Genomic DNA, 57671 nt, shown 5'->3' with positions numbered 1-57671 from the left:
CGACGGCGCCGACGACGGCCCGCTCGCGGGAACAACCGTCGCCGTCAAGGACAACATCTCGACCGAGGGCGTCCGGACGACCTGCGGTTCGCGGATGCTCGAGGAGTACGTCCCGCCGTACGACGCGACGGTCGTCAAGCGGTTGAAAGACGCCGGCGCGATCGTCGTCGGCAAGGCGAACATGGACGAGTTCGGGATGGGGACGACGAACGAAACCTCGTACTTCGGTTCGGTCGACAACCCCGCCGCGCCGGGCCACGTTCCCGGGGGTTCCTCCGGGGGGTCGGCCGCCGCCGTCGCCGCCGGCGAGGCGGACGTCGCGCTCGGTACCGATACGGGCGGCTCGATCCGCTGTCCCGCGGCGTTTTGCGGCGTCGTCGGCATCAAGCCCACCTACGGGCTGGTCTCGCGGTACGGTCTCGTCGCCTACGGTAACAGCCTAGAGCAGATCGGCCCCTTCGCGAACAACGTCGAGGACGCCGCGGCGCTGCTCGACGTGATCGCCGGGAGCGACGAACGAGACGCCACCACCAGAGCCGAGGGCGACGACGCGACCTACGCGGCCGCCGCCACCGGCGACGTCGACGGCCTGACGATCGGCGTCCCGACGGAGCTACTCGAGGGCGCAGACGAGGGCGTCGTCGACACCTTCTGGGACGCCATCGCCGACCTCGAGGACCGGGGCGCGGAGTACCACGAGGTCTCCCTGCCGTCGGTCGAACACGCCGTCGAGGCCTACTACGTGATCGCGATGTCGGAAGCCTCCTCGAACCTCGCCCGGTTCGACGGCGTCCGCTACGGCCACTCCGCCGACGCCGAGGGGAACTGGAACGAGACGTTCGCCCAGACCCGCAAGGAGGGCTTCGGCGACGAGGTCAAACGCCGGATCCTGCTCGGGACGTACGCCCTCTCGGCGGGCTACCACGACAAGTACTACAAGAAAGCCCAGGACGCCCGCGCGTGGGTCAAGCAGGACTTCGACGAGGCGCTGTCGGAGGCCGACGTCCTCGCCAGTCCAACGATGCCCGTCCCGCCGTTCGAACTCGGCGAGAGCCTGGACGACCCGCTGCAGATGTACCTGGCCGACGCGAACACCGTCCCGGTCAACCTCGCCGATCTGCCAGCGATCTCCGTTCCCGCGGGCGAAACCGACGGCCTCCCCGTCGGCCTCCAGCTCGTCGGCCCCGCCTTCGGCGAGGAGCGGCTGATCCGCGCCGCGAGCGCCCTGGCCTGAGACGGATCGGCACTCGCCCGGGTCACCGTGAACCCCGTTCGTCCGGTTCGAACCGCAACTCGACGGCTGAGCCGAGGGATAGCTTTTTATAGCAACTTTGCTAACTGTACACACAGCTAACTGATCGCTCGGTAATCGCCTACTGCCCACCAACAATGAAAATCACGCAAGATCAGAAAGTCGAGTTCGACGAGTTCTCTCGAGCGTGCGATCTCGTCGAGGGATACTTCGGAGAGACGATCGACGACGTCGCGCTACACGCGCCGGTATCTCGGCGCCAGCTGGTGGCCGTCCTCGCACGGGCCCAGCTTTCGGGGCGACAACTCGCCATCGAGGGACTGACCGACGACGGCGAGGTCGTCTTTCAGTCGAACGACGAAACGCTACTCTGGCTCGACGGCGGCTTCTGGAACGATATGCGCGGCCGCCACCACCTGGAGCCCGACGAGGGCCGGGCCGCACGCGAGGTTCACCGCCGGCTCATCGAAGCCATCGACGGCGACGTTTCCCACTACAACCGCGAACGCGATCCGTTCGTGCTGATCGAGCGGTTCGATCCCTACGAGTGACGCGGGTCCCGGTTCGATCACGATGGCCGAAACGCTCGCGATGGCGGTCGTCGTGCTGATGGCGATACTGCTTTTTAGCCTCCAGTACTGGGCGCTCGTCTGGTTCGCACCGAGCGAAGACGACGAGTAAAAACGACCGATCGAGCGGTGCTCGAGCCGACTACTCCTCGTAGGCGAGGTTCATGATCCACTGCGAGAAGGCGTCGCTGTTGGGGTCGACCTCCTCCTCGCCGATAAACGGCGAGAGCATGTCGCCGGCCATCAGGAGCGTAAAGTCGAGATCCCGGGCCGTCGGCGAAATGTAGTAGGTGTTGTGGCCGTCGTACACCGTCTCTTCTCGGTCGACGAGTTCCTTCTCGACGAGCGATTCGACGATCCGGCTGCCCTTCCGCGAGGAGACGTCCAGTTCCTTCCAGAAGTCGCTCTGGTGGATGCCACCGGTCTCGCGAACGAGTTCGAGGCCGGCGCGTTCGGCGTCGGAGAGTTCGGCTTCGGCGGGAGAAACGCTCACGGTGACCACCTCTCCGTACTCGTCGCTAGGGCCAGGAGTGCGTCCATGTACGTAAGAGATGGAGCGAGCCGCTTAAACTTGCCCTTCGACGTCGAATCCCGAATCCCCTTCGCCCCCGCCCTCGAGTTCGTCGAGGTGCTCGAGGGCGACCGGCTCGTAGGGCGCTTCACAGGGCGGGCCGGACGCGAACGCGTACCGAAGTCGCTCGGGACCGACGGCGAGCAGCGACGACGAGCGCGTCCCGAAGCTGCCGCGGTGGATGCAGACGCCGTACTCGTGGGTCCCGAGGATGTCGCCGGCTCGCTCGAGCCAGTCGTCGACCGATTCGCTCGTCGTTCCGTCGGCGTCGGTCGGGACTGCCAGCTCCTCGCGGACCGCCCGCGCGTTGGCGGCCTGCTCGCGGGCGATGTCGGGTCTGACGGCCGGAATGTCGACGGTGTCGTCGACGGCGACGTTGACGACGACGTGGACGCCGGGTTCGAACTCGGTCAGCGAGAGCGTGCCGTCCCAGCGGTAACAGTAGGCGTTCGACTCGTCCGCAGCCACGAGGTAGAAGGCGTCGTACTCGTCTTCGGTGACCGCTGCCTCGATGATCGAGCCCGCCTCCGCCGCGGAGGTCGCCTCGAGGACGTCGGCGACGAGCAGTCCGCGGGAGCGCTCGCCGGCGAGGTCCGCCCCGGTCCAGCGGTTCGTGATCCCGGCGAAGACACCGTGTTCGTTGGCTCCGATCCAGGTGCCGCCGGCTTCGGCGTCACTCGGGGCGACGACCAGCGGCTTCTCGTCGTAAACGGCGGGCGGCCGCGATTCGCGGTCGACTGACTCGTCGCGGTTTGCCGCGACGGCGACCGGCACCTCGTCGAAGACCTGCCAGGCGAGCGTCAGTGTACACACGACTCGTCGTTAGGACGCGATCGTCTTAACTTCCGCCCGGCGCGCAGGGAGCGCTCCTCGAGAGACTTACGTCGAGTTCGGGACGTCGACCCCGTCCTCGAGCAACTGCGCTCGAACCGCCTCGCGATCGACGGTTCCGGACGCGGTCCGCGGCAGCGACGCGGCGACGCCGACCGTCTTCGGTTGCTTGAAGCCGGCGAGTCGATTCCCGCAGTGGGCGAGAAGGGACTCGAGGTCGATCCCCGACTCGAGGTCGCCGCGGTCGCCGCGTCCCGAGTCGTTCTCGTCGGGGACCACCAGCGCCGCGACGCGTTCGCCCCACTCGGGATCCTCGAGGCCGACGACGGCGCCGTCGTCCACGGTCGGGTGCGAGCGCAGGGCCTCGAGCACCTCGCCCGGATCGACGTTCTCGCCGCCGGTGACGATCCGGTCGCTGCGGCGGTTGAGAACCCAGAGTCGGCCGTCAGAATCCCGGTGACCGATGTCGCCGGTCCGAAGTCCGTACTCGCAAAATCGGTCCGCCGTCACCGCCTCGGAGAGGTATCCAGGGGTCACCGTCGGACCCGAGACGACGAGTTCGCCCGTTTCGCCGGGCGGAAGCGGCTCGCCGTCCTCGTCGACGACCGTCACGTCCGTACAGACCAGCGGCTGGCCGACCGTTCCGTCGTGGGCAGCGACCTCGTCGGCCGTCGCCGTCGCAATCTGGGAGGCTGTCTCGGTCATTCCGTAGGTCGGGCGCACGGGAATGTCGGCCGCCCGACAGCGCTCGAGCAGCTCGCTCGTCGCCGGCGCGCCGCCGAGCAGGACGAACCGGAGCGCGTCGTCGGGCTCCGGCTCCCAGCCGGCCTCGAGCAGGCGCTTGCACATCGTGGGGACGAGCGAGACGCCCGTGCAGTCGTACTCGGCGAGGACGCGCTGGGTCTCGTGTCGGTCGAACGTCCGCTGGATGACGACCGGCGTTCCGTACAGCGCCGACCGGACGACCGGCGCGAGCCCGCCCATGTGGTACATCGGGAGACAGCAGAGCCAGCGGTCGTCGGGCCCGACGCCCAGCCTGAACGCCGAGGCCGTCGCGCTCGAGACGAGGTTTTCGACCGTCAGCGGGACGCCCTTCGGCTCGCCCGAGGTTCCGGAGGTGAACATGACGACGAGCTCGTCCGAGCGCTCGAGGGGAACGGGATCGACCGCCGGCGCCTCGTCCGACGACGGCTCGACCGCGAGTTCGTCGACCGCGTCGGTTTCGGGCTCGTCGACGCTCAGAACCGGGAGCGAACCGATCGACTCGGGAGGCTCCCGACCGATCTCGAGCGCCGCTGGTTCGGTCTCGCGCTCACAGACGAGCGCCGCGGGCTCGGTTCGGTCGACCGTCCCGCGCAGTTCGGCCGGGGTCTCGCGGACGTTCAGCGGAACGATTGCCGCTCCGGTCCGCATCGCCGCGAAAACGCACACGGCGAAGGCCGGCCTGGTGTCCATCAGGAGCGCGATTCGGGTCGAGCGCAGGTCGCTCCCGACGCGAGACTCGAGCGCGGCCGCAACCCGATCCACCCGCCTGTCGAGCTCCCGGAACGTCCAGGTTCGACCGGTCTCGTCGTCCATCAGGGCCGTCCGCTGGGGCGTCGTCGCGACGCGGTGGGAGACCAGATCCCGCGTGGGCCACTCGAGGGCCCCGCCCGTCACGCCTCCCACACCCCCTCGACGCCGAGCCCCTTCGTCTGGGGGACGACCGCCGCGCCCTTCTCCATGAGCACGGGGTCGGTACCGAGGTCCTCCGCGAGGAACTCGCCCGTCGCGAGCCCGCAGGCCGGCACGTCCGGAATCGAAGCCGCGAGGTGGACCGCGCCCGTCCGGGCGACGACGCCGTCGATCGTCGTCGTCACGATCGGCGTCAGATCGAGCTCCTGGACCCACGCCGCGACCTTCCGAGCGACGTCGATTCCGCCGAGCGCCATCGGTTTGAGGACGAGCGCGTCGGCCGCCCTCGTCTCGCAGATCGCGTCGACGCCGTGCTCGAGGACGCCCTCGTCGAGCGCGATCGAGACCGGCGTGTCCGCCGCGGCCTCCCGGAGGTCGGCGTGGCCCTCGAGCGCGCCGGCGGGCAGCGGCTGTTCGAGGACCGCGACGTCGAGCGCCGCGAACTCCTCGATCGCTCGCATCGCCTCCTCGTACGTCCAGGCCTCGTTGGCGTCGACCCGGAGTTCGACGTCGTCGCCGACGGCGTCACGGACGCGGCGAACGCGTTCGACGTCCGCCGCGACGGTTCGTCGGCCGGCCTTGAGCTTACAGCACTGAAAGCCCCGATCGACGGCGTCGGTCGCGGCGCCGGCCGTCTCGCCCGGCGAGCCGTCGCCGATCGTCGCGTTGACCGGCACGCGGCCGATCATCGGCCCCTTGCCGACGTAACGGTACAGCGGCGTCGCCTCGCGGGTCGCCCCGAGGTCAGCGAGCGCGAGCGCGACGGCGTGTCTCGCCGCGACCTGCTCCTCGACCGCCTCGAGCGCTTCGTTCGGCCCGTCCCGGGCGGCCTCCTTGGCCCGCGCGAGGGCGGCCTCGCAGTCGGCCGGCGACTCGGTCCAGCCCGGCAACGGCGCGGCCTCGCCGTAGCCGACGGTGTCCGACCCGTCGTCGCCCGCGACGTCGGTCAGCTTGACCAGAAACCCCTCCCGGTGCTCGATCGTCCCGTCGGCGGTCTCGAGCGGCGTCTCGAGTTCGAGCGAGAACGGCCGGTACTCGAGCTCGAGGTTCCACTCGGGAGATGCGTCGTCGACCATCTCAGACGGCCACCCCCGCGGCGAACAGGACGGCGTAAAGGGCGAGCAGTTTGCCGGTGCCCTCGAGCGCCGGATTCAGCGCTTCGCCGTCGGTTCCCGTACAGACGGTACGAGTGATCACCGCGGCGTAGGGCGCCGAGAGCAGCGGGAGCAAGACGCCCGGGCCGAATCCCTCGCCGAGCCAGAGCCACAGCGGCGTCAGATAGGCGAGTGCGAGCATGGCGACGTACTGGACGCGGCTCCAGCGGTAGCCGATGCGGACCGCGAGCGTCCGCTTGCCGGCGTCGGTGTCGGTCTCCATGTCCCGAACGTTGTTGACGACGAGGATGGCCGTCGAGATGCCGGCGACCGGGAGGCTGGCAAGGAACGCCTCCCGCGTGACCGTTCCCTCGGGGATGGAGGTCGCGAGCGGCTCCGCGAGCACCGCCGCGGCCTGCACGTAAAACGTCCCCATCACGGCGACGACGCCGAAGAAGACGAAGACGAACAGATCGCCCAGTCCGTGGTAGCCGAGCGGGTAGGGACCGCCCGTGTAAGCCCAGCCGCAGAAGACGCTCACCAGGCCGACGACCAGGATCGGCAGGCCGCCGACGTAGACGAGGTAGGATCCCGTCAGAATCGCGAGCGCGAAGGTGACGAGCGTCGCCAGTTTCACCTGCTCGGCGGAGATGATCCCCGCCTGCGTGACCCGGGTGAACCCCTCGCGCTCGTCCGTGTCCGCGCCCTTGATCGCGTCGTAGTAGTCGTTCGCGAAGTTCGTTCCGATCTGAATCAGCGCCGCACCGACGAACGCCAGCAGCGCGGGCAACGGGGCGAAGACGCCCTCGTAGATCGCCAGTCCCGTCCCGACGATCACCGGCGCCGCGGCGGCGGGCAGCGTCTGCGGGCGCGCCGCCATCACCCACGCTTTCGTCCGCGAGATATCGACCTCGGCCGTACTCATTGGTGCTCGAGTGTCCAACTTGCGTCCGTGTCAACGTTGGCATTGCGGTCGGCGATCGTGTCGGCGAGACGCGGACGGAATCGACGGCGACGCGAATCGCATCGCAATCGTCCGACGAACTCGATGCGCTCGAGGCCGAACGCACACGAAACTGGCGTTAGTCGCGACGGACGACGAGCCAGAGGGTCGCTGCGAGCGCGGCGAGCGCTGCAAGCGGCGCGAAGCCGGGGACGGTGTCGCCGTCGTCGGTGCCGTCGATCTCGATCGACCCCTCGCGCTCGATCGCGTTCAGGGAGTAGCCGCTCGGATACATGGCCGAGGAGTCCGTAATCTCGAGGGTTTCGTTCGTCGACGGCGCGTCGTCGGCGACCTCGAACGTGAGCGTCGCCGCGGTCTCGGTCGCCTTCGCGCCGTCGCCCTCGGGGACGCGCTCCTGTTCGATCGTCACCGCGCCGGCCTCGTCGTCGATCTCCTCGGTGCCGTCGACCTCGGCGTCGTCGTCGCCCGCGGCGAGCATCGGCCCGTGTTCGACATCGGTGACGGTGAGCACGTCCGAGTCGTACTCGATCGTCGACTCGAGCGCGACGATACCGTTGCCGACGAGGTTCCCGTGGGTGCTCGCCACCAGATCGATCGTCACCTCGTCGCCGTTCTCGGCCTCGAGGTCGCTCGGATCGAACCGAAGAGTCATCGTGCTGTCCATGGCGGCGGCTGATCCAGCGAGGCCGACGACGAGGACGCCGGCGAGTGCGACCGCGAGGACGGCGGAGAGCGCCGTTCGCGTCGGTCCAGTCATTGGGTTTCCGGAACCGTCAGTTCGATCGGATCCATCTCGAGGAACGCCGTTTCGTACCCCTGGTGGCGGGCGATCTGGGGCGGCGCCGTGATCTCGAGCGTGACCGTATCGCCCGGTTCGACCTCCGCGAGCGACGCGCCGTAGTGGTGGCCGTACTCGTCGTCGACCGTCTGCTCGAGATCGAGGGCGTCGTGGACCGTCTCGCCGTCGCGTTCGACCGTCGCGTTCAGGCTCATCTCCGGTAGCGGGACGCGATTGTACGGCGTCCGCGGCGAGACGAGCAGATAGCGGCCGTCCTCGGCGAGTCGGGAGTCGGACTCGAGCAGCGTCGCGAGGACCGCGGCGTCGCCGCTTCGCGGGAGGTCGTCGGTCTCCGCGGGCGGCTCGCCGTTGCCGTCCGCCTCGACGAGGAGCGTGCCGGGGAACGCGTCGACTGCGGGCAACTGCGAGTAGGGGACGTGATGGTGGTCGTGCTCGCCGTGCTCGTGTTCGCCATGTTCGTCGTCGTGATTTCCGTGTTCGCCGTGTTCGTCGTGCTCGCCGTGTTCGTCGTGGCCGCCGTGGTCCATCGGCTCGAGCGCGCCGCGGTCGCCCCACTCGTCCTCGTCGATCCACGTGACGTCGGAGACGTCGTCTCGGAACGCCTGATCGTACTCGAACTCGAAGGACACGGTCTCGTCGTCGGTGAATCGCCCCTCGAGATCGCCGGTCGTTCGGGCCGACAGCGCCGGCAGATCGACCTCGACCTCGTACGTCCCGTCCTCCTCGAGGGAGACGTTGTCGCCGAAGTGAAAGCCCATCTCCTGAGAGATCATCGACCAGGAGTCGCGTTGGTCGACCCGCTCGCCCTCGTAGAAGACTTCGATCGATGCGCCGATATTGGCCGGGAGCACGGTGTCGGTCTCGGGGTCCCAGAGGGAGAACATCATGTGGACGCCGCTCATGTCCTCGGGAAGCTCCCGACTAACGTCGCTGCCGGCGACGGTCCAGAACGAATGCGGGTACGACAGCATCGGCGCGATTCGGTACTCGCCAGCGTCGAGCGACTCGAGCATGATCATCGATTCGCGATGCGTCGGCACGTACACCGCGTCCGGTGGATCCTCGACGGGTTCCCAGAGATCTGCTGGCGCGTCGTCGCCGTTTTCGTCGGTTCGGTCGTCTTCGTCCCCGTTCTCGTCGTCATCGTCGCCGTTGCCGAGACAGCCGGCGAGCGCGAGTGTGCCGGCGGTCGTTCCCGTAAGCGCGAGTACCGTTCGTCGGTCGATGTCGTTGTCCTGCATCTGTGGTATTGTCGTGTGCGTTTCGGTCGTTGGTGGTCGGTGGTCGTCGATCGGTTGTCGGCGGTGGTCGTCGTTCGTCGGTCCTCGTCAGGGACGTCTCGTCTCGCTCGCTCGGCCGGCACTCAGCCCGGATCCGGCGGAGGCAACGCCCGAAGCGAGCGCGGCGGCACCAGAAAGTTCCCGCGTCGGTCGGGGAAGATGTAGCCCGTGATGCCGTTGTTCAGCGACGGCAGGCCGAGGTCGTCGCCCTCCATCGTCTCGCGTACGCGAACAAACGCGTCGATTTCCGCCTGCAGCGAGAGGAAGTGAAGCCCCGGCTCGTCGCCGTCGACGGTGTTGAAGTCCCGTCGCAGCAACAACGGCTCTCCGTCCTCACGGGCTCGAGCGGCCTTCTGGGCGTGGCCGACGACGCCGCTGCGGGCGTCGTCTTCGGTCGCCTCGATGCGCTCGGTCGTCAGCGCCGTCGACGTCGACAGCTTCTCGCCGACCTCGCCGACCAGTTCGTCGTCGGCGTGTTCCGGACTGAACGTCTTCGCGACGCGCATCTCGTGGCTCTCCTGATCGAACCACTGACTGAGCTGAATCCGCATCGAGGAGACGTGTTCGGTCGTCCCGTCGACGAAGGGGCCGTCGTCTATCGTCACCCGATCCTCGGTCGCCTGGCTCTCGTCGAACCCCGAGCGAAAGCCCATGAAGAACGGGGCGTCGTCGGGAACCGAATCGGGAACGCCGCCGAGGGCGGCGTGTTCGGCGGGCAGCCCCTCGCCGACGAACCCGGTCCGCCGACGCTCGTCGACGCGCTCGAAGACGCCGGTCAGGTCGGTCTCGACCGCGAGTCCGTTCAGTTCGTCGTGCTCGCCGAACAGCCCCTCCTCGGCCTCGAGGACGACCTGCGAGTGGTCGCTGGCCAGGTGAAGTAACGCGTCGAACTCGTCGAATTCGTCGACCTCGCCGACGATGGCCGTCGGCTCCGGAAGGTCGACCGATTCGGGGAGCTCCCCGTCGAACCGGTCGAAGTACGCCGGCGTGTAGCCGAGCGTGAAGAGCAGTCCCTCGGTGCTCCACTCGTAGGCGCGCTCGAGGGTCTGTAACGCGTCCTCGACTCGCTCACGGACCTCGTCGGTCGGCTCGCTCGCAAGCGACAGCGCGACCAGCACGTGGTGTTCCGGCGGACTGACGTTCCCGTCGTCGTCCCGCGAGAGGGCCTCGTTCCAGGCGTGCTGGCGCTCCGGCAGCGACTCGGGGTCGTCGGTGCCGGTCGGCACCTCGACCTCGTCGCTTTCGGACGTGCACGCGCTGAGCGCGGTCGCGCCGCCGACGGCTACCAGTGCGCGGAGGTAGTCGCGCCGGGACAGCGCGGACCGATCGGGGAGGGTCACTGGTCGCCACTCAGGGACGCGAACCCCAAAGCATTGCCCTTCGGACCGAATCTACCGTCACCGGTGATCGCACGATTCGACGGATATCGTGGTGGTCATGGCGGTTTCGGTCCGATCACCATCGCCGGCGATCGACGTCGATGTCGTAGATAGCGGAGAATATTTCTGAGTTTTGGCGCTCGAGGCGCGGTGAGCGACTCGAATCGCGGGTCGCGGTTGCGCCGAGAAACCGGTACAGCAGCCCACCCGATACGGACTACTGTACGTCGTTCTGACGCAACCGCGGCCCACCTTGCGGTTGCGCCAAGAAACCGGTACAGCAGCCCGTATCAGTAGTGCCAGGGATACTCGTCGAAGTCGGGATCGCGTCCCTCGACGAACGCGTCGCGGCCCTCCGCGGCCTCGTCGGTCATGTAGCCGAGTCGGGTCGCCTCGCCGGCGAACACCTGCTGGCCGACCATGCCGTCGTCGGTCATGTTGAACGCGTACTTCAGCATCCGCATCGCCGTCGGGCTCTTGGAGTTGATGCGCTCGCCCCACTCGAGGGCGGTCTCCTCGAGTTCGTCGTGGGGGACGGCTTCGTTGACCATGCCCATCTCCGCGGCCTCCTCGGCGTCGTAGGTCTTCCCGAGGAAGAAGACTTCGCGGGCTTTCTTCTGGCCGATCTGTTTGGCGAGATAGGCCGAGCCGAAGCCGGCGTCGTAGCTCGCCACGTCGGGGTCGGTCTGGAGGAACTTCGCGTGCTCCTCGCTCGCGAGCGTGAGGTCACAGACGACGTGCAGCGAGTGACCGCCGCCGACGGCCCAGCCGGGGACGACGCAGACGACGACCTTCGGAATGTGACGGATCAGACGCTGCACCTCGAGGATGTGCAGTCGTCCCTGTTCCGATGCGCGCTCCTCGTCGCCCTCGTATTGGTAGCCGTCCTCGCCGCGGATCGTCTGGTCGCCGCCCGAACAGAACGCCCAGCCGCCGTCTTTCGGCGACGGCCCGTTGCCCGTCAGCAGGATGCAGCCGACGTCGGTCTGGCGCTTGGCGTGGTCCAGCGCGTCGTACAGTTCGTCGACCGTGCCGGGCCGGAACGCGTTGCGAACCTCGGGGCGGTCGAACGCGATTCGAACCGTTCCGGAGTCGACCGCTCGGTGGTAGGTGATGTCGTCGAACTCGTCGTTCAGGGCGGCCGGCTCCCACTGCTCGGCGTCGAAGCATTCCGAAACCATTGGCTCGTGTTTGGTCGGCGGGCCGTGAAATAGATTCGCGTCGCGCGTCGCGTCCCGCGTCCCGCGCTCCGCGTGCCACAGACACGAACTCGCGCTGCGACACACCGTATGGTGCGATCGCCGTCACTCCTCGAGCGACCGATAGCACATCCACCGGGCCACCGACCGGGAACGTCATCCGCGTCGACGTCGTGTCTGTGACCGATGGTACCCGACGACGACCACTCCGAGACCGACACTGCAACCGACGACGGCAACGGCAGCGAAACCGAGACCGCTGCGGACGCGGAGCGAACGACCATCCGCGCCGGCCGAAATTTCGAACAGGAGTACCGCCTCGACGCGAGCGACGCCGGGGAGTTCCTCGTCGCGCTCGGCGAACAGCTCCAGGAGGGTGACGAACTCACGATCAGCGACGACGACGGCGGGTGGGAGCTCCCCTTCGCCTTCGGCGATCCCGTCTCCCTCGAGATCGAGTTCGAGGGAGTGGACGAGCCGGAGCTCGAGATCGAACTCGAGTTACCCGGACGAACCGACGAGACCGGGCCGAAGGTCGAGTAGGTGACATCCGAGAGTCGCCGCTGACGTACCCGACGACGCGGACGACCGAAACGAAAATCGTCCGCGAAACCGCCCTCGAGAGCGCTGCGGAAGCGATCGGATCCGGACCAGCGGCGACAGAGGAGCAACGGTCGATCCACGTTGCAACGAGAGAGAGTCGATTCGCCGTGAGTCGCTTTCGTTTCATCGCCGGAGATGTTCACCGAGGGGAGCATCACCAATTCTGTATATCGATATAGCGTATATTTGTTCGAGGGACGACGCCGTCGTCGGACTCGGTGAGCCGACACATTCGTCGACCGACGCACAGCCGACATTATTTTCACTCCAGATTACATATCGACCGAGCGATGGGCGAGACGTACTACGACGTCCTCGGGGTCGAGTCGGACGCGACCCGCGAGGAGATTCGCTCGGCCTACCGCGAGCGCGTCCTCGAGACCCATCCGGATCACAACGACGCGCCCGACGCCGCCGAGCAGTTCGATCGCGTCTCGACCGCGGAATCGGTGCTCACCGACGGAGCCGAACGCGCCCGCTACGACCGACTCGGCCACGACTCCTACGTGCGTCTTGCAGGGACGACCGCCGGCTCGAGCGGGCCTGATGACTCGAGTTCCCCCTCGCGGTCGACCTCGAGCGACGGTTCCCCGCGAACGGACGCGAGTTCGGATCCGGATTCAGAGGCGGAAACGAAGTCGGCGAACGAGTCCCAGTCCGGGTCCAAAACCGGCGGAGTTCGAGGCGGAACGGCCCGCGGGCGGACGCAGGCGCGGGACGATCGTGACCGACAGCGCCGGCGTGACCGACAGCGCCGGCGCGAGCGCCGACGGGCGCGACAGCGGGCCGCCGCGTGGGCGGCCGGCGGTGAGAGCACGGGCGATGGCGGCTCGGGAGAGGGTATCGGTACCGGCGCCAGTGCCGGTGCTGGTACAGCCGCGACCGGCGCGCGCTCGGCGACGAGAGCGGAAACGGGAACGACCGGCGCGACAACCGGGGGCGACCGTACCCGAGCCGCGACTCGAGGCCGGGCCGCCCCCGACGAGTCGAATTCGAGCTTTCGGTACGCCGTCCACGACTGGGACGGCGAGGTCGAACTCGAGTGGGAAGGGCGACCGCTCACCTACTCGAGCACGACGGCGATCGGCTGTTGCTGGCTGCTCTATCCGGTGTTCGTCGCCTCGAGTCTGACGTCGGCGTTTCCGCTCGCGGCGAACGCGATCGTCACCGCCTGTACCCTGGGGGTGATCGGCTACCTGCTCACGAAGCCCCGTGTCGCGGCCGCGCTGTTCGGAACCTGGAGCGTGCTGTTCCCGTTCGGACTCGACCGACTCGAGACCGTTTCAGCGGGATCGATGATCGGTCTGCTCGCGCTCGCGTTCGCCTGGGTGCCGTTCGGCTACGCGCTCGTGCTCTGGTGGGCGCTTCGGCCGTGACCAAGCGGCGATAGCGACGGGACGGGAACCGTGCGAGCGCCCCACGACTGTACACTGAACCTGTTCGTGACGTTACAGGGACCGGGATAGTTAGGCTGAAGACGCGGCGGTCCTGAACAGGGAGCAATGGATCGATCGTCGGGAGAGCAGCGGCTGACGGAGACGGCCGGCTCCCCAACCGACGGCACGACCGGTCTCGTAAGCGACAGCCGCGAACTCGAGGACGTTTCCTTCGGTGCGATCGTCGACGGCGCCGACGGCTCGCGGGTGCTGTGGACGACGCCCGACGGCCTCGAGGTCGTCGGCTGCGGCGTGGCGGCCCGAGCGACGGCCAGCGGCGGCGACCGGTTCGACCGAATACGAGCGCAGACGGACGAGACGTTCGCGGAACTCGACCACGACGGCCCGCACATCGCCCGTCCGCGCGCGTTCGGCGGCGTTTCCTTTCACGACGGACACGAGCCAGCCGAGCCGTGGACCGGCTTCGACGCGGCCTCGTTCGTCGTTCCGCGGGTGCTGGTCGTCCGCAGCGACGAGGGCACGTGGCTGACGGCCGTCGGGGAGACGGCCGAGGCGACCGCCGATCGACTCGACCGCTGGACCGATCGCATCGCCGACCTGCCGTCGATGCAACCCTCGGGGACGACCCCCGGCATCGCCGCAACTCACCGTCCCACCTCGCGCGAGGACTGGGCCGATCAGGTCGAGACCGCCCTCGGGCGGATCGATCGCGGCGACCTGACGAAGGTCGTCCTCGCCCAATCGCTGTCGGTCGACCTCGAGGAGCCGATCGACGTTCCCGGGATCCTCGAGCGACTGCGACGACGGTATCCGAACTGCTATCGCTTCCTGATCGGCCGCGAGACCGGCGGGACGTTCTTCGGTGCGCCGCCGGAGCGGCTGGTCTCGAAGCGCGGGAACAGCGTCGAGACGGAAGCCCTCGCGGGGTCGGTTCCCCGCGGCGAGACGCCCGAGAAAGACGACGCCTACGCCGACGAGATGCGCGACAGCGAGAAAGTCCAGCACGAACACGGGCTGGTCGGCGAGGCGATCACGGACCAGCTCGAGCCCCTCGCCGCCGAACTCACCGTCGAGGAGCAGACGGTCAAACGGCTGGCGAACATTCAACACCTCCGGACGCCGATTTCGGCGACGCTCGAGGACGACCGACACGTGCTCGAACTCGTCGAGGCGCTGCACCCGACGCCGGCGGTCGGCGGCGTGGCGCCCGCGGCGGCCTGGGAAACGATCCGCGACGTCGAGACGTTCGATCGCGGGTGGTATGCGGCCCCGGTCGGCTGGTTCGACGGCGACGGCGACGGCGAGTTCGCCGTCGGCCTCCGCTCCGGCGTCGCGACGGATCAGCGAGTCACGCTTTTCGCCGGCAACGGCATCGTCGCCGACAGCGATCCCGACGACGAATGGGACGAGGTACAGCTGAAGTTCCGACCGATCCTCGACGAACTCGACTAGCATGTCGGCACCGAACCGCGCGACGCTGTGGGGGCGCGTGCTCGTCGACGAACTCGCAAAGGGGGGCCTTGAGGCCGTCTGTATCGCCCCCGGCAGCCGGTCAACGCCGCTGACGGTCGCCTTCGCCGCCCATCCCGAGATCGACGTCTACTCTCATCTCGACGAGCGCTCGGCGGCGTACTTCGCGCTCGGACGCGCCCGCCGAACCGGCGAGCCGACGGCGCTGGTCTGTACCTCCGGCACCGCGGCGGCGAACTTCCACCCCGCCGTGATGGAGGCCGACCGCGCCCGCGTTCCGCTGCTCGTCCTCACGGCGGACCGACCCCACGAACTCCGGGACAGCGGGGCGAACCAGACCGTCGATCAGGTCAAACTCTACGGCGACGCCGTCCGCTGGGACGCCGAACTCCCCGACCCCGAAGCCGACGAGCGAAAGGTGCGTACCCTCCGGACGACCGCCGCGCGTGCGCTGAGCGAGACGACCGGGACCGAACCCGGCCCGGTACACCTGAACTGCCCGTTCCGAAAACCCCTCGAGCCCCTCGAGGTCGACGGCGCCGTCCCCGACGACTTCGCCGAGACGCTCGCCGGTCGCGGCCGCGAGGGCGCGTTCGTCGAAACCGAATCGGGGACGCAGACGCTCGCGGACGAACAGTACGAGACGCTCCTCGAGGCGCTCAGAACGGCCGATCGGCCGCTGATCGTCGCCGGACCGGCCGACCCGGCCGATCTGGGACGACTCGACCCCGTGACGGTCGTCGACGTGGCCGACCGCGTCGGCGCGCCGATCCTCGCGGATCCGCTCTCTGGTCTCCGGTTCGGCTCGCACGTCGACCGCGACCGCAGCCAGGACGGCGACGGGACGGTCGTCCGTGGCGGCTACGACGGCTACGTCGACGCGCTGTCGGCGCCGGACGTCGTCCTCCGAGTTGGCGCGTCGCCGACGTCGAAGCCGCTACGTCACTTCCTTCGCGACGCTGAGGCGCGCCAGTTCGTCATCGATCCCGCGGGCGCCTGGCGCGAGGCGACGTTCACCGCGACCGACCTGCTCGCGGCCTCGCCCGACGCCGTGTTCGCGGGCCTCGAGGAGCGACTCGAGGACGAGGACGCCGACCCGAACGAGGAGTGGCTCGCCGAGTTCGACGCGGCCGAACGGACCCACTGGCGCGTCCGCAACGCGGCGCTCGAGGCCGACGCGCTCGAGGCCGAGCCCTTCGAGGGCGCGATCCTCGCCGCGGTTCTCGAGCGCGCGCCCGATCCGGCGACCGTCTTCGTCTCGAACAGCATGCCGATTCGTGACGCGGACCGCTTCGGCCGGCCGCGCGACGCCGGCCTCACCGTGCTCGCCAATCGCGGCGCCAGCGGCATCGACGGCATCACCAGCACCGCGCTGGGTGCGGGGAGCGCGACCGACGAACCGCTCGTGCTCGTCACCGGCGACCTCGCCTTCTATCACGACGCGAACGGTCTGCTTGCGGTCGAGCGCTGCGGGGTCGACGCCACGATCGTCCTCCTGAACAACGACGGCGGCGGCATCTTCCACAAGCTTCCGATCGAGGAGTTCGAGCCGCCGTTTACGGACCAGTTCAAGACGCCCCACGGCCTCGAGTTCGACGCGCTCGGCGACCTCTACGGCCTCGAGTTCGAACGCGTCACCCCGGCCGAGTTCGCCGACGCCTACGAGCGCTCGCTCGCGACCGACGGCACGCAGGTGCTCGCCCTCGAGTTCGATTCCGAGGCGAACCACCGGCGACGGGACGCGCTCGCCGCTCGCGTCCGCGACGCGATTCGAGAGTGACGGAGAGCCGACCTCCCTAGCTGTATCGTTCTTCCTCCCACGGATTCGCCGTCTGTGAGTAGCCCCGTCGCTCCCAGTATCCCCGTTCGGATTCCGTGAGAAACTCGACGCCGTCGACCCACTTCGCGCCCTTGTAGGCGTACCTGTGGGGCGTCACGACCCGGAGCGGCCCACCGTGGTCCGCGGGCAGTTGCTCGCCGTCGTACCCCCACGCGAACAGCACCTCCTCGCGCATGCAGTCCTCGAGGGGGAGATCGGTCGTGTAGCCGTCGAGCGCGGAGAACATGACGTGGACCGCGTCGTCGCTGACGCCCGCCAGTTCCGCGAGGACGGGGAACGGAACGCCCGTAAACGGACAGTCGAACTTGCTCCAGCCCGTTACGCAGTGAAAGTCCTGTCGCTGGGTTTCGCTCGGCAGCTCTCGAAACTCCTCCCAGGAGAACGCGAGTTCCTCGTCGACGGCGCCGGTGACGGTGAACTCCCAGCTTTCGGGGTCCCAGGCCGGCGTACCGCTTTTCGAGAGCACCGGAAACTCGGACGTCTCGCGTTGTCCCGGTGGCAGGCGGTCGTCGCCGAACTCGCGGTAGAGCGACGTGGTGTCGATTACGTCGTCCGCGGCGTCGATCGCGTCGTCATCGGTCGTACCGGTCATACAGGTCCGTACGCACGTGCGGGCGTATAGTAGCCACTGAAACGAGCGGCGCGCCGCTCGCGTATCGGTCCGCGTCGCTGTCCGACGATCGAAACTGCGGTGACGGTCTACAGACTGCTCGAGGGCGTGTTCTCGAGCCGTCTGGTCTATTCGACTCCGGAAGCGTGGGTACAGGGCGTCACTCACCGATTCAGTAGGGTTTCACCGCGTATCCACAACCTTCGACAACGGACCGACCAGTTGCCCGTTACTCGCTCGAACGGAACGGTGCAGCGACGCAAGTCGGTATTACCGGGACGCGGAATCGGCTGAAACGGAGCGGAAGGGTTAGCCCGGCGTCACAAGTCGGGGGATTCCCCTCGAAACCCTCGCCATCCCTTAGTACGGTCTCGGCCATGCTTGTCGTGTATGGCGAGTAGACAGCAACAGATGACGGAACGAGACGTCTCGGGACAGGCAGCAGAGGAAGTCAGCGAGGAAGCGATGGGGCCGGCGTTTATCGCGTCGGCCGCCTCGGTCGGTCTCTCGCTGTATTACTTCTTCATCCGCGGCGAACGCGAACTCGGCACGTTCATCGGCCTGTGGCCGCCGACGATCCTCGCGTTCGCGAGTTACTTCAACCAGCGGAAGATGCGCCGCCAACTCGAGACGATCACGCAGCCGGGAACGTCGTTGAAGAACGCGCTCGACTCGATGATGGGGAACCGATAACCGACGCTCGAGACGCGGTATTCGAACCCTGAGACCCGAGACTCTGGACGCTCCCGGAGTCGACGCGCCGATCCCAGTATCGCCACCAGAATAACAACTCTCGTGCCGAGTACGACCACGCGGCCGCCTTCTCGCGTCGGTCGTTTCGACAGTCGCTGAGACGCCGTCGAGTCGTGCGGCTACCGATCTCGTGACCATGGCGTCGGCGGCGGTCGTTCTCGTCGGATGGTGTCCCCGTCAAACCTAAATACCCCCTCGCCGAAAGCCGAATCAGATGCCGAAAGTAGAGATCACTATCCCGGAACACCTCGAGATGCAGATCGCCCAGATGGTCGAACGCGGCGAGTTCGTCAATCGTGAGGAGGCGATCGAAGACCTGCTCTCGACAGGGATCAAGGCCTACAAGACGAGCGGACCGATGGACGAAGAGGAAGGAACAGCCGGCGGAACTGGCCTCGAAGACGACGGTATGATGGGCCACGACGACGAGTACGTCTTCTAATCCCGTATTTCCGTTATCGCGCGCGACCGCGTCAGAGACCCATCGCTACCAGCGGGATTCCGAACACGATAGCGATGCCGATCAGCGCGACGAGGGCGCCGATCCCGACCGCGCGGCCGGAGTAGTCGCTCATCGGCGCGGTCGTTCGTTCGGCCTCGAGGTCGTGTCCGACGTCGGCCGCCGAGTCCTGGTCGGCCGCGGGTTCAGTATCGTCTGCCATACCTCGATGTAGCCGATTCAGTGCCATAAAATCACCTACACGCGACGCCGTCCGGCCCGCGGACTCGAGCGCCTTCGCGCTCCAGAACGTTCTTATCGAATGACCAGTATGACACGAGTAATGCCCTCCACTCCCCACACCACCGATATATCGCGCAGACGGTTGCTGGCCGCCACCGGCGGCTGTCTCTCCGCGTCGGTCGCCGGCTGCGTCGAGGCGATCGAGGGGATCGAGTACGAATCCTCCAGTGACGCAGACGAGAGCGTCTCCAGCGAACCGTACGAGGCGAGCGACGATCTCGAATACGTCTCCGTGCGGGCGCCCGGCGAGATGCCGTTCGTCTTTTCGAGCGCAGACGACGCCGAAGAAGCCGAATACGACGACAGTCCGACCGCCAGAGCGCGAGCGCAATCGACCGTCTTCGTCACGGACGAAGCGGCGGGCGAGTCGCTCTGCATCGACTACGACGGCGACGGCGTCGACGACGCGCGAGCGTTCGTCGACACGACCGACTTCGAGTCACAGACGGTCGTGGTCGAGCAGCGACGGATCGACGACTGCTATCGCCGGGCGCTGGTGAGCGTCTCGGCGCGCGATGACGAGTTTCGAACGCAGTACTGTCGAGAGTTACAGCCGGCGACAGCGCCATGCGACGCCGATGCGACGGAGATGCAGGCGTTTTTCATCCGGGTCGACAGACCGTACAGTGATCGTCCCTCGAGGCGCGGTGGCGGTGAATCAGGATCCTGTCCGGATCGAGTCTGGGACGAAACGGACTCGAGTGGCGAGGACGACGACGACGAGCGCGACGGTGCGGATGGCGGCGGGAACGGCGGCGGACGGAACGGTGAGAATGATAGCGCAGACGATGGAGAGCACGGCGACGAACGAACGGGTGATCGGCGATGACCGACCCCCGGGACCGAAGCCGTGGTCGACGGCGATTTCTCGCAGCCGCTGGAACGCTCGGTACCGTCGCGCTCGCGGGCTGTACCGTGATTCCCTGGATCAGCGACGACGGCGAGACGCATCCGTCGTTTACCGCCGCCGACGCGCGAGTCGTCTTGACGGAAGACGCGCCGACCGTCGAGCCGCCAGTGCCGGTAAACCCCGAGGACGACGCCGTGAGCGACGGTCTCGAGGACATCGACGAACTGCTCGCGGCGCTTCCGGAGCCGCTCGACGCCGAGGCGATCCCCAACGGCGTCGTTCGCGAGTCGATCGTGGACGACCGGGACGCGGCCCGCGAACGGCGAGACGACGTCGAAGCCCGCGTCGACGAGCACAACGGACAAGCGGAAACGAACGGGCAGCTGTACCACGCGCTCCGAACGACGCGCGACGCGCGCGACGACGCCCGCGCGGCCGCGATCGCCGTCGCCGCGATCGACGACCCGTCGGTCGCCGACGAGTTGGAAGCCGAACACGCGACCGTCTCCACTCGGCTCGCGGACCGACGCGGCGTCGAAACCTACCGCGGCGACGACGGCACCGACGAGCGACTCCGCGCCGCGCTGTTTTACGGCCGTCGCGAAGCGGATCTCTCCGAGGTGGACCGACGGCTCGGCCGCTGGGGAGTCAGTTCGAACGACGACGTTACCAATATCGGCTCGGCCGCCGGCGACCTCGAGTTCGCCGCGGCGACGGCCGACGTCTGGGATCACCTCGACGAGCGCCACGACGCGGAACTCGAGGATTCGACCGATCACACAGCCGCGTTCGAGGCGACGATCGAGGAGACGATCGACCGCGTCGAATCGAGCGCGTTCGGCGAACCCCAGGGCGACTGGTTCGACGCGGCTCGTCCCGCCGACCTCGAGGGTTCGGAACTCGAGAACGTGTTGTACGCGGCGGGTCGACCGGCCGAGCGGGCTCGAGACGACCTGTTCGACGCGGACGCGGACGAACGGCTCGGTGCGGGAATCGACGCCGCGATCCGCTTCGAGACGGGACGTCGGGCGTTCGAACGCATCCGCGAGCGAATCGAAGACGGATCGCTCGACGAACTCGAGAGCGCGGCCGAGATTCGCGCCGAGCGAGAAGCGGCGATCGACGCCGCCGAGTCCGCCATCGAATCGATCGACGGGCCGTCCCCCGGCGCGCACGTCCGCTACGAGACGCTTCGGTCCCTCGAGCGCACCGACGACGCGACGGCGCGCGCGGCGGCGAACGATCTCGGCCGAACCGTGTCCCTGCACGGCGAGTTCGAAGACTACGTGCAACTGCGCGCTCGCCTCGAGGCGCTACCCGACGGCGTCGAGGCGGTTCGGTCGCGACTGCTGTAGGCGGCTGCGGCCGCTCGAGTTCGATTCTGACGAACGCGCACGCGCACGCTCGAGTCGGACATGGATCGGGACGAGCGCCACCGGCCGATGCAGGTCACTTTACTATCCCGGGTGCCTACCCTCGTCTAACGACCACATGCTGACAAAGCGAATCATCCCGTGTATCGACGTGGATCTGGACGAGGACGGGAACCCGGCGGTCTACACCGGCGTTCACTTCGAGGACCTCGAGTACACCGGCGATCCGGTCGAGATGGCCAAAGCCTACAACGAATCCGGCGCCGACGAGTTCGTCTTCCTCGACATCACTGCCTCCGCGGAGGGTCGCGAGACGATGCTCGACGTCGTCCGCGACGTCGCCGACGAAGTCTTCATCCCGCTGACCGTCGGCGGCGGCATCCGCACCACCGAGGACATCAAGGAGACGCTGCGAGCCGGCGCCGACAAGGTCTCGATCACGACCGGCGCGCTCGAGCGACCCGAACTGATCAACGAGGGCGCACGCGCCTTCGGCAGCCAGTGTATCGTCATCAGCGTCGACGCGCGACGGCGCTTCGACGAGGGCGGCGAACACTACGTCGAGATCGACGGCGAGTCCTGCTGGTTCGAGTGTACGAAGAAAGGCGGCCGCGAGGGGACCGGAATCGACGTCCTCGAGTGGGCCCGGGAAGCCGAGTCCCGCGGCGCCGGCGAACTCTTCGTCAACTCGATCGACAAGGACGGCACCAAAGACGGCTACGACCTGCCGCTGACGGAGGCCGTCTGCGACGCCGTCGACACGCCGGTTATCGCCTCCTCCGGCTGTGGCGGTCCCGAGCACATGCACGAGGTGTTCACCGAGGCCGACGCCGACGCCGGACTCGCGGCGTCGATCTTCCACTTCGACGAGCATTCGATCGCCGAGGTAAAGGAGTACTTGGACGAGCGGGACGTTCCGGTTCGACTATAGACCGCGAGCGAGGGACGAGCGAGCGGCTTTTTGGTCCAGATTTTTGCGCGAGTGGTGAGTGATGACGTTCCGATTCGACGGGAAATTTGGCCTTCGATCAACGCCGTTCGTTCCGGCATCCAATACGCTTATATCGCCGCGGTCGTGCTCTACTATCAGTGAAGTGGCGGTGTACGTGGTGTGGGAAACCGCACGCCGAGAACGACCCTCCGTGTGACAACTGCGGGCACAACAAGTTCGAGAAAGCGGTGGTCCGCGAGGGCGAAGACGAACGCGAGCGAGAGCGGACAGCGTCCGGAACGGATTCCGGGACGGTCGACACCGGGACCACCTACGTCTGGCGCTGTCAGAACTGCGGCCGCGACCACGTCAAGAACAACCCGCCGTGTGCCCGCTGTGGCAACCACACCCTCGAGAAGACCGAGCAAACGTACGACGACGTCGACCGCGACCTTGACGTCCCCGGCTGGCTCGAGGTCGCCAAACCCTACGCGCCGGTCATCCTCGTCGTCGCCGTCGTCGTCGCGCTGTTCGCGACTGGCATCGTCCCGCTCTCGGTGCTCCCCGGCGTCGGCCAGCCGTCGCCGCCCGACGCTCCCGGCGAGGGAAGCGAGGTGGCAGGGATCGACCTCGAGGCGACCGAAGAGGAGGTCCACGAGCTGCTGGATGCCGACCGGGGTGAGCGGAGCTACGACGGCGGGTTGGCGGCGTTCGCGGAGTACCACAATCGCGCATACGTGGCCCAGGAGTACGGCGACGGTAGTCCCGACGGCGCCGATCTGAGCGATTTCGATCACGACTGCAGCGGGAGGGTAGCCGGCGGACAGCTTCCCGTAGTGGTCTCGATCGACGAGTACGACAGCCAGAGCGCGCTCGCGGAGGCGATTGCCGACGCGCTCACGGCGAACCAGGAAGTGACGGACGACGAGTTCAGCAGTGAGGGTCTCGATATCCACGTCGTCGACGAATCGGTCTACGTGTTCTACGTCGCCTGCTAGGCCGTCCGAACGCGGACGGGAACGGCTCGCGGTCGACTCGAGGACGCCCGCACTTGCGACCGGGCTCGATTGGGTTAAGTGGGAGACTGAACAGTAGGATATCCATGCATCGTCGTCGCGTACTCGCCGCCGTCACCGGAGTCAGCCTTTCTGGACTCGCCGGCTGTGCGGCTCCGCAACTCGAGCGCCATCCGTTCGCGGACCGAACCGTTACGGTTCGGGTCGACGACGAGAGCGAAACGCCACACGACGTTCACGCCGTCGCTCGCGAGGCCCTCGAGTATTGGACCGAACACGCGGCGGTCTACGCCGGCTTTGCGGTCGATTTCGACGTCGTCTCGGGCGGCGTCGCCGGCTCTGATTCAGATTTCGATTCTGATTCCGATTCCGATTCCAATCCTGACCCCGACGTCCGCCTGCGCTTCGTCGACCAGCCCGACGACTGCCGCGGCGTCGAGAACTACAGCGAGCGCGTTCTGGGCTGTGCGCCGCTGCTCAGGCCCGGATACCGCCTCCCGTCCACGGTGGAGGCGATCGTGGTCGCCGCGTCCCGGCCGGTCGGGAAGATCGGTATCACGACGAAACACGAACTCGGCCACCTCCTTGGCCTCGGGCACGACGACGAGCCACAGGAGATCATGTCCCACGATCCCGAGCGACGGATCCCGCAGTACGCCCTGCGAACCGAACTGTGGTCCGACGTCCTCGAGGCCAAAGAAAGCGCACAGCGGGCCGGCATCAGGTTCGACGCGGGGAGAACCGCGTGGAACGCGGGTCGCTACGGCGACGCCGAACCGGCGTTTCGGGACGCGACCGACGGATTCGACGGCGCACGAACCCGGTTCGAATCGATCCACGACCGAAGCGACGCGTTCGCGACCGATCCGCGCGTCGAGACGGTCGACCTCGAGGGGCTTCGCGGGCACCTCGAGGGACTCCGCGAGCGAATGACCCTCGCAGCGGCGGCCGCAGAAGCGATGGCGGAGTCGGCTAACGCGGCGGCCGATGAGGATCACGCGACCGCGGCGAGCCGGCAATCGGCCGCAAACGAGTATCTCCGCGCGTTCGACGCGATTTCGTCGCCCGAGCTCCGTGATATCGCGATCGCGCTCGGACTCGTCCGCGGCTTCGACCGCGACGAGCCGGTGGTCGACGTCGGTGTCGACGGCGATAGCGACGGAGACGCCACTCGAGACGAGTGAGAAGCGATCAAAACGGGAGACGAACGCTCGAGTCGCCTCGACGAGAGGCGGGCCCGATCAGGCCGCCGCTTCGAACGCGTCGCGGAAGGAGACTGCCTTTTCGCGGACGGTGACGGCCGCGTCCTCGAGCGCCTCGAGCGGGTCGACGCCGCCTTCGGTCTTGATCGTCAGAATCGGTTCGGTCTGGCCGCCCGACTGTTCGGGGTTGACGTCGTAGGTGGCGGCGCTGACGTTCTCGTGTTCGAGCAGTGCTCCCTTGAGGACGTTCATGAAGGTGTGGTCCTCGCCGGCGATTTCGATCGAGAGTTCGTCCTCGGTGCTCTCGGTGACCCGCAGTTCCATACCACCTCATCCGGCCGTCGGCCGCTTGTACCTTTCTGTTCGGCCGTCGTCCTCGAGGGCGAACACGACGGATGTAAATCCATATACAGCCGCGCTCGAACCACTGCGTATGCTCTCGTCTGCGACGCTGCTCTCGGTGCTCCTCTCGGTCGTCCTGCCGCTTTCGATCGTGGCGGCCGCGCTGGGGTCGCTCGTCGCGGTCAGGCGACTCCACCGGACCGAGCGCCGCTGGGGCGACGTCGCGCGCTCGCGACTCGTAATGGGCGTGCCGTGGGGGTCGTTGCTCGTGATCGCGCTGGTCTTCTGCGTCTACCTCTTCGTCCAGGACGGAATCACGGATTTCAGCGATCCGGTGACCCTTCCCTACCGCGCGTACTCGTACTTCTACCCGCTCGGAATGCTGACGGCGTCGTTCTCTCACGCGGGGCCGGACCACCTCCTCGGGAACCTCGCCGGGGCCGCTGTCGTCGCTCCCATCGCGGAGTACGCCTGGAGCCACTACCCCGACGAGCGCGGTGAGGGGACGTTCACGTCGCTGTGGACGAACCCCTGGCTCCGCGCGCTGGTGATCTTCCCCGGAATCGTCGTCGCGATCACGATCGGGACGAGTTTCTTCGCGCTCGGACCCGTGATCGGCTTCTCGGGAGTCGTCTTCGCGTTCGCCGCCTTCGCGCTGGTCCACTACCCGATCGTCACGATCGTCGGCGTACTCGGCGTCCAGAGCGTACTGTTGACCGTCTACCGCGCGCTGCAGGTTCCCGTTGGCGTCTACGTCGCCCAGCCGAGTCCGCCGTCAGCGCCCTCCTGGGCCGGCATCGCCATTCAGGGTCACGCCCTCGGTTTCTTCGTCGGTCTCGTCCTCGGCATCGCGGTGCTTCGTGCGCGCGGCCAGCGTCCCGACGCGCTTCGAGTCTGGCTCGCGATCCTGCTGTACGCCTTCGCGCAGGGACTCTGGCAGATCTACTGGTTCGGCGGCGGCAACGTCTACGTTCTCCTGCAAGGACCCGGCGTCCTGATCGTCCTCGTGCTCGCCGTAGTGATCACAGCCGCGCTCGTCGCCAGCGACCGACCGCTGCTTCCGCGACGGGGCGATCGGTCCCCGATCGATCGACCGCTCGAGCTCGCCCGCGCCGACGGCGGCCGCGGCGGTCACGGCGCCGACGACGGCGAACTCGACCGACGCGACGGCCCCGACGGCGGAACGGCTATCGGCGCGCGACTCGAGCGAATCAGTTCGCTCGCGACGCCCGCCGGACCGACGACGGGGATAGCGGGCCTCGGCAGACGGAAGACGGCGACGGTCGTCGTCCTCGCGGTCTTCGCGATCCTCGTGGGAGTGGCGATTCCGATCAATCTCTTCGTGCTCGAGGATCCGACGGTCGGCGACGATCCCGAGGCGGCGGTCGAGATCGAGGACTACACGGTGCAGTACGCCGAAGACGTCGAGAACGCGATGGTGTCGCCCGTCCAGATCGGTCCGTTGACCGACGTTCTCGGCGGGGCGTTCGAATCCAGCGGGGTGATCGTCACCAGCGAAGAGCGCCAGCTGTGGGTCGAGGCCGTGCCGGCGGACGCGCTGGCGTTTTCGGGCGAGACGGAGGTCACCGTTGGCGGCCCCGGCTGGCGCGAGAGCGTCCACGTCGAGCGAACCGGCTGGACGCCGGTCGGCAACGATACCGTCTACCAGGTCGAGATCTGGGCCGAGGGGGAGGAGCCACAACTGGCTCACCAGTCCGAGGCCGCACGGGCCGACGTTCGGATCGACGACCGGATCGTCACCGTCGACGTCGACGACGACGGCTTCGTCCTCGAGGTCGAGTTGCCAAACGGCGCCGTCGAGACTGCATCGCTGCCGACCGAGAACGAATCGACGTCGGCCGGGGGCCTCGAATTCGAGCGCGACGACGAGACGATCCACGCCGGCGCGGACGGGACGAGGGCCGCAGTCGCGACCGAAGAGACGTACGGATAGGGAACGGCCGGGATAATGGCCCCATTCGGCCGGATAAGCGCCCCGTACGCGGGTTTCGACGCTCGAGAGAAACGGCGACGGCGGTCGAACGGCCGCTGTTCGACCGGTGAGCCGCCCGATCGAACTCGAGCCGATGCGGTCGTCGGTCTATCGGCCGAAGACATTTGCCGGGAGGACAATCATCAGTAGCTGACTGTTTCCGACGAGGGGGACCGCCTCGTTCGGAGCCGATTCATCAGTATTGACGACCGTTGTCGTCGAATTACAGTGTTGCGTGGCGAACGGTCCGGCGGTGGGTAGCGACGGGATTAACGACGCCATGGCGGGCGAGAAGCCGGAGAGAAACAATAGCCGGAGCGGTGGTTCGTCCGACCGAGTTGACTCCGGACCGATGAGTACCCATTTACCCCGCCAGACGACCACTCCGGACGGCCAGCCGAGCACCGACGCCGATCGACGAGTCGCCGTCCGATTTTCGGACGTGACACACGAGTACGGCTCGAGCGGGCGCGGCGACGACCGGACGGTGACGGCCCTGCGAGACGTCTCGTTCGACGTCCGCGCCGGCGAGATCGTCGGCCTCGAGGGACCGAGCGGGAGCGGGAAGTCGACGATCCTGCACGCGGTCAGCGGGCTGTTAGTCCCCGCTGAAGGGAGCATCGAACTCCACGGGACGGATCTCACGGCCCTCTCGGACGCGGAGCGGACGCGACTTCGTCGGCGCCACGTCGGGATCGTCTTTCAGCGGTTTCACCTCTTGCCGTCGCTGTCCGCGCGAGCGAACGTCGCTCTGCCGCTCGTCCAGGCCGGCGTCCCCCGGAAGACGCGCCGCGAACGCGCCGAGTCGCTCCTCGAGGAGGTCGGACTCGGCGACCGAATCACGCACCTCCCTGGCGAGCTCAGCGGCGGCGAGCGCCAGCGCGTCGCCATCGCGCGGGCGCTCGTCACGGATCCGGACGTGATCGTCGCCGACGAGCCGACGGGCGAACTGGACACGGCGACCGGCGCGAGCGTCCTCGAGTTGCTGACCGATATCGGACGCGACCGGGCGATGGTGGTCGCCTCCCACGACGACGAGACGCTGGCCGTCGCCGATCGCGTGGTGACGCTTCGAGACGGGCGGGTGGTCGTGAATGAGGGATGACGGGTCGTTCGACCCGGACCGCACAGGAACTCGACGGACTCGCTGGCGTGGCCTCCTCGGCGTCTCGGTCGTCCGGCTCTGGCGGCGCGCGACCGGAACCAGCTCCCGTCGTCTCGTGGCGACCGTCGGAGCCGTCGCGCTGACGATCGCGCTGCTGGTCGTCATCACCGGCGTCGCACTGGGGCTCGCCGACGGCGGGACGCTCGACGACGACGATGCGGACGTTCGAATCGAACCCGAAGAGAGCGAGTCGCTGTCCGCCGTCGACGGAGTGGAGGGGACGCGACTCGGTTCGGCGAACGAGCGCGCGGCGACCATCGCCGACGAAGACGGCGTCGACCACGCCTCGCCGGTGCTCGTCGAACCGGTCGAACTCGAGTCGGCCGACGGCGAGGATGCGAAACGAGTGCTCCTCGTCGGCGTCGTCCCCGACGGCGAGCCCCGAACCGTCGCCGGCCTCCCGGCGGACGAACTCGAGTCGGGAGATGCACACTACGCGAACGGCTCCTACGACGGACCGCGACAGGACGAGATCGTTCTCTCGTCGGCCGCCGCCAACGCGCTCGCGGCCGAGGACGGGGACGAACTGTCGCCGAGTACGGCCCACGTTCCCGAGGGGCTTCCCTCGCCGTCGATCACGGTGAACGCGGTCGAAGACGCGGGCGACGGCGACGACGAGACGCCGGTTGCACTCGTTCACCTGAGCGAACTGCAGACTCTCTCGGGTGCGGACAACGGCGAACTGGCCGATCGAGTGCTGGTCTGGAGCGACGATGACGCCGACGAGGCGGCCGTCGCCGCGTCCGAATCCGCGTACCCCGACGCGGCCGTCGAACCGATCGACCGAACGAACCCGTCGGCGCTGTTCGGCGACAGTCTGGCGTTCGCGACGAGCCTGCTCGCGTTGCTCGTCGGCGTCGTGATCTGTGCCTCCTTCGTCGCGACGACGGCGGGGATGACGGTCAACGAGGACCGACGCACGCTCGCCGTCCTCGAGTCGGTCGGCTACACCACCCGCAGTCGCCTCTCGATCGTCGCGGTCTCGACGCTGCTGACGACGCTGCTCGGCGCGCTCGTCGGCGTCGTCCTCGGAATCGGCGGCATCTACGCCGTTAACGCGATCGCGGCCGCGACCGTCGCGCCGGGTGCCGTCGCCGCGGTCCACCCGATATTCGTCCCCTACGCGCTCGTCGTCGCACTGATCGCCGGACTGGTCGCGACGCCGTATCCGCTGGTGGTCGCGGCGCGCACGTCCGTTCTCCAGGAGGTGGGACGATGAGTTCGCGGCTGCGTCGCGGAGCGACCCGACTGCGGGCCGTGATCGGTCTGGCCGTCGCCCAGCTTCGACGCTCGCCGAGTCGAACCGTCATCACCGTCTTCGCGGTCTCGCTCGCGGTGCTCTCGGTGACGCTGCTCGCGAGTCTCGGCGTCGGCGTCGTCTCGACCGGCGAGGACGGCCTCGAGAACGCCGGCCGAGACATCTGGATCTCGAGCGACCCGATCGATCCCGCGGCCAGCGGGACCGAGAATCCGATCGTCGGCGCACACACCGTCTCGGCCGAGATGACCGCACGCGACGATGTCAGTTCCGCCGCACCGATCGCGGTTCACGAACTCTACGTCGGCGACGGCGACGGCGACCTCGAGCGAACGTCCGCGGTCGGCGTCCACGAGACCCACGACGGGTTCGGCTTCGAGGAGGGCGCGGGCTTCAAAACCGAGATGAACCACTCCGAAGAGGACTACTCGATCGCCGATCGACCCGACGGCCCGACCGAGGAGGAGATCGTCCTCGAGCCCGGTACGGCCGATGCGCTCGGCGTCTCGGTCGGGGATACGGTCACCATCGGAACGAGCCGCGAGACCGTCGAAGACAACGAGTTCACCGTCGTCGGGATCGCCTCCTACTACTCGCAGTTTCTGGGAACCGACGTCGAGACCGTTCCGCTGACCGACCTGCAGGCGATCGCCGGAACGGCCGGCACCGATCGAGCGACGTTCATCACCGCGAGCGTCGAGGACGACGCCGACACCGAGGCCGTCGCCGCGGAGCTCGACGAGGAGTACGCGGCCTACGACGTTCGCCCCAGCGACGAGCAGGTCGGCGCGATGGTCGAGGAGCGACCGCTGGTCCTCGCGAGCGGCGCGACGCTGATCGGCCTCGCCGTGGTCGGCGGCATCGTCCTCACGATCAACCTGTTCGCGCTCGTGGCCTACCAGCAGCGAGACGAACTCGCCGCCCTTCGGGCGATCGGCCTCTCGCGGTGGGTGCTCGCGGGCACGATCGGCGCACAGGGACTGGTTATCGGCCTGCTGGGCGGGCTGGTCGGACTCGCCGCGACGCCGCTTCTCGCGGCCGGGTTCAACCGGCTCGCGGGGGCGCTCGTCGGCTTCGACTCGCTGTTGCAGACGCCGGTCGAAGTCTACCTCGCCGGCTTCGCACTCGCGTTGGTCCTCGGCTCGGTCGTCGCGTTGCTCACCGGCTGGCGAGCGGGCCGGTACGCGCGACTCGATCGACTCGAGGCCTAACAGTCGGTTACGCTGCCGGTTTCGTCAGGACCACTCGATCCGAAATACTTCCGCCTCGAGGGTCGTCTCCGACTCGGTGTGAAAGTCGAACCGCTTGCCGATCGGGAACTCGGCGCGGAACGCGTGCGTGACGTCCCCGCCGGTGTCGGCCGCGAACGACTCCACGAACGTCTGGCTCCCCTCGTTGTGAATCGTATAGGAGACGTCCGCGATCGACCGGACCGTCTCGAGGAAGTCGCGGTCCGCGTGTCGATTGCCCTGCTGGGCGCCGAAGGGCGGATTCGAGAGCGCGGTGACGCGCGTCTCGCTGTCGGCACCGTCGAACGACAGCGGCGGTCGCGTGGCGTCGCCGCGAACCCACTCGAGCGAGCCGTGTTTCGCCGCTTCGTCGATCCGCGCCGCGTTGGCTCGGGCCAGCGCGAGCGCGTCGGCGTCGACGTCGATGCCGACGACGGCGGGAGCCCCCGATAGCGCCGCCGCGATAGCGAGCATCCCGGTGCCGGTCCCCAGATCGACGACGCAGTCCTCGAGGTCGCCCTGGAGTCGCGCCTGGTGACAGATGTGCGCCGCGATTTCCGGCGGCGTGAGATACTGCTCGAGCGCGGGCGACGGATCGTCGAAGTCGTCGAGCGTCTCGAGCGCTCGCGCGAGGGTTCGACGCGACGGATCGGGCATACCCGCCGAGTTTGGCGCCGATCGTAATAGGTTCCTCGCTCCCCTCGGATCTCGATACGCGTACTGCACTCGAGTCGAATCGAATCGGATCGAATCGAAGCGCTCGACCCGAGCCGAGTCGACCCCGCGATCACCGCCGCCCGTACAATCCGTTTCGTGACAGGTTCGAATAGAGTTAAGGAGAATCCGTGTGAGAGAGTCGAATATGAACTGTCCGCGGTGTCAGGGCTCGCTCGAGGAACTCTCGCTGGGCGACGTCTCGACGGTGATGTGTCCCCACTGTGGATTCGCGGATATTCCCGTCGATCACATCCCCGAGGGCGAGGAGCCGGAATCCTGGCGAGAGGCGTTCAATCGATTCTACGAGGGGTGACGCCGGGTCGGCGAGGGGAAACGCGCGTGGGGAGACGGCGACGAGCGAGCGATCGTCGACCGCCGACTTAGTCTCAGCGTTGAGACTCGAGGACGTTCTCGAACGGCGGAAAACGAGGGGGGTTACTCCGCTTCCGCTTCGACTTCTTCGTCGTCTGTGCCGGAGTCGTGGTCGACGTCCTCGTCGGAGCGCGCCGCGACGAGGCCACCGCGGGCGACGCTGTACAGCGGTTCGTTGGCGTGGGTGACGCCGCTGATCGAGAACGGAATGTTGGCGTCTGCCAGGTGGTCGCGGAACAGCGCCTCGAAGCCGCTCGGACTCGAGGTGCCGCCGGTGACGACGACGGGGACGTCCAGGCCTTCCTCGACGTCTTCCTCGTCGACTTCCTTGACGATGTTCTCGATGACGTAATCGAGCAGGTTCTCGTAGTAAATCGACAGCGCACCCTCGACGCCGCCGACGTCCGTCGTGAAGTCCAGTTCGAAGTCGTCCTCCTTGATGGAGGTAACCTTGTCGACGGGCGTGCCCGTCGCGCGGGCGGCCTGCTCGTCGACCCAGTCCCCACCGCGGGCGACGGAGAACTTCATGACCGGCACCGCGTAGTACGCCAGACAGACGTTCGTCATGCCGGCGCCAAAGGAGATGCCCAGGCCGGTGAAGTTGTTGTCCGCGAGTTCGCTGTAGATGACCGACATCCCCTCGTTGATGGGCTCGGAGTCGTAGCCCATGTCGTCGAGGAAGGATTCGATCGTCTTCTGGTGGTACAGCGTCGAGAGATCCGAGTCGATCGGATCTGCGGGGGACGAGAAGTAGAGCTTCTCGTCGGGATAGGCCGGCTCGCCGACGACCTGTTCGATGATGAGTTTCATCATCGGAATTGCGCTCTTCTCGTCGTTCGAGAGGATCCCGTGTTTCATCGGGCGGCGCGTCTCCTTGTTGAAAATGTTCGCGAAGTTCAGGGCGTCGTCACCGACGACGTACACCTTGTCGTCTTTTCGAATGTGGAGGACTTCGCTTCGCGAGAGCATCTGCTCGGCCATATCCGAGTACTCGATCTCTACGAAGGAGTTGCGCTGCTGCACGAACACCGTGTCGTTCCCATCCTGCTGTGCCGACAGGATGTTCATCGTTCCAACGTCTAGGCCTTTCGCCATAGTTGGCCAAGGCGGCCAACGGATTATAAATCTATGTGTATTCCTTACATCTCAAACTACGAAGTAATAAGTATATTTTAACGGCAGGTAGCAGAGGATTACTCTCGGCGGAGGAGTTGACGGAACCGGACGAACAGACCTGAAATAGCCGATCCGTCGTCGTCCGCGGTGGCCATCTCCTCGGCGCGTTGTTGCTCCCGGAGCTCTTTTAGCTTCGCCGTCTGGTCGTCGACGGTCGCACTCGAGGTCGTCGTCTTCGTTTCGCCTCCTTTCAGTCCCTTGAGCCCCGCAACCTGTGCGTCGACGCCGCTCGAGCGGGTCGTCTTCGTGCCCGCGGCCGTGTCGACCGAGACGTCGTCGAACTGATCCTCGGAGAAGCTCAGACGCTTGTGTTCGGTCTTCTCGACGCCGCCCCAGGAGAGTTCGACGTCTTCCATCGCCTCGTCGATGTCGCTGCGGACGTCGGCGTCGGAGAGGTCGTCGTCCTCGTCCTCGTCGTCCGTCTCGACTCGCTTTGCCGTCCGGGCCATATCGAGGTAGTGAGCGATCAGCGCCGCACCGGTCGACGCCGTGATTCCGGCGAGTCCGACGGCATAGACCGCAACGACCTGTGCGGTGTAGTCGGCGCCGTAGCCGTTCCAGTCGTCTGGGTATGCATAGAGGAAGCCGACGACCGCCGCGACCGTGACGAGAACGCCGGCAAACGACGCGTACTGCATCCGTCGCTCGGAGGGCAACAGGATGACGATGCCGAGCATCAGGAGCGGCAACGCGATCATGACGATCGCGTACGCGGGTTGGGCCCACATGGTGTGGGCGGTGGTGCGGGCGTCGAACGTGCTACTCCAGAGAAAGAGCAACAGCGCGATGATCGCGAGGCCGATGCCGCCGAGAAACAGACCGAAGCCGACGTAAATGTCGGTCCGATCTTCCGGTTCGCCGATGTATCGGCGATAGAGGTCGAAAAGATACCCGTCCGGAGGCTGTTCCGCTGACATTAGCACCTCGTTTACACTCCAGTACTATGACTGTTGGGTCGTGCTACCAGTCGGAATCGAACGACGTTCGATCGGGGACGACGAGGGCGAACGAACGCGACGACTCGAGGAGACGTCGAGCCCTGACCGATCGCTTGAGACCGCGGTAGCGCCGTTTGTGCGACGCGTCGACAGCCGTGACAGCACCGTCGTCGAGACAGCGTGCAGTATATACGTCCGTGGTCGCTAGGGCGGTCAATGAGTCAGGAGTCGGAGTACACCGAGGGGGACCTCCGCAACACCGGAATGCAGTTGAAACACGACCGCGAGTGGGACTACGAACTCGAGCGAATCGTCGACGCTATCGACGAGCGCGACGCCACGAAGGTCGGGCTGCAGTTCCCCGAAGGGTTGAAGCGGCGCGGCCCGAAGGTGGCCGACGACCTGCGGGAGCTGACGGGCGACGACGTGACGATCATGCTCTCGGGCCAGCCATGTTACGGCGCCTGCGACCTCGACACCTATCTGATGAAACGCACCGACGTGTTCGTCCACTTCGGCCACTCGCCGATGAAGAACACGGACAAGGTGATCTACGTGCCGCTCTTTTCGAACGTCGAGGTCACGCCGATCATGGAGGAGGCCCTCGAGACCCTCGAGCCGCCCGAAGAGACCGAAGACATCGGGCTCGTCACCACGGCTCAGCACATGAATCTCTACGAGGATATGGCGACGTTCCTCGAGGAACGCGGCTACGACGTCCACAGCCGGCGCGGCGACGAGCGCCTGACCCACGAGGGCCAGGTGCTTGGCTGTAACTACGCGAGCGCGGACGTGCCCGCAGATCAGGTGCTCTACGTCGGCGGCGGCAAGTTCCACCCCCTGGGCCTGGCGATGGAGTACCCCGAGAAACACGTCGTCATCGCCGACCCCGTCAACAACGTCGTCACCGTCGCGGACACGGAGAAGTTCATGAAACAGCGCTACGGCGCCGTCCACCGCGCGATGGACGCCGAGAAATGGGGCGTCATCTTCTGTACCAAGATCGGCCAGGGTCGCTGGGAGATCGCCCAGGACATCCTCGACGACAACGACGACGCCTACCTCATCACGATGGACGAGGTAACCCCCGACCGACTGCGAAACTTCGACATGGACGCCTTCGTCAACACGGGCTGTCCGCGGATTACCACCGACGACGGCCCGCAGTTCCACAAGCCGATGCTCACTCCCGGCGAGTACGAGATCGCCGTCGGCAACAAACCGCTCGACGAACTCTCCTTCGACACGTTCCACGGCACCTGGTAGCTGATCCGAGCGGCGTCCCGACTCCGACGGATCGACTCGCGGCGTTTCGACGACGCTCGAGCGATCGGTCTCGCTCGAGCCAGTTCTCTCCCTGGTCGAAGCGAGTCAGTTCCCGCCCGGACCCATCGACTCGTTGTTCGCGCCGGGACCGTCTCCGGGCTCCATCGGCCCTCCATCACCGGGTTCCATCGGACCGTCTCCGGGCTCCATCGGACCGCCGTCACCCGGTTCATCCGGCTCGCCGTTCCCGTTCGGGCCGGGGTCCGGCTCTCCGTTCGCTTCGGGCTCGTCTTCTTCCACCGGTTCGTCGTCCGCGTCTGGGTCGTCCTCCGGCGGCTCTTCGTCCGCATCTGGGTCGTCTTCCGCCGGCTCGTCGTCGGGCTCGAGGTCGTCCGGCTCCGCGTCGGTCAACAGTTCGTATCGCTCGCCGACGTCCTCCCAGTCGACGACGTTCCACCACTCGTCGACGTAGGCTCCGCGGTCGTTCTCGTACTGGAGGTAGTAGGCGTGCTCCCAGACGTCGAGCGTCAGGATCGGAATCGCCCGCTGGTGGGCGAGTTCGTTCTGGCCTTCGACCTGCCCGATCACGAGTGCGTCCGCGAGCGGCTCGTAGAACAGCATCGCCCAGCCGTCGCCCTCGACGTTGTTCGCGGTCGCCGTGAACTCCGCCTGGAAGTCCTCGAACGAGCCGAACTGTTCGTCGATGGCGCTCGCGAGGTCGCCCTCGGGTTCACCGCCGCCGTCGGGGCTCATGTTCTCCCAGAAAACGGTGTGGTTGACGTGTCCCGAGTAATTAAACGAGAAGTCGCGCTTGGCGGCGCGGATATCGTCGAACTCGCCGGCCTCGCGCATCGACTCGAACTCCTCGAGCGCCTCGTTGGCCCCGTCGACGTACGCCTGGTGGTGCTCGCCGTGGTGAAGCTCCATGATGCGCCCGTCGATGTGGGGCTCGAGCGCGTCGTACTCGTAGGGGAGTTCCGGGAGCTGGTAGCTGGGCTGGCCGTTAGGGGCGTCGCCGTCCTGTTCCTGTCCGGCGGCCGCCGTCGCCCCGGCAGTTCCCAGCAGCGCGAGTCCGGCCGCGCCCATCGTTTGCATCACGCTTCGCCGCTGAACGCCGCTGTCCGATTGATCGTCTGACATACGGACAAAGGACGGCGACGCTAGTCGGTTAACATTGGCCCGGCGAGCGAATGCAGTTGTGGCACACGCCGATAATGAGATGCTACGCGGCCGTGAAATGGGTTGCTACTCGCGACAGTCCCGGACAACAGATCGTAAACGAGTCTCCGCTGTCGGCGGACGAAGTCGAAACAGTGTACTACTACTCTCGATATTTTACATTCGTTACGGTGATTTTCTCCCAATACGTGGTAATGGATTGCTGAATCCAAAGCAATTTGGAGCAGTTCTTTAGCCCGAACAACACAGACGAGTAGTCGATGAGTAATCCACGCGTCAGCGACCGATCGGCGCCCGCCCGAGACGATCTCTTCGACGCCCTCGCTGCCAGCGACCGACGCGAGGCCCTCCGACTCGTCCGCGAACGCTCGCCAAACGGTATCACGAAATCCGATCTCGCCTACGAACTCGCCGCGGTCACGGCGGACAAACCGCTCGCCGAAGTCACCGACGAGGACCATCAGCGGGCGCGCGTCGACTGCCACCACCGAACGCTGCCCGCGCTCCTCGAGGCCGGACTCGTCGAAACGATCGACGACGACCGCGTCGTCGCCGCCGAGAACCCCAGCTTCGACGCCGGTCTCGAGGCCGTCGTCGACGGTCGGGTCGACGCGACGGCGGCGACGATCGACGCCGTGTTCGACGCGCTCGCCGACGCTCGACGGCGAACGATCCTCTCCGTACTCGCCAACCAGTACCATCCGATCTCGGTCGAAACGCTCGCACGCGACGTCGCCGCTCGCGAGGCGGACGTCGCCGAGCGAGACGTCGGCCAGGACCGCGTCGCAGCCGTTCGGACCTCGCTGATTCACGTTCACCTGCCGCGGCTGAACGACGCCGGACTCGTCGGCTACGACGCCGACACCGGCAGCGTCTCGTACGAGGGACACCCGATTTTGCGCGTCGAGTGGCTCGACGGCGTCGACACTGCCGAAGGGACACCCGACGGCGTCGACCTCGAGTCGCAAGCTGACGGCGACGGTATCCGGACGCTGCACGGCCGCGAGAACATCGTCACGACCGGCCAATCGCTGTGTGAACAGGCCGAGGACGAACTGTTCATGCTGTTTACGACGACGGGCCTGCTCGAGGAGGGCTGTTTCCGTCGGATCGAAGACGCGCTCGATCGCGGCGTCGACGTCTACGTCGGTTCGCCCGATGCGCGGGTTCGTGAGATGGTTCGCGAGCGCGCGCCAGAGGTCGTGCTCTGGGAGCCGCGACTCGACTGGCTCGACCTGTCGCCGAACGGCGAGACGGTCGGCCGACTCGTGTTCGCCGATCGCGAAGCCGTGTTGCTCGGCACGCTCGGCGCGTCGACCGCGAGCGGCAAACGCGACGAGACGGCGATCGTCGGCGAGGGCGTCGACAACGGTCTCGTCGTGCTCATGCGACAACTGCTCGGCTCTCGACTCGACGAGCCGACGGTGGACGAAGTTCTCGACGCCGGGATCCCGCTGTAGCGACGGCCCTCCGCCTCGTCCACCGATAGCGGCACAGCACCGCTCGCTGATCACGGATTACTCTTCGGTTCCGGTCTCGGTATCGTTGGCCGCCGTCGGCCGACTGCGGCGCCGAGACGACAACACTTACACGTCCCGTCCGCGCATCCTCGCCTATGACCAGCAGCGACTGGGGAGACTGGCTCGTCCGCGACGTCGAAGACGCCTCACCCGACGGTGTAGCGATCTGGTATCTCGGCTGTAACGGCTTCGTCCTCAAGGGCTCCGAGGGGACGTCCGTCTACGTCGATCCCTACCTCGGACTGGGCGATCCGCCCCGAACGATCCGGATGATTCCCGTTCCGTTCGATCCCGCGGACGTTACCGACGCCGACGCCGTCCTCGCGACCCACGAACACACCGACCACGTCCACGGCGAGAGTCAGGCGCCGATCCTCGAGTCGACGGGGGCGACCTTCTACGCGCCCGACGACAGCCTCGCCGTCGCCCGCGAGGAAGAGAACTGGACCGACGAGTGGGACGTCGACGACGACCAGTTCGCCGAGGTGAGTGAGGGCGATACCATCGAAATCGGCGAGTTCACGGTCCACGTCGAGGAGGCGAACGATCCAGACGCGACCCCCCCCGTCAGCTACGTCTTCGAACACGACGCCGGGACGTTCTTCCACGGCGGCGATACGAAGCCGAGCGACGAGTTCGAACGGATCGGCGACGAGTACGACATCGACCTCGGCGTCCTCGCGTTCGGGACCGTCGGGCAGATCCCCGACAAGCAGACTCGCGAACCCAAACGCACGCGCTGGTACAACGACGAGAACCAGATCGTCGAGGCCGCCTCCGCGCTCGGCCTCGAGCGACTCCTTCCGAGCCACTGGGACATGTGGAAGGGGCTTACGTCCGATCCGAAGGTGCTCCATCACCACGCAAAGAGCTTCGAGTACCCGCGCCGACTCGAACTCGTCGAGATCGGCGATCGAGTGGACCTCTAGAATTTCACGACCGTCTTTCGGTCACGATCGACCTGTTGTGAACCAGATCTGATACTGTCCGTACCATTTATAGTAATGGTGTGGTAACGTTGCCCTCATGAGTAGCACCGCCGACACGGACGACGTTGTCGAGGTCAGTGCTGACGGGTTGACCGTCCAGAAGACGTTCACGGCGGACGAGTTTCCCGTACCTGCAATCCGATTCGAAATCGAATCGGATCGTACCGAGCAGGTGGCATTTCGACTCTCCGAAACAATTCCCGAATCGTTCCCGATGGACAAGGTCGGCTTCCATCCCGACTATCACAGCGACGACTGGACGGCCTTTCAGGACAACCACGTCGAGTTCACCGGCACGCTCGAGGCCGGCGAGAGACTGGTGACCGTCTACGGAATCCGCATCGACGACGAGAGCGAGGCCGAACCGTTCCTGACGGAACCGGAACTCGTCGAGGTCGCTACCGACAGTGACGGCCACAGCGACGCCGAAGCGGTCGACGACGACGTCATCGGCAACATCGTCTCCGAGGATCGCAATCAGCCGGTCAAAGACATGATCGCCGGCGACGCAGACGGCGTTCCCGGACTCGAGGACCAGACCGAGGACGAAGACGAAAACGAAGCCGAAGCGGACGGCGCGGCCGAAGCCGAAGACCAGGCGAGAGACGACGACGAACCCGACTCCGACGCCGACGTCGACGCCGACGCGGGCGAACTCGATCTAAACCTCGACGATGTCGACGTCGAACCCCAGCCGGTCGACGAAGCGAGCGACGACGAGGACGAAGACGAGACGCCGGACATCGATCTCGGGTTCGAAGAAGACGAGATTCCAGATCCGGACGCGGACGACGCCGACGGGTCCTCCCCGGACGTCGAGATCGATCTTGGAACGGACGGAGATACTGACGCGGACGAATCCGCTGAAGACGACACCGACTCCGAGACGGAGACCGAGTCGGCCGACGACGCCGAGCCAGAAATCGAACTCGATCTCGAGGCTGCAGCGAGCGACGACGAGGACGTCTCGGCCGACGACGCAGAGCCCGAACCCGACGTCGATTCCGAACCTGAATCTGAATCTGACCTCGAGGTCGACGACGGCGACAGTGAGGACGTCTCGAGCGACGAGGATGAACCGGCAGCCGACGAGATGGCGGAACCGGCCGACGACCTCGAGGACGAATCCGAACCACCGGTCGTCGACTCCGACGAAGTTGACGAGGGCGAAGCCGAGGCGACTGACGACGATAGTACCACACCAGCCGTCGAGGGATCCGTCGGCGCTCGACTCGCGGCGGAACTCCGCGACGGGGAACTCGAGGACGACGACCTCGACGTTCTCCGCGATGCGCTCGACGTAGCACCCGCCGGACCGGAGATTGCGAAAGTCGACCACCTCCAGTCGCGCGTTGAAGAGGTCGCCGCCTACACCGACGCCCTCGAAGCGTTCCTCACCGAGAACGGAACCGGGAAACAGCTCATCGAGGACCTCAAAGCCGATCTCGCGGCGCTCGAAGACGACCTCGACGCCGTCGACGAGCGGGTGGAGTCGACCGAAACCGGCCTCGACGAGGTCGAGGACGACGTCGATGATCTGGCCGACTGGAACGCCGATCTCGAGAGCGATATCGACGACGTGGAAACCGACGTTACCGAACTCGAGGACACGCTCGAGACGGTCGACGACGACGTCTCGAGCGTCGAGGGGTCCGTCGACGAACTCGAAACGGACGTCTCCGACCTCGACGACGGACTCGACGACCTCGGCGACGATCTCGAAGCAGTCGAAGACGACGTCGACGACCTCGGCGACGACCTCGAGACCGTCCGCGAGGACGTAACGGACATTCAGGACTGGCGCGACCAGCTCGGCTCGATGTTCTCGGAGTAACGGCCAGCACGGATCGCGTTTGATCCGGAAACGCAACTCGTTTATCCGTCGCCGGTCGAGAACCCGTCGATGGGCGAGACGATTCCGATCGCAGTGCCACGTAAGGGCCGACCGCTCGAGTCGGTGCTCGACCGACTCGCACGCCGGCTCGACGTGGCCGATCTCGCGGACGACATTACTTCGACGCTCCGCCACGAAAAGGCACTCACGAAGGGGACGGTCGACCCCGCCGAGAGCCACGTGTACCATCGTCTCGCCGACTACAGCACCGTCGACGATCCCACCGAACCGGAGTATACGCTGTTGCGAGACGACCGCGCCGGCAAGCCGCGGCGGATCGTCTTCGACAGCGTCCGGATTCCACTCGAGGGCGTCGATGGCGTTCCGGACGACACGACGATCCAACTCGTCGGTCGCGAGGAACCGTTTCGCGCGCTACGAACCCACGAGTTCGCGCTCGGGTTCGACAGCGCCGACCTCGTTTTAGAGGAGGTCGTCGGCCTTCGGCCGGAACCCCTCGACCGGATCGACGACATCAACGCTCGAATCGATCCCAGCGACACCGACGTTCGCGTCGTCACCGGTCTCGGCGACACCGTCTATCACACCCTGATGGCGACGCCCGACGTTGCCCCGTCGTCGGGGTCGCTCGACCGCGCGTTCCTCGAGTCCTACGAGGGACCGCTCTGTATCGAGCCCCGGTACGAACGACTCGTCCAGGCCGTCCTCGGGACACAAACGTTAGACGGAATTCACTTCGAGTACCCCGAAGAAGGCCGCGAGGAAGAAGCCGCGATCGCGGACACCGGGCTGGGGGTCTACCTTACCGTCACGGGATCGACGGCTCGAGACCACGGTCTCTTGCTCGGCGAACAACTCTTCCCCAGCGAGACCGTCCTGCTCGAGAGTTCGCCCGAAGTGAGCGAGACGGTCGGCGCCGTTCGATCGCTGTTGAACGGAGTCGACCTCGAGACGGAACTGGCGGTCGAGAACTATAGTAGTCAGTGAAAGTCAATGCACACCCGATCGCAGGGCAGCGTCGCGATCGGTGTGTAAATCGTTTCACTGACTACTATAGTCGTCGCGGCGCGGCGCTTTCTGTCCGATCGGTCACGGTCACTCGAGCGGAGTCTCAACGCTCCGACGTGAACAGTCGCCATCAGCGTTGCTCAATGTCGATAGCGCTGGATATCGGTTCAGTACTGGCGAATTCGCGTCCAACAGTTGGTTCCGTGAGCACTCAGTCAAGTTGCGATTGATACGAAACGTTCACGACCTCTTTCCAAGTTGAATGGGGTGTGAAATAAGAGTTGCAAGAACTTCCCTTAGAGGATAGGAATCCAACTATTCATATCTCAGCAAGCTACTGATACAGATCGAATATGTACTTAGGTTGCGCCGACAGTTTATTTAGATGATTGTACAACTGTGAGTTGTACAACCTATGGTTGAATATGATGCAGAAGTAACTCGGTTCGAAGATTTAGAGGACTCAAACGATCCGTCGATTAGTGGTCGAAACGAGCTAAACAAGGGTTTTCGAAGCTATCTAAGATCACACCAAGAGCAATATGGCGGTGGTGCATGCACTCAAGACCATCATCATCCAGTAGAGGGGCCAGTTACGCTGTATCTTGCTGCGTGGGAGGGAGAAAACGCCTCAGAAGGACGCGTGAATACAGCGACTGTCACTTTAGACGAGGGTGATACTGCTACAATCGGGGTTAGCGGATCAGAGTACCGTATCAAATTCTTCGGCCAGTACATGAACCGGCCAGAAAACGAAAGCATCCTAAACAAGCATACAATCGCATATGCAACTGATCACTGGGATGAGGAGGAGCGGCTGTGGAAGGAATGTGAGTTTCACCTTGGAACAAGTGAAGATCGAGAGTGGTTCGATCAGCAAGAGCGCGTCACTGTTCGAGTAGCAATCGGAGAAGCTCCCGGATACGATCCAGAACGTGATTTCGCGGATCTGATAAGCACTGGCTTGTCTCCTGCAGAGGCCATTGACTACTGGATGGTTGATATCCAAAACAGATCCCAACAAGACTGGGCTGAGACCCGTGGGAAAACCCAACAGGTGATTTCAAAGAATGTTCGGAAAGGGCGAGAAAAGCTCGGGAAATAATATAGAGGTAATGAATATGGGAAATTATACAAAATAAAGCGATTCAGTTAGACCAAGTACTATCACCACCCCATCTCAATTCAAGATAGGAACCCAGGATGCCATTTATTGCAGAACATAATGATGAATTGGTGATCCCTGAAGCAGTAGATGACGGGGAGGAACTCCAGTGTACCAAGTGTCAGGAAATAATGCGGCCACGAGGTCCGTTCAAAGACGGAGCGGCGCGGCATTTCTATCATCTTGCAGCAACCGACTGTCCTGGTGGCGAATCGGATACCCATCGGAAGTGGAAATCGCTGGCTGTTTCGGCGCTCCGACAACGGTTCTCTGAAGAGCTTTCGTATTGCGTTCCAGAAGCTACACTTGAGTGTGAGTGGACTCTCACAGTAGCTGATTCACGAAGGGCAGACGCACTCGTTTCCTTCTCAGGAGCAAATCCCTTCTTCGGGAAAGGAGTCATTGTTGAGGTACAGTGGAAAAACGAAGGAAAAGACGTGGCGGCAGCTACGCACGACTATCTGGCTCTCGGGTACAGCGTGTACTGGGCAGATGAGAACGATTTCGAGTCAGACCGCTTCCTTATAGAGAACATGCTCACCGCGTTTAACGACCGCTCGGATGATGCTTTTGCCCCATACTACGCGGACCCACCGTCTGGATTGGAAGGATCAAGCGCTGAAGGTGGGTTTCTCAACTACATACTCACCCATGACTCCGATCGCGTCGTCTCGTACTCAAACCCATTTCCAGATCGAGATCACGACTGGATCAATAGAGCAGGGTGGATGTGCCACCGCTGTGGATTAGAACGGTACGAGCAGTCAAATCTTGAACAACCGATCTACACTTATGATCCAGAAGAGACGGAACCACGAGAATTAGAGCGTATTGAACGCGGATTCCGTCCTACTGATCATTCGCATAAGTGGATCGGGCGTCGAAGCGGGTCTGGAGGCGAGCAGTTAGATTGTGAGTGTGGTGCGAAGCGCACTCACAAGGGCAACTCGGTCATTGTTGACCATGGGCCGAACGCCACTTGGGATGTCACGATCTCCATTCCATCAGAAGAAACAGAGCATTCTGAACGATTCTGACTAGTTCATCTGTAGGGATTAGAGGTCATCAGTTGACTTTGCGGTCTTTGCCTCGCCTAACGTAGTATACAGAAGCCCCTGCATTCGGTGAGATGACTCCCCAAGCGGAATCGGATCTTCTAATTCGTACAACTCAGAAAATTTGACGACTTTCTTCCCATCTCCATACTGGTACTTATCTTTCGGGACTTCCTTAGTTGAGACAAAATGGTCTGCATCGACGATGTCCTCCACCATACCAAGGTATCTAATCTGCTGCTGCGGTCTTGTGATGTACAGAAGGAAATATTCTGGTTCAGAGGCGATCGAGATAAATCCCCAGGCCTTGTATTTTTGTAAGAATTCAACTCCAGACTCATCGCTCGCATACACAGCCGTGTGACTATTATCGTCGCCTTCTATGTCGCTCAGCGCCGTAACAGGAAGATCGCCGCCTTCATTGATATCCGATTTACTCGTTGATTCTGGACTGGAGTCTTCTACGACACTTTCATGATCCGTTTGAAGCTCCTTGACTAGTCGATCAACAAGTTCCTTTGCTTCTTGCTCTGCTTCCTGATAGATGACATCAGTTGTATTTTTCGTCACTGTCTCTGCTACGGCCTCTGCAATCTCCGGCTTCCGAGTTTCTAATGCTTCTTCAGCCTTGTTCAGTTCACGGATATAACGAACTACGTCGGCAGCGCTCCCATTAACAATAGCTGGTTTTGAAATTGCAGAAAACGCCCGCCTGTATCCGTTGAGTTCCTCGATTGAGGGGGCAGCAATGAGATGAAATTCTGCTTGTCCATCCTGAACCTCTAATTGGTAGAGTCGGAACTCTTTCCCGTTTGTCAGAACCCCCCAAGTAATATCCTGAAGCTTTAGGTACGATTGGAGTTGGTTTACGTGCTTGTCTTTGAGAGTAACATCACAGCCTTTCGCTTCAACGAACACTTTCGGCAGATCATTCACTGCGAGGGCGTAGTCAACATGATACGTTTGCCCGCCCATCTGAACGCTGTATTCCAACTCCATATCGTGAATTTCCCAGCCAAGAACATTCTGAAGGAACGGTTGAATGAGTTTTAATTTCGTGTTTGACTCATTCATCTGGGGAGACTGCTCTATAATGGATTCTGAAGTAGAAACGAAATCTGTCACGATTTCTCTGGAGATAGTCGGCTCAATTACGTTCATGCATGTCTTGTGATATGCAGGAACCATTTAAATAATTCAGTGATATGCCATACAGCCCTCTCCAGGTAGTGCATTCCCTTGGTTCAGTATCTATGCCATATCCCTGTCCCTAGTTCTTATTTCGGAGATTCGGAAACCACCCGGTTCAATTTATTACTACAGACCTGTGTCGACGCGGTATGATTACAGACGCTCGGGTGCTTCAACCGGAGTTCATCCCACAAGAGGTGAAACACCGGGACGCAGAGGTCAACCATCTCTCAAGCGTCCTCCGGCCGATACTTGACGGACAATCAGCTGATCCAGTCTTCCTCCACGGTCCCTCCGGAGTCGGGAAAACATGCATTGCACAATTCACAGTGGAACGACTTCGAGAGAACGTCGTCGATGTCAACCACCAGTACGTGAACTGCTGGGAGGATCACAACCGGTTCAAAACGCTGTACAGCCTTCTCGACGGCATCAACCAAACCATCGACATCCATCGTCAATCTACCCCGAAAGATCTCCTGCTCGACCGTCTCCGCGACTACGAGGGCCCACCATACGTCGTTATCCTTGATGAGGTGGACCAGTTAAGGACAAGAGCCTCCTGTACGAATTATACCGCATCCCTCGCATCACGATGATCTTCATTGCTAATAACGAAAAAGGCCTCTTTGACGATGTGGATGACCGACTGAATAGTCGTCTTACTGCCTGTACCTGCATCCACTTCCGACCGTACACTCACGACGAGTTGGTCGCAATCCTGTGAACGCTCACCCTGGCATTCGCAACAGAACGCACTCAAATTCGATATAGCGCTAAGGAGTTTATCTGGCGCGTTTCGACCACACTCATTGCGTACGATTGTAGAAAATAATTCTCTCGAGACGAACAGAACGCCGATTGCAACCCGAACGACGGCCACTCGATAACGGAGTGAATCGACTCGAGGGAGACCGCACGGACGCGGTCGCCCCAGTTGTAGGTGTGAGTATCGATCACGTCGCCGGCGACGTCTTCCCGGAGATACTGGACGATCCCCCGATCATCGGTTCGATCTTGCAGGAGCGTCGTGAAGAAGTGCCGGTAGTGTGGCGTGACGTCCTCCGTCGCCTGCCGCCGGTTCGGACCCATCCCCGTTCTCGAGCGTGCTGTTCGACGATATCGCGGCCGTCCGACGGCGTCAGGCGCTGGCCCCACGACCCTCGTGTCGAGAAAGAGCGGCCGGGCCGACGACACCGGATCCGGGCGAATCACGAGCCACCGACCAGTAGCCGTCGGAGTTCGTCGTCGACGGGGACGACGGTGTCGCGCTTGCGCTTGTTCGAGGCCGTTCGCTCCTCGCCGTTGACCACCGTTCCTGTCTCTTATACACATCNCCAGCCCGCTCAGAGATGTGTATAAGAGACAGGTCCACTCGAGGTCGACCGCCTTCGTCTCGAGACGTCGGTCCCGGAGATCGAGGTTACAGCGTTCGTCGACGCGAATCCCCGTCTTCAGCAGGGTGGCGACGACGGCACGTTCCAGCGGATGGGCGATCGTCTCGACGAACGAGCGCATCCCCGGGACCGAGATGTCATGGCGCGACGGGTCTGCGTCGATCGATTCGGACAGCTCCTCCATAACCAGCCATCGAATCGTCATCGTCGAAGACGCCGACTCGAGTCAGATAGTCGTAAAACCGGTTGAGAGACGACGCGTCGGTGGCGATCGAACTCGGTTCGAACTCGCCGCGCAGCGAGTGGATCCACGCCATACACTCCCGTCGACCGGCGTCGCGCGGACGCCCGACGTGGTCGAATCGCTCGCCGACGAACGCCTCGAACTGTCGGAGCACGCGCTCGTACGCCTCGAGTGTCCATTCGCTCTTGTCGTGATAGCGCTGGTCGTCGAAGAAACACGCGATCGAATCCGCGACGTCTTCGGGCGCGTCGGTCCCGGGCTCATACTGTTTGACAGAACACGTGAAGGCGATTCGTTTCGCTGGGGTCGCCGCCGTTGGCGACGGTCCCCTAATTCACGATCGGTTTCCTGCTGACGTTCGCCCGACAGTATTAGTTCCCATCGGGGTCACCGACCAGCGTGTAGTCACCGCGGCGACCGCTGTACCGAATGCGGGGCGTCCCCTAGAGCCCCTCGAGGGTGTCATCTTCCAGCAACTAGAGAGGCCGTGTCTCGAGGCCGTGACCCCAGGGGTTACGTCCCAGGAACACCATGTAATTCGCCTAACTATTTCGTCGATTTTCACTCGAGAAGAGTACGCCACGAATCAGTCACCATATCGCAACTGTCTGCTGAATCTAATATTTGTGATCCTGGACCCATAATGGCAGTCTGTGCAGGCACAGACTCACAACTAACTCCGAGTTGGCGGCGAAGATACGGTCCCAGGGCCACAAATAAATGCCCTTATTTGTGAATTTGGGCTAGATTGAAGTGAGTCGCGTTCGATCGGTGGGATATGACGACCGACGAGCAGTCGGCGGAGAAAACCTACGTGAAAACCTACGTCCCGACGTCCCAGAAAGATGAGTGGGCGACTCACGCCGACGAACTCGACATGAGTCAGAGCGAATTCGTTCGAACGATGGTCCAGGCGGGCCGGCGAGACTTCCAGATCCCGTCGATGAACGGCACCCAGTCAACCGTCGACAACGCCGGGACAACGGACGACGACTTCGAGGATCGAATCCTCGCAGTCATCGAACGAGAGGGGGTCCTCGACTGGGACGGACTCGTCGACCGACTGATCGACGACGTCGAAGACGACGTCGATGCGGCACTCGGGCGACTGCAAGACGAGAACCGCATCCGATACAGCGGTCGCGAAGGCGGATACGTACTGACGAACGATGAGTGACGACGATTCCATCGCGTACTTCCTCGAGGACATCGAGTACCACGGCCGCAACGAGCGGACAATCGACGCCTATCGCCGTGTGTTGCGCTCGTTCGAATCGTTCCTCGAGGTGCGCTTCGATACGTCCCCGTCGGAAGCGGGGTACCGTGACTGTATGGCCTTCGTACACGATCTCCGGACGGAGTACACCGAAAGTACCGTGGCGAGCTACGCGTCGTATCTCAACCGGTTTTACGGGTATCTCGTACGTGTCGGCCGCCACGACGAGAATCCTATGGAGCTCGTCTTAGAGGAGATGAACGAATCGATCGAGTCGAACCCGTCACGACGGGACATTTCGCTCCCAGAGATGCGGTCATTCGTAGGAACGATTCGCCATCCGCTCCACCGGGCCATCGTGCTGACGTTTCTCAAGACCGGGATCCGATCGGGCGAGCTCTGTAACCTCGATTTGATCGACCTCAACCTCGACCACGACGCGCAAACGTGGCGTCCTCGAGCACAGATAACCGAGAAGCCGGAAACGCTGTACGTCTCCTCGGAGCACAGCCACGGGGCAGAATCGAACGGCACCGTTCGGCAGGCGTCGAACAAACGCAAGCGGGAAACGACCGTTCCAATCGACGACGAACTCAAAACCGCGCTCATCCGCTGGCTGGCGGTTCGACCCGGCTCGCAGTCCTCGAGCGAACCGTTGTTCACCGGAACCGTAGAGCGGTGGGGCCAACGACTAACGATCGATACGGTCCATCACACCGTCGAGCGATATACGAGAGCGTACGGGTGGCTTCGAACCGGCGGCGGCGCCGCCGAAAACGTGACACCCCACTACTTCCGGCACTTCTTCACGACGCACCTGCGCGATCGGACCGGCGACCGCGGCGTCGTGAAGTATCTCCGCGGTGACGTCGCCAGCGACGTCATCGATACCTACACCCACAACTGGAACGACCGCGTTCGAGAAACGTATCTCGAGAACATTTACTCGCTTACGTAGCTAATTTCGAACCCCGCGGTTCCTCGACGTCGCCCGTCGAGCGAGCATCTTCGACCGTTCTGTCTTCTGAGATGGCAGTCATCCGTCCTCGAGACTCCATTTCGGTCAGTAGCAGGGTACCGTGCATAGAAAACGGGAGTTACAAATAATCGCTAAGACTGGGCCGTCTCTGGCCGACAACTCACGATGAAGCGAGCTACAGACCGGTCCCGGCACTGATCACCGTATTCTTCCGTTAGTCTGTGAAAATGAATGTCGCGACCGAACGCTTCACGCACGTACTAATCAGCATACTATAATCAAGGCATTTGATCACAGAGGATCAGTTGTTGATCTGGACCGGCGCGAATTTCTCGGTTATCCTGTGAGTGTTGCCATCAGCTCAGCGGCTGGTTATTTGCTGATAGCGAGGTGTATGCGACGGTGCAGGAGAAATACCTTATTTGAGTGACGACTAATTCATATATTACTACAGTGTATCGGGAAGCGTTACGTTCGAATAGTTATCACCACACAGCCATCGCCAGCATATGCGAGATTGATATATCGTATAGCGCTATATGAAATGTGGGGTCTCTGCTGACGAGACGATCGAAGGGCTAGGTACCCACCCGAGCGCTGCCGCCTCGCCAGTTTCAGTAGCGCTGATGAACAGGTTTCCCGAGCGAGGTGAACCCCGCGAGTTAACGTTGTGGTCTTCGGTTTCGGCTACTCGTAGCGCATCGGCCAGAGTAGCTGCTTCCAGCAAGATGCGTGGCTCCGCGGCTACGTTTCATCGGTCGCTAGATCGTCGTTCCGAAGCAGTTTTTAAGCTGATAACTGTGGTGTCTCCTCTCTTTGAATAAGTGTTCGGCGGTGATCCGATTCCCACTCGTTTCGTGTCGAAATCAGAACACCACGGCCGTGGAGCGACGCTTCGACCTCTGGTAAATCGACGAGTGCCGACGCCGTCTTCTCCCGAAAGCGGTGGGAAACGTCGAAGTGGGTCGTTTCGGTGGATCGCTGCTTCGCCGAGCGGGCGTGATCCGGCCGGTTCCTACCTATCGTTGGTTAGTCATGGTTCCGGACTCCGCGCTCGTTTCCATCGTACCTTTCCAAGATAGGAACAGTATGTGAAATCGATATCTGCGACAGGCGGCATCGAATATAGCAAGGCGCCCCGAGGAGCGAGCAACCCCTTATTTGTACCGCTGGTCGGCCGTTACTGGCCCGCTGAACACCGAGTAGAGGAACAGGAAATAGCCAACGATGATCGGCATGAAGATCGCCGCGAAGACGGACGTCATATTGAGCGCGAGAGGGGAGACGACCGCGTCGGCGATCGTCAATCCGGCAGCGGGATCGACCGTCGGATACAGCAGCGTCGCGAGGAAGACGACGAGTGTCGCCGCAAGGCCGGACGCCGAAAGCACCGACGCGTGGTAGCGTTCCCGCGACGCTGCGACGACGTTTGCGGCCGCAAACACCAGCGTCACGACGACGAGTGCTCCGGTCGATCCGGACAGCAGTACCGGTCGTAACCCGGGGTACTGACTGTACAGTACGGCTGCCGTGATGACAAACAGGAGGATGTAGGCGCCTGTCGCCAACTGCCCTCGCTGGACGACTCGAGTGCGGAGTCCGCGTCTCGTTTTGACGCCGAGAAACGCGCCACCGAGAACGACTGCAAGCGCGACGACGGTGAGCCCGACGACGAACGGAGCGATCGCGAGCGGCGACGGCTCGCCGAGGACCCAACTGGCGACGAAGACGCCGAGGAGGAACGGCGAAAGCGTACTCCCGGCGACGAAGCAAGCATCCCAGAACCGGACCCACTGCTCGTCGTCGCGCTCTTCCCGGAGTTTCGATCCCAGTCCGCGCAGCGACAGGGAGAACAGGATCGCGAACACGAGTAGATAGTACCGACCCAGAACGTTAGCGTAGACGGCCGGGAAGCCGGCGAACAATACGGTGCCGAACAGAACGAGCCACACCTCGTTGGCCTTCCACAGCGGGCCAAACGCGGCAAGCATGAGTTCTCGCTCCGAGTCGTCGGCTTCGGCGAACAGAATACCGAGGCCGAAATCGAACCCGTCGAGCAGGAGATAGACCCCCAGCGCGAAGACGACGAGTCCGAACCACAGCTCCGGGAGCGACTCGAGCACGTATGCCGAATCCGAGAACACGCTAGTCATCTGCGGGCACCCCCGGCGAATCGGGTCGGTTGTCGTCGGCGATACCGATCTCGTGTCGGTCGGCTTCCTCGTCGATGATACGTTTCAGGACGTAGAGGAAGACGCTGAATAGCAGGACGTACCCGACCACGAATGCGAGCAGTGTTAACGTCGCCTCGGTCCCGGTCACCGGTGGGGAGACGCCGTCGGACGTCTTGAGGACGTCCTGAATGATCCAGGGCTGGCGGCCGATCTCGGCGACGTACCAGCCGGTGATCAACGCGACGAAGCCAAGCGGCGAGGAGAGCATAAGCGCCTTCAACAGCCGATCGTCGTCGGCAAGACCGCCTTTCCAGAGGCGGTAGGTCCCCCAGGCGCCGAGTGCGATGAACCAGAAGCCAAGCCCGACCATAATCCGAAACGACCAGAAGACCCACGCGACGGGCGGCGAGTCGTACTCGAAGTCGTTGAGACCGGTTACCTCGGCGTTCGGATCACCCCCGCTAGCGAGGAACGACGCGAAGTGTGGAATGCTTATCGTATAGAGGTTGTCCGCACGCGGATCGGTGATCGACTCGAACTCGGTCGGTATGGCGACGACGTGTAAGTCGGCCGATCCAGTCTCGTAGTGGGCCTCCATCGCGGCGAACTTGTGTGGCTGGGTTTCGGCGACGTGGCGACCGTACATGTCGCCGTGGATGGCCTGAAACGTCGACGTCAGGAGGAGGACGACGACGCCCACCCGGAGCGCGGTTTTCCAGACGTCGCTGTCACGGTTCTTCCAGACGAAGTACGCGGCGATACCCACGATCAGCAGCGTCACCGAGATGATCGCCGCGTTCTGCATGTGGACGTACATCCACGGGAAACGCGGGTTGAAAAACGCCGCGAGCGGATCGGTAAGCTGTGCGATCTGCACACCGTCTTCCATGACGATCTCGTAGCCACGTGGCGTCTGCATCCAGGAGTTGACGACCAGGATCCAGAACGCCGACAGCCACGCGCCGAGTGCGACCATAAACGACGAGAGCGCGTAGAACCAATCGGAGACGCGGTCACGCCCGAACAGCAAGATCCCGAGGAAGACGGCTTCGAGGAAGAAGGCCATTTTCGCTTCGAACGAGAGCGGGCCCCCGATCAGTTCGCCGGCGACAGTCGAGAACGCCCCGAAGTTCGTCCCGAACATAAAGCCCATCGGGATGCCGGTGACGGTCCCCATGATGAACCCGACCGCGAAGATCTTCGTCCAGAACTTCCGGAGCCGGACGTAGCGTTCCTTTCCGGTTCTTACCTCCTGAACGGTGAAGTAGACCAGAAACGGCGCCAGCCCGACCGAGAGCGCTGCGAAGATGATGTGAATCGTAATCGCCCACCCGAACTGGATTCGGCTGGCTAACTCCGGCGTGAGAAACGCCAGCCACGGCCCGAATTCGGTCATCATCGTCGTGACGGTTGGATCGGTCATCGATATTGCTCGACTAGCGGACATATCATGCTCACCAAGTAACTACGAATAGGTGTTCAACACCGGTAAGCTACACTTCGTACATATCCAAAATTCGATGGATGGACCAGAAATACGCTCCCCGGTATTCGACTTTCGGTTCACAAACCAAAGTTATTCTGTCTATTCGCTTCCGGCGTTTGAACGACGGAATTACTGATTCAGCGGTACGGGATTAGCCGATTCGAGATTGTTCGGGGGTTACCACTATACCGGCAATGACTGTCGATACCTCCATCCGTCGCGTTTCAACCGACAATATTGGGTGCCAGCCGGTCGCTTAACCGAACCTGCCCGCTACACGCGGGCAGCGCCGATGGAGATCACCTACACGCCAATCGGACACGTTCGATCGCCGTACGATTCCCCTGCCGACGTTTCCCACGAGGAAACTGACGAAACGACCAGCGAGATCGTCCTCGAGGAGGAGTATAAACGCGGACTCGACGGGTTGGCCGAGTTCTCTCACGCCGTCGTCCTCGCACACCTAGACGAAGTCGAGGAGGCGCTGCTTACGTCTCGACCACCTCACGCTACCGATGTCGAAGTCGGCGTGTTCGCGACCCGGAGTCCGTTCCGACCGAATCCGATCGCCCAGACCGTCGTCGAGTTACGCGACCACGACGGAACGGCGCTTCGGGTCACGGGACTCGACCTTCTCGACGGGACCCCCGTACTGGATATAAAGCCCTACGTCCCGGCAGTCGACCGGGACGAACTCGCCACCGGCTGGCTCGAGGAGTAATACTGCCGGACGATCCGAGTTACGCAGCGATCATACGCGACCGGTCGTGAGAGACGATCGGAGGGATACTGACTGTTGTCCGCGGTAGAAACGGCGTTTCTGATCGGGTATGAGACGGCATCGAACAGTCGAACACCACACGACGATACGCTGTAGTTGCACTCATACAGTTTCCTGTCGTCACTGACCGCCGATCGCCACACGGGGTCGGCGATCGGCGGGACATCGGTACAGCAGTCCGTATCAGGCGTACACCCCAGGCTCGGTCTCGGAGTTCCGATCCAGGTAGCGTTTCACGAGTCTCGACTCGGCCATTCGAAGGCGATAGGAGAGCGTCGACTTTGGAACGTCGAGTTCGTCTGCGAGTTCTTCGATCGTCACCTGACGCGGACGCTCGTAGTAACCGTTCGCGGCGGCGTGTGCAAGCGCCCGCCGCTGTGAGCCCGTCAAGTCGGCGTCGACGAACGCGTCCCCGTGCCACTCCGTTGCTTCTCCGAGGTGTCCGATCTCGACTGTCACACCCGGTCGACAGGCAGCCTCGACGTGATCGAACAGCTCGCCGACCGCCGCATCGGAGCGCATCAGCAGTCGCCACCGTTCCCGGCCGGCGCGGTGTCTGTGCTCGAAGACCGTCCCCGGCTCGAGATACGTCGAGGCGATGTTGTGGATCGAGTGGCAGTCGCAGATGTCCTCTACGTACGCGTAGACCAGCCGCTGTCTCGGGGCACACTCGAGCCGGTACGCCGTGCTCGTACCACAACACCGTTCCGTTCCGATCGCACGCGGGAGATAGTCACGATCCTCGAGGACCGTCTGGAGGTGATCGGTCGCAGCCGGCGGGCCGGTGAGCTGGACGAGACGAACGTACGACGTCCGGCCGACCGCGACGTCGATTGTCGCTGCCTGGAGATTCGGATACTCGTGGAAGATGTCGGCGACCGGGTCTTCCCCGGGCTCGTAGGTCAGCGTGAAAGTAAACTCGCGAAGGCGGTCTGTCGTCGTACTCATCGTTTTGGGTTGGGTGACGCGGGCGGGATGCGGTTCGATACGGTCGGTGACGTCGGGGTCGTTCGACTGGGGAACGTAGCGGTGGCCATCCCGTTCGAAACTAGCCGGTTCCGACGCCTAAATGAGTCGAACCGGACGATTTTCGATGCGTCACGACCTCACATCGACCACCTCCCGGAAAATATTGCTCGAACCGGGTCAGTCGAGAACGCGGCCAGTCGGAAGGTGGTTCATACTGTCGGACAGAGCTATTGTACGGTTGCCGATACGTTGGTACAAAGAACCGTATCGCTCGACAGCTAATCCGACAGCGGACTAGGTAACTGAACCACCAGGGATACTATTCGTCCGCCCAGAACGACCAGTATGAAATCCGTCTACGCGACAGAACTATCAGCAGCCAGTGAAGTGGCTATCGAGACCGAAACCTGTCTCGACTGTCTCGAACGGATCGGCGTCGACGAACTCCACCTCGTGACGGTCGTCCCGGTAAACGTCCATGGCGGGACGATCGGGATCGACCACGAGAAACGGCGCAGGCGCGTACTTCGGCGCTATCGCAACTCGATCGAGGACGTCGGATTCGATGTCGAGACACACGTGGTTCGAGGCACGCCACACCGCCGAATCAACGGGATCGCCGAGACCGTCGGCGCGGATCTCTCGATCGTCGGCTCGCGCGGGAAGAGTCCGCTCGAGAACCGGCTCATCGGGTCGACGACGCGGAACCTCGCCCGGACGACGGTCGTGCCGTTGCTCGTCAACCGCATCGAACGCGAAACCGAGTCACCCGACCTCGTCGAGAAACACCTGTTCGAACGACTACTGTACGCGACTGACTTCTCGGCGAACGCGGACCGGGCCTTCGAGGCGTTCTCCTATCTCCGCCACGCGGCCCAGGAGGCGACGCTGGTCCACGTGGAGACGGAGACCAGCCCCGGCCCCGACGGAGACCGCGCGCCCGAAGAGCGACTCGAGGAGCTGACCGACCGACTCGAGGAGTGGGATATCGACGCGACAATCGACGTCCGGATGGGCGACCCCGCCGACGAGATTCTCGCCGCGGAAGCGACCCACGAGCCGACGACGACGCTGGTTGGTTCGCGCGGCCAAAGCAAATTTCGCCGGCTGCTGCTTGGTAGCGTCTCCGAATCGGTCGTCGCCAACGCGGCCGGCAACGTCTTCCTCGTTCCGGCGCGTCGAACCGCCTGAGACGGTCTACTGTAACTATAGTAGCTACTGAAAGTCGATGCATACCCGATCGGCGGACGGCGTTGCGATCGGTGTGTACACCGTTTCAGTAGCTACTATATGTACCGCCGATCGCCAGCACGGGGCCGGTGATCGGCGGTCAGTGACGACAGGAGACCGTACGACCGGTTTTCGGGGACTGCCATCGTCGCCAACTGTCGGTGTGTCCATGGGCGATCGTTCGAGGACGCGAGGGGTCCCGACCGGCGGTCATACTGCCGGACAGAACGAGTGTGCGCAGTCGCCGCGCCCGTCCGGCGAACCCGCTTCAGCGACTGCTGTCCGACAATAAAAAGGGTTCGTGACGGATAGCCGTGGGACGGTCGGCAGCCGTCAGTTAAACAGGGAGTTCGTCAACAGCCGCCGGAGCCGTTCTGTCTGCCTGAAATCGTGGGGTCTGGACCATGACGGTGGTCGTGTCGGCGCATCTGAGTACCGGTTGCCTGGCCGACTGAGGCGTCCATCATAGGCCGGTCGGGAGTGGACGGTCAATCGTGGGGATGGAACCGCTTGATGGCCCGGTCGACGGCCGCCGTCTGCCCGAGGAATGTCACGCGGTCGCCGTCCCGGAGTCGGTGATCGCCGGTCGGGACTTCCGTCGTCCCGTCCTGGTGGGTGAGCAGCCCGACGATACAGCCGTCGGGGATTTCGGCGTTGACATCGGCGATCGTTTTTTCGACGAGATCCGACGCGGTGACCTCGATCTCCTGCACGTCGCCGGTGCGGCCCAGTTCGTTCATCCACGCCGACAGCGACGGTCGCTCGAGGACGTTCTCGAGGGACCAGGCGGTCGCCATCGAGAGATCGATCGCTCGGACGCCGAGTGACTCGAAGGCGTCGACGTTCTCCGGCTGGTTGACCCGCGAGGCGACCTTCTCGACGTCGAAGGTCGTCTTCGCGAGCTGGCAGACCAGCAGGTTGACGTCGTCGTCCGGCGTCGTGGCGATTACCGTCTTCGCGTTCGACGCCCCAGCCTTCTCGAGGACGTCGGCATCGGTGCCGTCGCCCTCGAGCGCCCGCAAGCCGCGCTTGCGGGCCGTTTCGACCGCATCGGGGTCGGGGTCGACGAGTAGTACGTTCTCTCCGTCCTGTTCGAGCCGTTCTGCGAGCGAGAGGCCAACTCGGCCCCCGCCGACGAGTATCGTACGCATTGGTGACACCTCGAGATAGTTCGCGATCTGTCGTGCGAGGCCGGCCTGGAGGACGACCGTCGCGAAGATGATCAGAAAGACCGTCCCGGCGAGCAGTTGGGCCTCCTGGGGGCGACCGAGTGCCTGCAGTTCGACGGCAAACAGCGTCGCGACGCTTGCGGGGATGATCCCCCGTGGACCGACCGCCGAGAGGAAGAGCCGTTCGCTGCGGGTAAAGCGCTCGCTGGTCGTCGACAGGTAGATCACAGCCGGTCGTAACACCAGCGTAATCGCGACGACGATGGCGAGTCCGGCCAGCCCGAGTGTGCGGATGTCCGCGAAGTCGATCAGCGCCGCCAGTGCGACGAAGACGAAGGACAACACGACCACCGAAAGGTCGTCGAGGAAGTCGATCACGTCTTCGTGATGGGGGAGATCGACGTTACCAAGGACGAAGCCAGCCATCGCAGCCGCGGCGATCCCCGTCTCGTGGGCGACGAGTTCCGCGCCACCGTAGGCGACGACGATCCCCGCGAGGACGATTAGTCGGGCGTGTAACGGACCGGTTCTGGGCGTGAGGTTCGACCGCGTGAGCACCAGCCATACCACTCCGGAGACGAGTGTGCCGATCGACAGCCCGACACCCAGCCGCAACGCGAAGTCCGCGACGAGGTGTGTGAGACCGCCATCGCCGGCGATCAACACTTCGAAGACGACGACCACCAGGATCGCTGCGGTCACGTCGTTGATCACGCCTTTGCCCTCGAGGACGGCGGCGACGTGGTCACGGACGGTGACGACCTGTAGAACCGGCCCGATCACCGTCGGCCCCGTCGCGATCAGCAACGCACCGACTAACAACCCGACTTCGATACTCGTCTCGAGGAAGACAACGACGGCGGCGGCCGCCCCGAGCCAGGTTATCGCTGCTCCTACCGTCACCATCCGCGTCAGTGCCCGTGGGCTCTCACGCAGCTTCTCGAAGCGAAGGTGGTAGCCGCCCTCAAAGAGGATGATCGCGACGCTGACACCGACCATCGCCGAGAGCCCGTCTCCGAACGTCTCCTGGGTGACCAATCCGAGCAGTTCGGGACCGATAGCGATCCCCGCGAAGATCAGAAAGAGGACGCTCGGAATCCGGAGCCGATCCGCGAGGACCCGGGAGGCGACACCCAGTGTCAGGATCAGCGCAACGATTGCGACGAGCATCACGGCGAACCACGCAGCAGTGCGGTGTCGGTGGCCCCG

51 protein-coding genes and 1 pseudogene (1 of these 52 running past the window's edge) are annotated in these 57671 nt (G+C 64.2%); 30 read left to right on the top strand and 22 right to left on the bottom strand.

Annotated elements, in window-relative coordinates:
* Both gatA and C493_RS00540 read left to right on the top strand, forming a co-directional pair.
* On the top strand, positions 1-1234 hold the 3' portion of the coding sequence (gene gatA, locus C493_RS00545) for an Asp-tRNA(Asn)/Glu-tRNA(Gln) amidotransferase subunit GatA (RefSeq protein ID WP_007257427.1). The gene continues 35 nt to the left of window position 1, outside the view; the window shows 1234 of its 1269 coding nt (coding positions 36-1269); its start codon lies beyond the left edge, outside the window; the stop codon is at positions 1232-1234.
* A gap of 155 nt (positions 1235-1389) precedes the next feature.
* Positions 1390-1803 carry a hypothetical protein gene (locus C493_RS00540; protein WP_007257426.1) on the top strand — a complete coding sequence of 138 codons (414 nt, stop codon included), beginning with the start codon at positions 1390-1392 and terminating at the stop codon, positions 1801-1803.
* Between the two features lie 160 nt (positions 1804-1963).
* Here the strand turns inward: C493_RS00540 and C493_RS00535 are convergent, their stop codons facing one another.
* The 9 genes from C493_RS00535 to C493_RS00495 all read right to left on the bottom strand — a co-directional run bounded on the left by C493_RS00535 (position 1964) and on the right by C493_RS00495 (position 11594).
* Positions 1964-2314 carry a helix-turn-helix transcriptional regulator gene (locus C493_RS00535; RefSeq protein WP_007257425.1) on the bottom strand — a complete coding sequence of 117 codons (351 nt, stop codon included), beginning with the start codon at positions 2312-2314 and terminating at the stop codon, positions 1964-1966.
* A 72-nt stretch (positions 2315-2386) separates the two neighbouring features.
* Positions 2387-3205, bottom strand: coding sequence for an NRDE family protein (locus C493_RS00530; protein WP_007257424.1), 819 nt, complete (start codon positions 3203-3205; stop codon positions 2387-2389).
* Positions 3206-3271: 66 nt separating this feature from the next.
* Positions 3272-4882, bottom strand: a complete 1611-nt coding sequence (locus C493_RS00525; protein ID WP_007257423.1) for a class I adenylate-forming enzyme family protein — start codon at positions 4880-4882, stop codon at positions 3272-3274.
* The gene (locus tag C493_RS00520; protein ID WP_007257422.1) at positions 4879-5973 is read right to left on the bottom strand and encodes a mandelate racemase/muconate lactonizing enzyme family protein; all 1095 of its coding nucleotides are present in this window, start codon (positions 5971-5973) and stop codon (positions 4879-4881) included. The genes C493_RS00525 and C493_RS00520 overlap by 4 nt, the downstream gene beginning before the upstream one ends.
* 1 nt (position 5974) lies before the next feature.
* A complete protein-coding gene (locus C493_RS00515) occupies positions 5975-6916 on the bottom strand; it encodes a 1,4-dihydroxy-2-naphthoate polyprenyltransferase (protein WP_007257421.1) in 942 nt (313 codons plus the stop codon).
* A 157-nt stretch (positions 6917-7073) separates the two neighbouring features.
* Positions 7074-7712, bottom strand: coding sequence for a cohesin domain-containing protein (locus C493_RS00510; RefSeq protein WP_007257420.1), 639 nt, complete (start codon positions 7710-7712; stop codon positions 7074-7076).
* Positions 7709-8995, bottom strand: coding sequence for a DUF7350 domain-containing protein (locus tag C493_RS00505; RefSeq protein ID WP_007257419.1), 1287 nt, complete (start codon positions 8993-8995; stop codon positions 7709-7711). Before C493_RS00505 ends, C493_RS00510 begins: the two co-directional genes overlap by 4 nt.
* A gap of 122 nt (positions 8996-9117) precedes the next feature.
* On the bottom strand, positions 9118-10374 hold the full coding sequence (locus tag C493_RS00500) for a DUF7405 family protein (protein ID WP_007257418.1): 1257 nt from the start codon (positions 10372-10374) through the stop codon (positions 9118-9120).
* A gap of 329 nt (positions 10375-10703) precedes the next feature.
* On the bottom strand, positions 10704-11594 hold the full coding sequence (locus C493_RS00495; RefSeq protein ID WP_007257417.1) for a 1,4-dihydroxy-2-naphthoyl-CoA synthase: 891 nt from the start codon (positions 11592-11594) through the stop codon (positions 10704-10706).
* A 204-nt stretch (positions 11595-11798) separates the two neighbouring features.
* Between C493_RS00495 and C493_RS00490 the strand changes: the two genes are divergently transcribed.
* From C493_RS00490 to menD, 4 genes are all read left to right on the top strand, one after another.
* Positions 11799-12155, top strand: a complete 357-nt coding sequence (locus C493_RS00490) for an amphi-Trp domain-containing protein (protein WP_007257416.1) — start codon at positions 11799-11801, stop codon at positions 12153-12155.
* Positions 12156-12505: 350 nt separating this feature from the next.
* Positions 12506-13591, top strand: coding sequence for a J domain-containing protein (locus tag C493_RS00485; protein ID WP_007257415.1), 1086 nt, complete (start codon positions 12506-12508; stop codon positions 13589-13591).
* 126 nt (positions 13592-13717) lie between these two features.
* Positions 13718-15064: an isochorismate synthase gene (locus C493_RS00480; RefSeq protein WP_007257414.1), complete on the top strand. Its 1347-nt coding sequence runs from the start codon at positions 13718-13720 to the stop codon at positions 15062-15064.
* 1 nt (position 15065) lies between these two features.
* Positions 15066-16862 (top strand): 2-succinyl-5-enolpyruvyl-6-hydroxy-3-cyclohexene-1-carboxylic-acid synthase, encoded by a 1797-nt coding sequence (gene menD, locus C493_RS00475; RefSeq protein WP_007257413.1) that lies wholly within the window; start codon positions 15066-15068, stop codon positions 16860-16862.
* A gap of 16 nt (positions 16863-16878) precedes the next feature.
* Here the strand turns inward: menD and C493_RS00470 are convergent, their stop codons facing one another.
* The gene (locus C493_RS00470; protein WP_007257412.1) at positions 16879-17514 is read right to left on the bottom strand and encodes a sulfite oxidase-like oxidoreductase; all 636 of its coding nucleotides are present in this window, start codon (positions 17512-17514) and stop codon (positions 16879-16881) included.
* Positions 17515-17922: 408 nt separating this feature from the next.
* Between C493_RS00470 and C493_RS00465 the strand changes: the two genes are divergently transcribed.
* Positions 17923-18225 carry a hypothetical protein gene (locus C493_RS00465; protein WP_049889049.1) on the top strand — a complete coding sequence of 101 codons (303 nt, stop codon included), beginning with the start codon at positions 17923-17925 and terminating at the stop codon, positions 18223-18225.
* 274 nt (positions 18226-18499) lie between these two features.
* Entirely contained in the window at positions 18500-18727 is a 228-nt protein-coding gene (locus C493_RS00460; protein WP_007257410.1) for a ribbon-helix-helix domain-containing protein, read from the top strand.
* A gap of 31 nt (positions 18728-18758) precedes the next feature.
* Here C493_RS00460 and C493_RS00455 read toward each other — a convergent pair whose 3' ends face one another.
* Entirely contained in the window at positions 18759-18947 is a 189-nt protein-coding gene (locus C493_RS00455; RefSeq protein WP_007257409.1) for a DUF7550 family protein, read from the bottom strand.
* A 120-nt stretch (positions 18948-19067) separates the two neighbouring features.
* Here C493_RS00455 and C493_RS00450 point away from each other — a divergent pair, with 120 nt between their 5' ends.
* The 5 genes from C493_RS00450 to C493_RS00430 all read left to right on the top strand — a co-directional run bounded on the left by C493_RS00450 (position 19068) and on the right by C493_RS00430 (position 24381).
* Positions 19068-19856 carry a hypothetical protein gene (locus C493_RS00450; RefSeq protein ID WP_152421068.1) on the top strand — a complete coding sequence of 263 codons (789 nt, stop codon included), beginning with the start codon at positions 19068-19070 and terminating at the stop codon, positions 19854-19856.
* Positions 19853-21232, top strand: coding sequence for a hypothetical protein (locus tag C493_RS00445; protein ID WP_007257407.1), 1380 nt, complete (start codon positions 19853-19855; stop codon positions 21230-21232). Before C493_RS00450 ends, C493_RS00445 begins: the two co-directional genes overlap by 4 nt.
* Before the next feature lie 136 nt (positions 21233-21368).
* Positions 21369-22181: an imidazole glycerol phosphate synthase subunit HisF gene (hisF, locus tag C493_RS00440; RefSeq protein WP_007257406.1), complete on the top strand. Its 813-nt coding sequence runs from the start codon at positions 21369-21371 to the stop codon at positions 22179-22181.
* Between the two features lie 158 nt (positions 22182-22339).
* Positions 22340-23179, top strand: coding sequence for a hypothetical protein (locus tag C493_RS00435; RefSeq protein ID WP_049889048.1), 840 nt, complete (start codon positions 22340-22342; stop codon positions 23177-23179).
* Positions 23180-23283: 104 nt separating this feature from the next.
* Entirely contained in the window at positions 23284-24381 is a 1098-nt protein-coding gene (locus tag C493_RS00430) for a hypothetical protein (protein WP_007257404.1), read from the top strand.
* 57 nt (positions 24382-24438) lie between these two features.
* On the opposite strand, the gene C493_RS00425 is transcribed toward C493_RS00430, so the two are convergent.
* Positions 24439-24723: a DNA-directed RNA polymerase subunit L gene (locus tag C493_RS00425; protein WP_007257403.1), complete on the bottom strand. Its 285-nt coding sequence runs from the start codon at positions 24721-24723 to the stop codon at positions 24439-24441.
* Positions 24724-24832: 109 nt separating this feature from the next.
* Between C493_RS00425 and C493_RS00420 the strand changes: the two genes are divergently transcribed.
* From C493_RS00420 to C493_RS00405, 4 genes are all read left to right on the top strand, one after another.
* Positions 24833-26695, top strand: a complete 1863-nt coding sequence (locus tag C493_RS00420) for a rhomboid family intramembrane serine protease (protein ID WP_007257402.1) — start codon at positions 24833-24835, stop codon at positions 26693-26695.
* A gap of 391 nt (positions 26696-27086) precedes the next feature.
* The gene (locus C493_RS00415; protein WP_007257401.1) at positions 27087-27839 is read left to right on the top strand and encodes an ABC transporter ATP-binding protein; all 753 of its coding nucleotides are present in this window, start codon (positions 27087-27089) and stop codon (positions 27837-27839) included.
* Positions 27829-29118, top strand: a complete 1290-nt coding sequence (locus tag C493_RS00410; RefSeq protein ID WP_007257400.1) for an ABC transporter permease — start codon at positions 27829-27831, stop codon at positions 29116-29118. The genes C493_RS00415 and C493_RS00410 overlap by 11 nt, the downstream gene beginning before the upstream one ends.
* Positions 29115-30368: an ABC transporter permease gene (locus C493_RS00405; RefSeq protein WP_007257399.1), complete on the top strand. Its 1254-nt coding sequence runs from the start codon at positions 29115-29117 to the stop codon at positions 30366-30368. The genes C493_RS00410 and C493_RS00405 overlap by 4 nt, the downstream gene beginning before the upstream one ends.
* A gap of 24 nt (positions 30369-30392) precedes the next feature.
* Here the strand turns inward: C493_RS00405 and C493_RS00400 are convergent, their stop codons facing one another.
* On the bottom strand, positions 30393-31043 hold the full coding sequence (locus C493_RS00400; RefSeq protein WP_007257398.1) for an METTL5 family protein: 651 nt from the start codon (positions 31041-31043) through the stop codon (positions 30393-30395).
* Between the two features lie 205 nt (positions 31044-31248).
* On the opposite strand from C493_RS00400, the gene C493_RS21945 reads away from it, so the two are divergent.
* The gene (locus C493_RS21945) at positions 31249-31416 is read left to right on the top strand and encodes a TFIIB-type zinc ribbon-containing protein (RefSeq protein ID WP_007257397.1); all 168 of its coding nucleotides are present in this window, start codon (positions 31249-31251) and stop codon (positions 31414-31416) included.
* A 122-nt stretch (positions 31417-31538) separates the two neighbouring features.
* Here the strand turns inward: C493_RS21945 and C493_RS00395 are convergent, their stop codons facing one another.
* Positions 31539-32570, bottom strand: a complete 1032-nt coding sequence (locus tag C493_RS00395; protein ID WP_049889047.1) for a hypothetical protein — start codon at positions 32568-32570, stop codon at positions 31539-31541.
* A gap of 98 nt (positions 32571-32668) precedes the next feature.
* Positions 32669-33568 (bottom strand): DUF7139 domain-containing protein, encoded by a 900-nt coding sequence (locus tag C493_RS00390; protein WP_007257395.1) that lies wholly within the window; start codon positions 33566-33568, stop codon positions 32669-32671.
* 237 nt (positions 33569-33805) lie between these two features.
* Here C493_RS00390 and dph2 point away from each other — a divergent pair, with 237 nt between their 5' ends.
* Entirely contained in the window at positions 33806-34855 is a 1050-nt protein-coding gene (dph2, locus tag C493_RS00380) for a diphthamide biosynthesis enzyme Dph2 (RefSeq protein WP_007257393.1), read from the top strand.
* 105 nt (positions 34856-34960) lie between these two features.
* Here the strand turns inward: dph2 and C493_RS21940 are convergent, their stop codons facing one another.
* Complete coding sequence (locus C493_RS21940; protein ID WP_007257392.1) at positions 34961-35995, bottom strand: superoxide dismutase; 1035 nt, start codon at positions 35993-35995, stop codon at positions 34961-34963.
* 299 nt (positions 35996-36294) lie between these two features.
* On the opposite strand from C493_RS21940, the gene C493_RS00370 reads away from it, so the two are divergent.
* The 6 genes from C493_RS00370 to C493_RS22480 all read left to right on the top strand — a co-directional run bounded on the left by C493_RS00370 (position 36295) and on the right by C493_RS22480 (position 43608).
* Positions 36295-37494 (top strand): DUF7344 domain-containing protein, encoded by a 1200-nt coding sequence (locus C493_RS00370; protein WP_007257391.1) that lies wholly within the window; start codon positions 36295-36297, stop codon positions 37492-37494.
* 155 nt (positions 37495-37649) lie between these two features.
* A complete protein-coding gene (locus C493_RS00365; protein WP_007257390.1) occupies positions 37650-38483 on the top strand; it encodes an MBL fold metallo-hydrolase in 834 nt (277 codons plus the stop codon).
* A 97-nt stretch (positions 38484-38580) separates the two neighbouring features.
* The gene (locus C493_RS00360; RefSeq protein WP_007257389.1) at positions 38581-40377 is read left to right on the top strand and encodes a hypothetical protein; all 1797 of its coding nucleotides are present in this window, start codon (positions 38581-38583) and stop codon (positions 40375-40377) included.
* A 69-nt stretch (positions 40378-40446) separates the two neighbouring features.
* The gene (locus C493_RS00355) at positions 40447-41385 is read left to right on the top strand and encodes a hypothetical protein (protein WP_007257388.1); all 939 of its coding nucleotides are present in this window, start codon (positions 40447-40449) and stop codon (positions 41383-41385) included.
* A 436-nt stretch (positions 41386-41821) separates the two neighbouring features.
* A complete protein-coding gene (locus C493_RS22485; RefSeq protein ID WP_152421067.1) occupies positions 41822-42511 on the top strand; it encodes a hypothetical protein in 690 nt (229 codons plus the stop codon).
* Between the two features lie 98 nt (positions 42512-42609).
* A complete protein-coding gene (locus C493_RS22480) occupies positions 42610-43608 on the top strand; it encodes a hypothetical protein (protein ID WP_152421066.1) in 999 nt (332 codons plus the stop codon).
* Positions 43609-43626: 18 nt separating this feature from the next.
* Here the strand turns inward: C493_RS22480 and C493_RS00350 are convergent, their stop codons facing one another.
* Positions 43627-44787, bottom strand: a complete 1161-nt coding sequence (locus C493_RS00350; RefSeq protein ID WP_007257387.1) for a type I restriction enzyme HsdR N-terminal domain-containing protein — start codon at positions 44785-44787, stop codon at positions 43627-43629.
* Between the two features lie 179 nt (positions 44788-44966).
* On the opposite strand from C493_RS00350, the gene C493_RS00345 reads away from it, so the two are divergent.
* Complete coding sequence (locus C493_RS00345; RefSeq protein WP_007257386.1) at positions 44967-45416, top strand: Cdc6/Cdc18 family protein; 450 nt, start codon at positions 44967-44969, stop codon at positions 45414-45416.
* A gap of 289 nt (positions 45417-45705) precedes the next feature.
* Here C493_RS00345 and C493_RS00340 read toward each other — a convergent pair.
* Positions 45706-46750: pseudogene (locus C493_RS00340) on the bottom strand (tyrosine-type recombinase/integrase); the annotation flags it as partial.
* Positions 46751-47236: 486 nt separating this feature from the next.
* On the opposite strand from C493_RS00340, the gene C493_RS00335 reads away from it, so the two are divergent.
* Together C493_RS00335 and C493_RS00330 are read left to right on the top strand one after the other, a co-directional pair.
* Positions 47237-47635 carry a DUF5805 domain-containing protein gene (locus tag C493_RS00335; protein WP_007257385.1) on the top strand — a complete coding sequence of 133 codons (399 nt, stop codon included), beginning with the start codon at positions 47237-47239 and terminating at the stop codon, positions 47633-47635.
* On the top strand, positions 47628-48632 hold the full coding sequence (locus C493_RS00330; RefSeq protein ID WP_007257384.1) for a tyrosine-type recombinase/integrase: 1005 nt from the start codon (positions 47628-47630) through the stop codon (positions 48630-48632). Before C493_RS00335 ends, C493_RS00330 begins: the two co-directional genes overlap by 8 nt.
* A gap of 1178 nt (positions 48633-49810) precedes the next feature.
* Here the strand turns inward: C493_RS00330 and C493_RS00325 are convergent.
* The gene (locus C493_RS00325; RefSeq protein WP_007257383.1) at positions 49811-50806 is read right to left on the bottom strand and encodes a cytochrome d ubiquinol oxidase subunit II; all 996 of its coding nucleotides are present in this window, start codon (positions 50804-50806) and stop codon (positions 49811-49813) included.
* Positions 50799-52250 carry a cytochrome ubiquinol oxidase subunit I gene (locus C493_RS00320; protein WP_007257382.1) on the bottom strand — a complete coding sequence of 484 codons (1452 nt, stop codon included), beginning with the start codon at positions 52248-52250 and terminating at the stop codon, positions 50799-50801. The genes C493_RS00325 and C493_RS00320 overlap by 8 nt, the downstream gene beginning before the upstream one ends.
* A 355-nt stretch (positions 52251-52605) precedes the next feature.
* Here C493_RS00320 and tsaA point away from each other — a divergent pair, with 355 nt between their 5' ends.
* The gene (tsaA, locus tag C493_RS00315; RefSeq protein ID WP_007257381.1) at positions 52606-53034 is read left to right on the top strand and encodes a tRNA (N6-threonylcarbamoyladenosine(37)-N6)-methyltransferase TrmO; all 429 of its coding nucleotides are present in this window, start codon (positions 52606-52608) and stop codon (positions 53032-53034) included.
* 243 nt (positions 53035-53277) lie between these two features.
* Here the strand turns inward: tsaA and C493_RS00310 are convergent, their stop codons facing one another.
* Positions 53278-54042 (bottom strand): helix-turn-helix domain-containing protein, encoded by a 765-nt coding sequence (locus tag C493_RS00310; protein ID WP_007257380.1) that lies wholly within the window; start codon positions 54040-54042, stop codon positions 53278-53280.
* Positions 54043-54408: 366 nt separating this feature from the next.
* Here C493_RS00310 and C493_RS00305 point away from each other — a divergent pair, with 366 nt between their 5' ends.
* A complete protein-coding gene (locus C493_RS00305) occupies positions 54409-55254 on the top strand; it encodes a universal stress protein (protein WP_007257379.1) in 846 nt (281 codons plus the stop codon).
* 527 nt (positions 55255-55781) lie between these two features.
* Here C493_RS00305 and C493_RS00300 read toward each other — a convergent pair.
* Positions 55782-57632: a cation:proton antiporter domain-containing protein gene (locus tag C493_RS00300; RefSeq protein ID WP_007257378.1), complete on the bottom strand. Its 1851-nt coding sequence runs from the start codon at positions 57630-57632 to the stop codon at positions 55782-55784.
* Positions 57633-57671: the final 39 nt, after the last annotated feature.

It is taken from the genome of Natronolimnohabitans innermongolicus JCM 12255, assembly GCF_000337215.1.
GTDB classification, from domain to species: domain Archaea; phylum Halobacteriota; class Halobacteria; order Halobacteriales; family Natrialbaceae; genus Natronolimnohabitans; species Natronolimnohabitans innermongolicus.
The sequence above is the reverse complement of the archived record's forward strand: the minus strand, read 5'-3'. Positions and strand labels throughout refer to the sequence as shown.

Bases quoted from the DNA above. Each gene is read 5' to 3' on its own strand.
- C493_RS00540 (WP_007257426.1), top strand. From the start codon at position 1,390: ATGAAAATCACGCAAGATCAGAAAGTCGAGTTCGACGAGTTCTCTCGA.
- C493_RS00520 (WP_007257422.1), bottom strand. From the start codon at position 5,973: ATGGTCGACGACGCATCTCCCGAGTGGAACCTCGAGCTCGAGTACCGG.
- C493_RS00515 (WP_007257421.1), bottom strand. From the start codon at position 6,916: ATGAGTACGGCCGAGGTCGATATCTCGCGGACGAAAGCGTGGGTGATG.
- C493_RS00510 (WP_007257420.1), bottom strand. From the start codon at position 7,712: ATGACTGGACCGACGCGAACGGCGCTCTCCGCCGTCCTCGCGGTCGCA.
- C493_RS00505 (WP_007257419.1), bottom strand. From the start codon at position 8,995: ATGCAGGACAACGACATCGACCGACGAACGGTACTCGCGCTTACGGGA.
- C493_RS00495 (WP_007257417.1), bottom strand. From the start codon at position 11,594: ATGGTTTCGGAATGCTTCGACGCCGAGCAGTGGGAGCCGGCCGCCCTG.
- C493_RS00490 (WP_007257416.1), top strand. From the start codon at position 11,799: ATGGTACCCGACGACGACCACTCCGAGACCGACACTGCAACCGACGAC.
- C493_RS00485 (WP_007257415.1), top strand. From the start codon at position 12,506: ATGGGCGAGACGTACTACGACGTCCTCGGGGTCGAGTCGGACGCGACC.
- C493_RS00480 (WP_007257414.1), top strand. From the start codon at position 13,718: ATGGATCGATCGTCGGGAGAGCAGCGGCTGACGGAGACGGCCGGCTCC.
- menD (WP_007257413.1), top strand. From the start codon at position 15,066: ATGTCGGCACCGAACCGCGCGACGCTGTGGGGGCGCGTGCTCGTCGAC.
- C493_RS00470 (WP_007257412.1), bottom strand. From the start codon at position 17,514: ATGACCGGTACGACCGATGACGACGCGATCGACGCCGCGGACGACGTA.
- C493_RS00465 (WP_049889049.1), top strand. From the start codon at position 17,923: ATGGCGAGTAGACAGCAACAGATGACGGAACGAGACGTCTCGGGACAG.
- C493_RS00460 (WP_007257410.1), top strand. From the start codon at position 18,500: ATGCCGAAAGTAGAGATCACTATCCCGGAACACCTCGAGATGCAGATC.
- C493_RS00455 (WP_007257409.1), bottom strand. From the start codon at position 18,947: ATGGCAGACGATACTGAACCCGCGGCCGACCAGGACTCGGCGGCCGAC.
- C493_RS00450 (WP_152421068.1), top strand. From the start codon at position 19,068: ATGCCCTCCACTCCCCACACCACCGATATATCGCGCAGACGGTTGCTG.
- C493_RS00445 (WP_007257407.1), top strand. From the start codon at position 19,853: ATGACCGACCCCCGGGACCGAAGCCGTGGTCGACGGCGATTTCTCGCA.
- hisF (WP_007257406.1), top strand. From the start codon at position 21,369: ATGCTGACAAAGCGAATCATCCCGTGTATCGACGTGGATCTGGACGAG.
- C493_RS00430 (WP_007257404.1), top strand. From the start codon at position 23,284: ATGCATCGTCGTCGCGTACTCGCCGCCGTCACCGGAGTCAGCCTTTCT.
- C493_RS00425 (WP_007257403.1), bottom strand. From the start codon at position 24,723: ATGGAACTGCGGGTCACCGAGAGCACCGAGGACGAACTCTCGATCGAA.
- C493_RS00420 (WP_007257402.1), top strand. From the start codon at position 24,833: ATGCTCTCGTCTGCGACGCTGCTCTCGGTGCTCCTCTCGGTCGTCCTG.
- C493_RS00415 (WP_007257401.1), top strand. From the start codon at position 27,087: ATGAGTACCCATTTACCCCGCCAGACGACCACTCCGGACGGCCAGCCG.
- C493_RS00410 (WP_007257400.1), top strand. From the start codon at position 27,829: ATGAGGGATGACGGGTCGTTCGACCCGGACCGCACAGGAACTCGACGG.
- C493_RS00405 (WP_007257399.1), top strand. From the start codon at position 29,115: ATGAGTTCGCGGCTGCGTCGCGGAGCGACCCGACTGCGGGCCGTGATC.
- C493_RS00400 (WP_007257398.1), bottom strand. From the start codon at position 31,043: ATGCCCGATCCGTCGCGTCGAACCCTCGCGCGAGCGCTCGAGACGCTC.
- C493_RS21945 (WP_007257397.1), top strand. From the start codon at position 31,249: ATGAACTGTCCGCGGTGTCAGGGCTCGCTCGAGGAACTCTCGCTGGGC.
- C493_RS00395 (WP_049889047.1), bottom strand. From the start codon at position 32,570: ATGGCGAAAGGCCTAGACGTTGGAACGATGAACATCCTGTCGGCACAG.
- C493_RS00390 (WP_007257395.1), bottom strand. From the start codon at position 33,568: ATGTCAGCGGAACAGCCTCCGGACGGGTATCTTTTCGACCTCTATCGC.
- dph2 (WP_007257393.1), top strand. From the start codon at position 33,806: ATGAGTCAGGAGTCGGAGTACACCGAGGGGGACCTCCGCAACACCGGA.
- C493_RS21940 (WP_007257392.1), bottom strand. From the start codon at position 35,995: ATGTCAGACGATCAATCGGACAGCGGCGTTCAGCGGCGAAGCGTGATG.
- C493_RS00370 (WP_007257391.1), top strand. From the start codon at position 36,295: ATGAGTAATCCACGCGTCAGCGACCGATCGGCGCCCGCCCGAGACGAT.
- C493_RS00365 (WP_007257390.1), top strand. From the start codon at position 37,650: ATGACCAGCAGCGACTGGGGAGACTGGCTCGTCCGCGACGTCGAAGAC.
- C493_RS00360 (WP_007257389.1), top strand. From the start codon at position 38,581: ATGAGTAGCACCGCCGACACGGACGACGTTGTCGAGGTCAGTGCTGAC.
- C493_RS00355 (WP_007257388.1), top strand. From the start codon at position 40,447: ATGGGCGAGACGATTCCGATCGCAGTGCCACGTAAGGGCCGACCGCTC.
- C493_RS22485 (WP_152421067.1), top strand. From the start codon at position 41,822: ATGGTTGAATATGATGCAGAAGTAACTCGGTTCGAAGATTTAGAGGAC.
- C493_RS22480 (WP_152421066.1), top strand. From the start codon at position 42,610: ATGCCATTTATTGCAGAACATAATGATGAATTGGTGATCCCTGAAGCA.
- C493_RS00350 (WP_007257387.1), bottom strand. From the start codon at position 44,787: ATGAACGTAATTGAGCCGACTATCTCCAGAGAAATCGTGACAGATTTC.
- C493_RS00345 (WP_007257386.1), top strand. From the start codon at position 44,967: ATGATTACAGACGCTCGGGTGCTTCAACCGGAGTTCATCCCACAAGAG.
- C493_RS00335 (WP_007257385.1), top strand. From the start codon at position 47,237: ATGACGACCGACGAGCAGTCGGCGGAGAAAACCTACGTGAAAACCTAC.
- C493_RS00330 (WP_007257384.1), top strand. From the start codon at position 47,628: ATGAGTGACGACGATTCCATCGCGTACTTCCTCGAGGACATCGAGTAC.
- C493_RS00325 (WP_007257383.1), bottom strand. From the start codon at position 50,806: ATGACTAGCGTGTTCTCGGATTCGGCATACGTGCTCGAGTCGCTCCCG.
- C493_RS00320 (WP_007257382.1), bottom strand. From the start codon at position 52,250: ATGACCGATCCAACCGTCACGACGATGATGACCGAATTCGGGCCGTGG.
- tsaA (WP_007257381.1), top strand. From the start codon at position 52,606: ATGGAGATCACCTACACGCCAATCGGACACGTTCGATCGCCGTACGAT.
- C493_RS00310 (WP_007257380.1), bottom strand. From the start codon at position 54,042: ATGAGTACGACGACAGACCGCCTTCGCGAGTTTACTTTCACGCTGACC.
- C493_RS00305 (WP_007257379.1), top strand. From the start codon at position 54,409: ATGAAATCCGTCTACGCGACAGAACTATCAGCAGCCAGTGAAGTGGCT.
- C493_RS00300 (WP_007257378.1), bottom strand. From the start codon at position 57,632: ATGCTCGTCGCAATCGTTGCGCTGATCCTGACACTGGGTGTCGCCTCC.